The organism is Streptomyces sp. MH60, from assembly GCF_002939385.1.
In the GTDB taxonomy this organism is placed as follows: domain Bacteria; phylum Actinomycetota; class Actinomycetes; order Streptomycetales; family Streptomycetaceae; genus Streptomyces.
Map to the genome: position 1 here is coordinate 1 of NZ_MULI01000029.1, position 54,985 is coordinate 54,985.

The window sequence follows — 54,985 nt, forward strand, 5'->3', positions numbered from 1 at the left end:
ACCCGGAAGCTAAGCCTTACAGCGCCGATGGTACTGCAGGGGGGACCCTGTGGGAGAGTAGGACGCCGCCGAACAATTATTGCGAGGAAACCCCGCACCGGAAACGGTGCGGGGTTTTCTGCGTTTAGGGTCTCTGTATGCGCTACGACCTGGTTATCTTCGACAACGACGGTGTTCTCGTCGACAGTGAGCCGATCTCCAATCGGCTGCTCGCCGGCTATCTCACCGAGCTGGGGCACCCGACGTCCTACGAGGACTCGCTGCGGGACTACATGGGGGCCGCCATGCACCGCGTGCACGACCTCGTCCTGGAGCGGACGGGACGGAGCTTGCCCGTGGACTTCGACGACGTGTTTCACGGGCGGGTGTTCGCCGCCTTCGTGCGGGAGCTGGAGCCGGTTCCCGGAGCCGTCGGGGTGCTGGAGAAGCTGGCCGCGGACGGGGTGGCGTACTGCCTGGCCTCGTCCGGGAGTCATGAGCGGATTCGGGTGGGACACCGGAAGACCGGGCTGGACCGGTGGTTCGAGGACGAGCGGATCTTCAGTTCCCAGGACGTGGGGCGGGGGAAGCCGGCGCCGGATCTGTTCCTGCACGCGGCGGAGCGGATGGGAGTGGCGCCGGAGCGGTGTGTCGTGGTCGAGGACAGTCCGCTCGGTGTGCGGGCCGCCGTCGCGGCCGGTATGGACGTGTACGGGTTCACCGCGATGACGCCCGCCGACCGGCTCGCCGGGGCGACTCGGCTCTTCGGGGACATGGGGGAGCTGGCCGATCTGCTGCGCGGCTGACGCCTGACATTCGGCATGCGCTGTTCCGGACGGTTGTTTCTCCTGCGGGACCCTGCTCGGCCGCGAAGCTGAGTGCTGGAAGCTGAGAAGAATTCATCTTTGATTGGATCTACCCACGGGTAAGCCGGGGCCCTACGCTCGCCGCCATGACTGATGTGCTGCGGCGCGGCAGGGCCTCGCTCGCGTTCGGCTTCTTCGCCCAAGGGGTCGCCTTCGCGCTGCTGGTGACGCGCATCCCGGCCATCCAGGACCGGTACGGCGTCTCCGACGCGCTGCTGCCCGCCTTCCTCGCCGCCGTGCCGATCCTGGCCGGCGTCGGGAGTGTGGTGAGCGAGCGCCTGGTGCGGCGGGTGCGGCCGAGCCGGCTGCTGCGCTGGTCCCAGCCGGTGGTGCTGCTGGCGCTGCTCGGCGTCGGGGCGGGGGACCGGGTGGCGCTGCTGGCCGTCGCCCTGGCCGTCTTCGGGCTGGCCGTGGGCGCGCTGGACGCCTCGATGAACATGCTCGGGGTGAGCCTGCAACGGGCGTACGGGCGCAGCATCATGCTCGGGTTCCACGCGGCGTACAGCCTGGGCGGGATTCTGGGGGCCTCGCTGGCGTGGGCGGGCGCGCACTGGGACCTGGCGCTGTGGGTGTCGTATCTGCCGGTCGTGGTGCTGCTGTTGCCGGCCGCGCTGGTGGGGAGCCGGTGGTACGTCGACGGGGAGCGGGCCGGCGCGGAGGGCACGGACGCGGGCGGGGGCGTCGCCTTCAAGGTGCTGCTGCCGCTGTGCCTGGTGATGACGTTCGCGTACATCGGGGACTCGACCGTCTCCAACTGGAGCGCGAAGTACCTCCAGGACGTGCTGGGGAGTTCGGAGCAGCTGGCCACCGTGCCGTACAACGTCTACATGGTGACCACGCTGGTGGGGCGGGCCGTCGGGGACTTCGGGGTGCGGCGGTTCGGCGCCGCGACGGTGGTGCGGGGCGGGGCGGTCGTCGCGGCGGGCGGGTTCGTCGTGGTGGCGTCGGCGCCGGGGGCCTGGGTGGGGATGCTCGGGTTCACGCTGCTGGGTCTCGGGCTGTGTGTGCTGGTGCCGCAGACGTTCGCGGCGGCGGGGCGGCTGGCGGCGGAGAAGGACGGTCGTCCGGGGGCGTCCGACGCCGCGGTGGCGCGGCTCAATGTGTTCAACTACGTCGGTTTCCTGATCGGTTCGCCGCTGGTGGGGGCGCTGGGGGACGCCTGGAGTTATCGCGGGGCGATGCTCGTGCCGATGGTGTTGGTGCTGGTGACGGTCGTGTACGCCAGGTCGTTCGAGGCTCGACCGGACCGATACGGTGGCGGTCATGAGCGGCCGCGCACAGCTGATGTGGGACGAGGCAGTAACGGGCTATGACTTTGGACCGGAGCATCCGATGGACCCGGTCCGGCTCGCCCTGACCCGGAGTCTGGTCGGTGCCCTCGGGCTCGACCGGGAGGCGGAGGTCGTCGCGGCGCGCCCGGCCGGGGAGTCGACGTTGCGGCTCGTCCACCGCGAGGACTACATCGACGCGGTGAAGGCGGCGTCGGCCGACCCGGGATCGGCGGACGGGTCGTACGGGCTCGGGACGATCGACGATCCGGCCTTCGCGGGGATGCACGAGGTGTCCGCGCTGATCGCCGGGCAGTCGGTGGGGGCGGCGGAGGCGGTGTGGCGGGGGGAAGCGCTGCACGCGGTGAACTTCGCGGGCGGGCTGCACCACGCGATGCCGGGCGCGGCGTCCGGGTTCTGCGTGTACAACGACGCGGCGCTGGCCATCGCGCGGCTGCTGGAGCTGGGGGCCGAGCGGGTCGCGTACGTGGATGTCGACGTGCATCACGGGGACGGGGTGCAGGCGGCGTTCTGGGAGGACCCGCGGGTGCTGACGGTGTCGCTGCACGAGCATCCGGCGACGCTGTTCCCGCAGACCGGGTGGCCGGAGGAGACGGGGGCGGACTGCGCCGAGGGGTCGGCCGTGAACGTCGCGCTGCCGGCGGGGACCGGGGACGCGGGGTGGCTGCGGGCGTTCCACGCGGTGGTGCCGGAGGTCCTCGCGGAGTTCCGGCCGCAGGTATTGGTGACGCAGCACGGTGCCGATACGCACTTCGAGGATCCGCTGGCGCATCTGGCGGTGTCGCTGGACGCGCAGCGGGCGGTGCAGGTGGCGTGCCATGACTTCGCGCACGAGTACGCCGGGGGGCGGTGGGTGGCGCTCGGCGGGGGCGGATACGCGGTGGTGGAGGTGGTGCCGCGGTCGTGGACCCACCTGGTGGGGATCGCGGCGGGGCGGCCGGTGGAGCCGGAGACGGTGATTCCGGAGGGGTGGCGGCAGGAGGTGTTCGCGCGGACGCGGCAGCTGGGGCCGCAGCGGATGACCGATGGGCGGTGGCCGGTGTCGTACGCCTCGTGGGAGGCGGGGTACGACCCGGCGGATCGGTTGGACCAGGCGGTGCGGGCGGCTCGGCGGGCGGTGTTTCCGTTGCGGGGGTTGTTGGCGTAGGGCGGTTTCCTGGTTGCCCGGCGTTGGTGCTGGGCGGGGGCCGGGGGCGCGAACCGGCGCTGGCCGGGTGTCTCCCCCAGTGCCTGAACGGCCTGGGAGGTACCCCCATCGCCCACCCGTGCCGCCCCAGCGGCACGACTGCCCGCGGCGACGGGCGGCACGGGTGTTACGCCGACCGTGCGTAGATTCTTCCGTTTCCTGCTCCGCTCGCCGAGCGGCACGGCAGCATCGGAGGTGTGCTGACCCGTGGAGCTCTTCGGGCTCATCTTCTTGATGTTCGGCTGGCCGGGGTGGTGGCGACCTCTCGGGAGGTGAGTCTGCGGAGTTACCGGTTGTTCGCCGCGCGGGATCCCCGGGTGCTGCTCGGGATCGACCCGTTGCGGGCCTGGGGGCCGCGGGAGCTGCTGGGACTGATGGCGGAGAGGTGCGGGGTTTCGGCCGATCCGCGCGACACCTCGGGTCAGGACGTGATCGACCCGGACCGGACCCTCGCGGCGCTGGACGCCTTCGCCGACCGGCTCGCGGCGGCCGCCGGGCGTCGTGCCCCGGTGCTGCTCGGCACCGGGCACCCGCATCGACTGCTCGGCTTCTACGTCGCCTTGGCCGAGGCGCTGTCGGCGGCGGGATGTGCTGTCCTCACCCCGGCGCAGGGTCGCTCTGTCGACATAACGACCCGGTTCGGTCTACGCACGTACCTCCTCGACTACGTTCGTGGAGTCGCGTTGGTGCGGGAGCCCGGTGCCGGGCGCGCCGGTGGTGAGCCCGGCGCACACACGCACTCGCCGCTGCCGGTTCGGACCGCGCTGGCGGCCGCGGCGGAGGGGGGCGGGCCGCTGCCCGAGTTGGTGATCGGGGATCACGGGTGGGTCTGCGGAGCAGGTCAGCTGGGGTTCGAGGCCATCGGTCCGGCCGATACGGACGATCCCGCGCTCTTCGTCGGTCAGGCCGAGGGGTTCGTGTCCGTCGCCGTTCCACTTGATGACGCTGTGCGGTCTGAGTACTACCGACCGCTTACCCGCTACGTACTCAATCGGGCGTGTCTGTCACGGTAGGGAAGCGATGGGTGCACCTCTTCCCCATTCGCATCACCCGCCCCTACATTGGGGAGTGAGCACGCAGCGACGAAGAGTCACCGGAAGGGGAAGCCGGTGGCCGTCGAGTGCGGAAGGTTCAGGTGTGTCATGGCTGCAGCTGGCGAAAGGCCTCTGAACGAGGTTCAGTTCCTTACCGTGGCGGAAGTCGCCTCGGTGATGCGCGTGTCCAAGATGACCGTGTACCGGTTGGTGCACAGCGGTCATCTGCCCGCGATCCGGGTGGGACGGTCGTTCCGCGTCCCGGAGCAAGCGGTTCACGAGTACCTCCGCGAGAGCTACGTGGGGGTGGAAACGGCCTGACGGCCCTCGATTACGACCTCAGCGCTGGGACCGGTAGGCTGGCCCCTCGTAGGTCGTGTGGGCCCATGGCGCTCACCAACCGAGTGATGAGAAGTGAGCGAGGATAGTCGTGGGCTCTGTTATCAAGAAGCGGCGCAAGCGGATGGCCAAGAAGAAGCACCGCAAGCTGCTGAAGCGCACGCGCGTTCAGCGTCGCAACAAGAAGTAAGCGACGCTGCGCCGTCAGCGTGTCCTGTGGCCCCCCACCGCATCCGGTGGGGGGCCGCAGTCGTGTTTTCGTCATCTGCCGTGTCCGTCGGTCATCACCGGGCAACACCTACCGGCTAAGTTGGCCGGAGCAGGGCGGGAGCAGGCGGAAGGAAGGCGCTGATCTTGGGCAAGGTCGTGCTCGTCACCGGAGTGGCCCGGCAGCTGGGCGGGCGGTTCGTCCGGCGCGTCCAGCGTGATCCCGAGGTGGAGCGGGTGATCGGCGTGGACGCCGTCGCGCCCGAGCACCATCTGGGCGGCGCGGAGTTCGTCCAGGCCGATATCCGGCAGTCGGCCATCGGCCGGGTGCTCGCCGAGACGCGGGCGGACACGGTCGTGCACCTGGACGTGACGGGGACGCCGCTGGGCAGCGGCAGCCGCACGTCGGTGAAGGAGACCAACGTCATCGGCACCATGCAGCTGCTCGGCGCCTGCCAGAAGTCGCCGACGGTACGGCGGCTGGTGGTGAAGTCCAGTACGAACGTCTACGGGTCCGCCCCGCGCGATCCGGCCGTCTGCACCGAGACCACCACGCCCAAGTCCCTGCCCAGCGGCGGCTTCGCCAAGGACGCGGTCGAGGTCGAGGGGTACGTGCGGGGCTTCGCGCGCCGTCGGCCGGACGTGTCGGTGACCGTGCTGCGGTTCGCCAACATCCTCGGCCCGGCCGCGGACACGCCGCTCGCCTCCTACCTCGGACTGCCGGTGCTGCCGACGGTGTTCGGCTACGACCCGCGGCTGCAGTTCGTGCACGAGGACGACGTGATCGAGGTGCTGCGGGTCTGCTCGCACGAGCCCCGGCGGGGCACGCTGAACAGCGGGACGTTCAACATCGCCGGTGACGGTGTGCTGCTGCTCTCCCAGTGCTCGCGGCGCCTCGGCCGCCCCACGGTGCCGTTGCTGCTGCCCGCGGTCACCTGGGCGGGCTCGCTCGTGCGTACGCTGGGGATGACGGACTTCTCCCCCGAGCAGATCCGGCTGCTCACCCACGGTCGGGTGGTGGACACCACGCAGATGCGCGAGACGCTGGGCTTCAGGCCGAAGTACTCGACGGCCGGGGCGTTCGCGGACTTCGCCCGCGGCCGCGGTGCCGGGCTGCTGCCGCCCGAGGCCCTCGCGGGGGCCGTCGACCGGATCGCGGAGCTGTCCCTGCGGGGCAGCGGTCACCTCCCGACGCAGAGCGCCAACTGAGGAGCGCATCAACGATGGCGGACGCCAAGGTCATTCCGTTCGACGACGACCGGTCGCGGGGGAGCCGCGGCGCGGGCAGCCGGCGCAGGGGCGGTTCGGCGGAGTCGGCACCGGCGGGCGACGAGGGGCCGGTGGGTGAGGTGCAGCCACTGCCCGTACGGGGCGCCGCCGCCGAGGACCCCGCGCCCGAGCCGGACGCGTCGCCCGCGGCCCCGCCGGCGGCGGAGGGCGGCGGTGCGGACGGCGGCCTGGAGCGGCGCGTCGCGGCCGGCCTGTCCTTCCTGCGCCGCCGACTCACCGGGGACTACGCGGTCGACGACTTCGGCTACGACGCCGAGCTGACCGACCAGGTGCTGATGTCCCTGCTGCGGCCGATGTACGAGAAGTACTTCCGGGTCGAGGTGAAGGGCGTGGAGAACATCCCGGCCGAGGGCGGTGCGCTGATCGTCGCCAACCACTCCGGGACGCTGCCGCTGGACGGGCTGATGATGCAGGTCGCCGTGCACGACCACCATCCGGCCGACCGGCACCTGCGGCTGCTGGCGGCGGACCTGGTGTTCGTGCTGCCGGTGGTCAACGAGCTGGCACGCAAGCTGGGCCACACCCTGGCCTGCGCGGAGGACGCCGAACGGCTGCTGGCGCAGGGTGAGCTGGTCGGGGTGATGCCGGAGGGCTTCAAGGGCATCGGCAAGCCGTTCGGCGAGCGCTACAAGCTCCAGCGGTTCGGGCGGGGCGGCTTCGTGTCCACGGCCCTGCGGCAGGGTGCGCCGATCGTTCCGTGCTCGATCGTCGGGGCGGAGGAGATCTACCCGATGATCGGCAACTCCAAGACCCTGGCGCGGCTGCTGGGCTTCCCGTACTTCCCGCTCACGCCGACCTTCCCCTGGCTCGGGCCGCTGGGTGCGGTGCCGCTGCCCACGAAGTGGACGATCCAGTTCGGCGAGCCGATCCCGACGGACGGCTACGCGCCGGAGGCGGCCGAGGACCCGGTGCTGATGTTCAACCTGACCGACCAGGTGAGGGAACAGATCCAGCACACCCTCTACAAGCTGCTGGTGCAGCGGCGGTCGGTGTTCTTCTGAGGCGAGGTGGGGCGCCCCTGGTGCTGGGGCGCCCCACCGCTCAGTCCGCGTCCTCCGCCTCGATGCCCAGGCCGGGCAGGAGGCCCGGGAGGAGGGGCGGGAGGGTGACGTCCGGCTCCGTGGGCGGGGTGTGGCCGCCCGTGGGTGGGGAGGCGGTGTCGCTGTCGTCCTTCGGCGGGTCGAGCAGGCCGCCGGTGCCGCCGCCGAGCAGGCCGTCGCTCTCGTCGCCGGAGTCGGCGGACTCGCTGGGCCGGCCGGACTGGGAACGCCCGCGCTCGGACGTGCCGCCGTCACCGGTGCGGGGCGGCGCGGAGTGACCGGAGCCCGGGGTGTCGGTGGTCGTCGAGCCGGAACCGCCGGGGCGGCCGCCGTCCCCGCTGTCGTCGTCCTCGGTGGGCGGTTTGGGCAGCATGGACTCCAGCGGAGCCACGTCGTCGTCTATGGCGTCGAACACCGACGACACCTGCTCACTGACGTCCCCGAGCTGCACGGGCAGCCGCTCGCGCAGTGCTCCCCAGGTCTCCCGGTGGGACTGGGAGAAGGCGGAGAGGGCCTGCATGGGCGCCAGCGAGTCCGGGTCGAGGGCGTAGGCCGCGCTGAGCAGGCGGTGGCCCTCGGAGGCGTCGTGCTGCATGCCGGACAGGGCGCGGCGGACCTCGCCGAGGGACTCGTGGTCGAGGGGGCCGCTGCGGCCGCGCTCCATCAGCCGGCGTGCCTCGCTGAGCCGGGTCGAGGCGAGGTCCAGGTAGGCCCGGCCCCGCTCGTCGTTGCCGTCGGCGAGGCCGAGGCGGAAGTCCTCTATGCCGCGTTTGAGGCCGTAGAGCGAGTCGCCGGGCAGGGCGTCCGAACTGGCGGCGGCGACTCCGCCGAAGGCCCCGGCGGCCACGCTCACGCTCAGTCCGCCCGCGGTGAGGCCCTTGGCCAGCCGCGAGCGGGGCCGGAACCTGCTCAGCGGAGCGGCCCGATGGGTGCCGCGCGCCCGCCGCTGCTCCGGTACCGACGTGTCCGCCGCCCCGCCGCTCGCGGTGCCCTCCTGCAGCATGGCCTCGAAGGCGGCCACGAGCTGGGCCCGCTGGACGACCTTGACCTCGGGATCCAGCTTCGGCCGGGGCAGCGTCTCCAGACCATGGGCGAGGGTCACCAGGTGACCCTGCTCGGTCGGTTCCGCGCTGGCCCCGGCGGTCGCCGGCCCTCCGGACTGCTCGGCCGCCGCCCCGGGATCCGACTGCTCCTCCAGGGCCTGGGCGAAGGCGTTCGCCCGCCGGTGTGCCGATACGTTCGCGATCACTGGCGGCACCTCCTCTCGTCATCACGGTCGACTCCCCAGGGGGTCCTGAGGGTTGCACGCCCTGACCGGAACCATCCGATCGGGTGATCGGAGTCGGCCAGGGAGTGACCACAGGGAGCCTGCATCCCGCACAACGAGCGGCGCGGCCCTTGGGTTACGGACGGTGGATGCTCGGACCGCGGACTCAACAGACCCTCACCAGTGGTGACTTGGGGAATGCGAAGGGTGAGCGCCCTCGGTGGGCGTCTCTCAGCGGGCGTCGTCCGGGAGCAGGCGGGCGAGGGTCCGCACGGCCCGGTACTGGAGCGTCTTGATGGCGCCCTCGTTCTTGCCCATGACACGGGCGGTCTCGGCGACCGAGAGGCCCTGGAGGAAGCGCAGGGTCACGCACTCCTGCTGTTGCGGGTTGAGCCGTCGTACGGCCTCCAGCAGGGCGGCGTTGGAGAGCGACTCGAGGACGGAGTCCTCGGGGGAGCGCTCGACCTCGTTGGCGTCGAGCATCTCGCCGGTGGTGACCTCGAGGCGGAAGCGGCTGGACTTGAAGTGGTCGGCGACCAGGTTGCGGGCGATGGTCACGAGCCAGGCGCCGAAGTCACGCCCCTGCCAGGTGAAGGTGCCGATGCGCCGCAGGGCCCGCAGAAAGGTCTCACTGGTGAGGTCCTCGGCGGTGGCCTTGCCGCCCACGCGGTAGTAGATGTAGCGGTACACGGTGTCGCTGTACTGGTCGTAGAGCCGGCCGAAGGCGTCGGCCTCGCCGGCCTGGGCCCGCTCGACCAGCTCCATCATGCGGGCGCTGTCGCTGTCCGCGGCGGGGCGGCGGTGGGTGGTGGCGGCGGCCCCGGACGAGGACGACCGCGCGCGTCTGCCGACGGCGGCGCTTCCTTCGGCCAGTGCGTAGCACGGACCGGCGGGCGCGGTGGCCGCGGCGAGGGCGGGGACGGCATACGCGGTGGGGACGAAGCCGCGCAACAGGTCATGGGCTGATTTGACCGTTGCGCGCAGCGTAGCCAGGCCCGAGGCGTCAACCCCGACGTGTGGGTACACGGGACTCCCAGAGGCAGAGCTTCCATCACGTGCAGTACGGAACCATTCACCCGTCGTAGCGAAGGTGGGGTACCGGAATGCGTCTGAGGAGAATAACGCTTCGTGCAGGCACTGCTACGCCCAGTTGCTCAAATCATCGATTACGTCGCTTCTGTGCCCGATTGACGCTCGATCAGCTGCGCCAGAATGATCGTTTGGTGACCGGAACGGTTCGAATTCCGGATGACTACAGAGCGTGTTGTGGTCGATGTGAGTTCGGGGGACTGGAGAGACCGTCCCGGGGGTACGTCATCCCGATTGGGCCGACGGCCGGATCAACGGCGGCGGCGGTGCAGCGCGATGGCCGCCGCGGTGCCGCCCGCCACCGCGCCGACGCCCGCGGCCGCGGGGATGCCGACCTTGGCCGCCTTGCGGCCGGTGCGGTAGTCGCGCAGGCGCCACTCCAGCTCGCGGGCGTGCTTGCGCAGCTTGGAGTCCGGGTTGATGGCGTACGGGTGTCCGACCAGGGACAGCATCGGGATGTCGTTGTGGGAGTCGCTGTAGGCGGCGCAGCGGGACAGGTCCAGGGCCTCCGCCGCCGCCAGGGCGCGTACCGCCTCCGCCTTCGCGGGGCCGTGCAGCGGTTCGCCGACCAGCTTGCCCGTGTAGACGCCGCCGATCGACTCGGCGACCGTGCCGAGCGCGCCGGTCAGGCCCAGGCGGCGGGCGATCACCTGGGCGATCTCCACCGGGGCCGCGGTGACCAGCCAGACCTTCTGCCCGGCGTCCAGGTGGGCTTGGGCGAGGGCGCGGGTGCCGGGCCAGATCCGCTCGGCCATGTACTCGTCGTAGATCTCCTCGCCGATCGACTTCAGCTCGGAGACGCGGTGGCCCTTGACGATCGACAGTGCGGAGTCGCGGGCGTCCTGCATGTGCTCCGGGTCCTCGAACCCGGCCAGCCGGAACCACGCCTGCTGCCAGGCGAAGCGGGCGAGGTCGCGGGTCTCGAAGAACTTCCGCTTGTACAGGCCCCGGCCGAAGTGGAAGATCGCGGCGCCCTGCATCACGGTGTTGTCGAGGTCGAAGAAGGCGGCCGCCCGCTCGTCGCCGTGCACCGGGAACTCCGGTTCCGTGGCGCCGGTGCCGGGAGCGGCATCCTGTGTTCTCTCGGCGGCCTCCGCGGACTTGCGCGCCGCCTCCGCCGAGGCCTCGCCTGCCAACACGCTCCGCGCCGTGGCGGAGCGCCTACGGGGGGTGAGCCATCGAAGAGCGGCCATGCCCGTGAGCATAGCCAGTTTGTTCGGATGCTTCGGAGTCGAGAGGTTCGCGGGCTGTGAACTCTGGGCGACCGTGCCGTTAAAGGGCCTCAGGCCCGGGGGCCGCCCGCGCGCGCGAGAATGGCCGGCATGAGCCCCCTCTTCCGCCGGAAGCCCGCGCAGCCCCCTGAGCACTCCGAGAACCATCTCGTCACCCTCATCCGCAAACCCGGCTGCCATCTGTGTGATGACGCACAGCTCGTCGTCGAGAAGGTCTGTGCCGAGCTCGGTGTCCCCTGGGAGGGGAAGGACATCACCGAGGACCGCGAGCTCCACGACCAGTACTGGGAACAGATTCCGGTCGTGCTGATCGACGGCCGGCAGCACACCTTCTGGCGTGTGAACGAGGAACGGCTGCGCAAGGCACTGACCGATCAGTACAAGTAGTCCGTATGGTCGCTTAGGATCGATGGCGACCAGGTCTCGGGGGCGTTGATCGTGAGGAGTGTGTGCGGCTTTGCCCCCGATGAGTGAGGAACGAGGGCGTGTGCGCGCCGGTTCCCGTCCCGTGCGCCGGGGGCGCGTGACCCCGGTCACGTTGGCCGGGCAAATCGGACACCATCTTTGTGCACGCGTTCACAAAGACATAGCCTGCATTCGACGGGGCGGTCATGTAGGGACGTATGACCGCCTACAGCCCCGCTCTACCCGCAGGAGCACCGTGGCAACTGGCCGAGCACACCGACCGGCGACCCGCAGCCGAGGGATTCCCGAGGCCACCGTCGCCAGGCTTCCGCTGTACCTCCGCGCACTGACCGCGCTCTCCGAGCGCTCGGTGCCCACGGTCTCGTCCGAGGAGCTGGCGGCCGCCGCGGGGGTCAACTCCGCGAAGCTGCGCAAGGACTTCTCCTACCTCGGCTCCTACGGGACGCGGGGCGTCGGCTACGACGTCGAGTATCTCGTCTACCAGATCTCCCGCGAACTCGGCCTGACCCAGGACTGGCCGGTTGTGATCGTAGGAATCGGTAACCTCGGCGCCGCACTCGCCAACTACGGCGGCTTCGCCTCCCGCGGTTTCCGGGTCGCCGCGCTCATCGACGCCGACCCGGGGATGGCCGGAAAGCCCGTCGCCGGCATCCCGGTGCAGCACACCGACGAGCTGGAGAAGATCATCCAGGACGACGGTGTCTCCATCGGCGTGATCGCGACCCCCGCCGGCGCCGCCCAGCAGGTCTGCGACCGCCTCGTGGCCGCCGGTGTCACCTCCATCCTGAACTTCGCGCCGACCGTGCTGAACGTCCCCGAGGGCGTCGACGTGCGCAAGGTCGACCTCTCCATCGAGCTGCAGATCCTCGCCTTCCACGAGCAGCGCAAGGCGGGCGAGGTGGCCATGGGCGACGCCGGTGCCGTGCCGCCCGTCGCCGCCCGCAAGCAGCAGCCCTCCACCGACCAGGGACCCGACGGGGACGTACCCGCCGTGATGCCGGCATGAGCCTCCTCGTCGTCGGGCTGAGCCACCGCAGCGCCCCCGTCAGCGTGCTGGAGCGGGCCTCGCTGAACGCGGACGCCCAGTTCAAGCTGCTCCAGGACACGGTCGCCGCCGAACCGGCCGCCGAGGCCGCGCTGCTGGCCACCTGCAACCGCATCGAGCTGTACGCCGACGTCGACAAGTTCCACGCCGGTGTCGCCGAGCTGTCCACGCTGCTCGCCCAGCACAGCGGCGTCGGCCTGGAGGAGCTCACTCCCCATCTCTACGTGCACTACGAGGACCGGGCCGTCCACCACCTGTTCTCGGTGGCCTGCGGGCTCGACTCGATGGTCGTCGGCGAGGGGCAGATCCTCGGCCAGATAAAGGACTCGCTGGCCCGCGCCCAGGGCCTGCACACCGCCGGACGGCTCCTGAACGACCTGTTCCAGCAGGCCCTGCGGGTCGGCAAGCGCGCCCACTCCGAGACCGGCATCGACCGCGCCGGACAGTCCCTGGTCACCTTCGGCCTGGAGCAACTGTCCGCCGGAGCCGACGTCCAGCAGTGGGCCCGGGGCAAGAAGGCCCTGGTCATCGGCGCCGGTTCGATGTCCTCGCTGGCCGCCGCCACGCTGGCGCGGTCCGGGGTCGCCGAGATCGTGGTCGCCAACCGCACCTTCGAGCGCGCCGAGCGGCTCGCCCGGATCCTGAGCGAGGGCGACGACACGGACGTGCTGGCCCGCGCGGTACCGATGGACTCGGTGCCGGTCGAGCTGACACGTGCCGACGTGGCCGTCTCCTGCACCGGCGCGACCGGACTGGTCCTCACGGCCGACGCCGTGGCCGCGACGGTGGCGGGCCGCACCGGCGCGCCCGCCGCCGCGTCCGACGGAGCGGCCGACGCCGGTTCCGCCGGTGTACGGGAGGAGCGGCAGGGTGCGGAAACGCCACTGCCGGGTCCCGGTACCGCGGCCGGCGGCGACGAGAACTGCCCCCTGGACCTGTCCCCCGTCCCGTCCGGCTTCTCCGTCATGGGCGAGGCCGCCGTGGCCGGCATGGACGCCGCGACGCTGGAGCAGCACGGGGCGTGGGCCGCGGGCGGCACGGCGGTGGACCGGCCGCGCGAGACGGGCCGGACCGGTGCGGAGGCGGAGGCCGAGCTGATCGGCGCGCTCGCCGCGACCGCGACGCGCGTCGGCCGCATCCCCGAGCGCCGCCGCCCCGAGCCGGTCGCCGACGCGCCGCGCCCCGAGCCCGTGCTCTTCCTGCTCGACCTCGCCATGCCGCGCGACGTCGACGCCGCCGTGCACCGGCTGGCCGGAGTGCGCCTGGTGGACATCGAGTCGCTCGCCGACGCATCCGCCGACGCGCCGATGGCCGCCGACGTGGACATGGTCCGCCGGATCGTCGCCGACGAGGTCGCCGCCTTCGGCGCCGCCCAGCGCGCCGCGCACATCACGCCCACCGTGGTCGCGCTGCGCAGCATGGCCGCGGACGTGGTGGCCGGCGAGATCGCCCGCCTGGAAGGGCGGCTGCCGGGGCTCGACGACAAGCACCGCGCCGAGATCACCCAGACCGTCAAGCGTGTGGTCGACAAGCTCCTGCACGCACCGACGGTGCGGGTCAAGCAGCTCGCCGCCGAACCCGGCGGTGCCGGGTACGCGGACGCGCTGCGCACCCTGTTCGACCTCGACCAGGAGACGGTGGCCTCCGTCTCCCGCGCCGGGAACAGCACCACTGAGAAGAACCGAGGGCCGGCATGACTGAGAAGGCACTGAGGCTGGGGACGAGGCGGAGCAAGCTCGCCATGGCCCAGTCCGGCCAGGTGGCGGACGCCGTGAGCCAGGTGACCGGTCGGCCCGTTGAGCTGGTCGAGATCACCACGTACGGCGACACGTCGCGCGAGCACCTGGCGCAGATCGGCGGCACGGGCGTGTTCGTCGCCGCGCTGCGGGACGCGCTGCTGCGGGGAGAGGTGGACTTCGCGGTTCACTCGCTCAAGGACCTCCCCACCGCGCAGCACGAGGGCCTGGTCGTGGCCGCGGTCCCGGAGCGCGAGGACCCGCGGGACGTGGTCGTCGCCCGGGACGCGCGCAAGCTGACCGACCTCCCGCGCGGGGCGCGCATCGGTACGGGGGCGCCGCGCCGCATGGCGCAGCTGAACGCGTACGCCCGCACCCACGGGATGGAGATCGAGACGGTCCCGATCCGGGGCAACGTCGACACCCGCATCGGGTACGTCCGCAGCGGTGAGCTGGACGCGGTCGTACTGGCCGCCGCCGGGCTCAACCGGGTCGGCCGCATCGACGAGGTGACCGACTTCCTGTCGGTCGACACGGTTCTGCCGGCTCCCGGCCAGGGGGCCCTGGCGATCGAGTGCACCGCGGACAACACGGAACTCGTCGCCGCGCTCGCCGAACTCGACGACCCGTTCACGCGGGCCGCCGTCACGGCCGAGCGGTCACTGCTCGCCGCCCTGGAGGCCGGCTGCAGCGCCCCGGTGGGCGCGCTGGCCGACCTTCTGGCCGACGGGCAGATTGTCAAGGAAATGCGCCTGCGCGGCGTCGTCGGCACGACCGACGGCTCGACGCTGGTGCAGCTGTCCACCACCGGTCCCGTGCCCGAGACGCACGAGGCGGCGCTGGCACTCGGTCGCGAACTCGCCACCGAGATGCTCGCCCAGGGCGCGGCCGGTCTGATGGGGGAGCGAGCACAGTGAGCCCCACCACCCTTCCCGCCGGTCCTGAACACGGGCACGTCACCTTCCTCGGTGCCGGACCCGGAGATCCGGGACTGCTGACTCTGCGCGCCGTCGAGGCGCTGGCGCACGCGGACGTCCTCGTCGCCGAGCACGAGGTGCTCGACGTCGTACGCACGCATGCGAGGCAGGGCGTGTCGGAAGTGCACACGGATACCGATCCGTCGGATCCGGGCACAGGCGCGCCCCAGCTGACGGTTGTTGACGGTGCGTCAACGATCGTCGGCGCCCCCGCTGTGCGGGATGCCGCACATCTTGTCATGGAGGCCGCGCGGGGCGGCAGGCGGGTCGTGCGTGCGGTGACCGGGGACCCCGGGCTCGACGCGTACGCCGCCGAGGAGATGCTGGCGTGCGCCGCCGCCGGGGTGCCCTTCGAGGTGGTCCCCGGTGTCGCGAACGCCGTCGGCGTGCCCGCGTACGCCGGTGTGCCGCTGCGGGACGCGGAGGGCGCCGACGTGCGGTTCGTGGACGCCCGTACGGCGTCGGACCGCTGCTGGACCGAGGTGGGCGCCTCCGACGGCACGGTGGTCGTGTCGACGACGCTGGACTCGGTGGCCGCGGCGGCCGGCGAGCTGGTGTCGGCGGGCCGCAAGCCGGACACCCCGCTGACGGTGACGATCGCCGGTACGACGACGCGGCAGCGCACCTGGACGGCGACGCTCGGCACGGTCGCCCAGACGCTGAAGCAGGCGAAGGTGCTGCCGTCCCCGGACGGCGGCCGCCCGGTGATAGCCGTGGTCGGCGAGCGCTCCGCCCCCGCCCGGCGCGACCAGCTGTCGTGGTTCGAGTCCAAGCCGCTGTTCGGCTGGAAGGTCCTCGTGCCGCGTACGAAGGAGCAGGCGGCGTCGCTCTCCGACCAACTGCGGTCCTACGGGGCCGTCCCCAGCGAGGTCCCGACCATCGCGGTGGAACCGCCGCGCACCCCGCAGCAGATGGAGCGGGCGGTCAAGGGCCTGGTGACGGGCCGCTACGAGTGGATCGCGTTCACGTCGGTCAACGCGGTGAAGGCGGTCCGCGAGAAGTTCGAGGAGTACGGCCTCGACGCCCGCGCCTTCGCCGGCATCAAGGTCGCGGCCGTGGGCGAGCAGACGGCGAACGCCCTGATCGCCTTCGGGGTGAAGCCGGACCTGGTGCCGAGCGGCGAGCAGTCGGCCGCCGGTCTCCTGGAGGACTGGCCGCCCTACGACCCGGTGTTCGACCCGATCGACCGCGTCTTCCTGCCGCGGGCGGACATCGCCACGGAGACGCTCGTCGCCGGTCTGATCGAGCTGGGCTGGGAGGTCGACGACGTCACCGCGTACCGCACGGTGCGCGCCTCGCCGCCCCCGGCCACGACCCGGGAGGCCATCAAGGGCGGCGGTTTCGACGCGGTGCTCTTCACCTCGTCGTCCACGGTCCGCAACCTGGTCGGCATCGCGGGCAAGCCGCACAACGTCACGGTGATCGCGTGCATCGGCCCGGCGACGGCCAAGACGGCCGAGGAGCACGGGCTGCGCGTCGACGTCATGGCACCGGAGCCGTCCGTCCTCAAGCTGGCGGAGGCCCTGGCCGACTTCGGCCTGCGGCGCCGGGCGGCGGCGTTGGAGGCGGGGGACCCGGTGACCCGGCCCAGCGAGCGGCGGCCGGGGTCACGGAGACGGCGGTCTTCGACCTGAGGTGATGCGGGGCGCTCCCGGTTCGGGGGCGCCCCGTCGTCGTCGCGTGGTTCGGGCCGCCGTCGGCACCGTGAGCCGGGCGGGCCCGGGTGGCCGCTCACCGGCAGAGCGACCGGAGGTCCTCCGCGAAGGCCGGGAAGGCGGCGCGGGCCTCCCTGACGATGTCCGCGGCCGGGCGGCGCGGGGTGGTGGCGTGGCGTTCGGCGAGTGCGGTGAGTTCCGCGTCCGGGCGCTTTGTGCCCTCCTCGTCCGCCTCCGCGGGGCCCGTTCCGTCGGCGAGCAGCCACAGGAAGTCGGACAGGTTCCCGGCGACCACGTCGCATTCGCCCTCCGACCCCACGTACACGACGGGCTGCTCGGTGAGGGGACGGCCGGGGCGTGCGTGCCAGAGGGCCGCGCGGCCGCCGGCGCCGTCCTGGCCGAACACGCGGTAGGCGCAGCCGTCGGCTTCGGCGTTCCCCGTCCACCGGCGCAGCCAGCGAGTGGTCTCCCCGGCGGAGTCGAAGGCGGCGTAGGGCTCGAAGTCGATTCCGTCGCCGTCGGCGTAGTCGAACTCGACGCGGGCCACCTCGGCCAGGGCGGGTGGCAGGCGGCGGTCGTCACCGGGCGTCTCGGTCATGGCCGCACGGTAGCCGTCCGCACCGACACCGGTCGGTGCAGCCCCGCCAGGTCCACCGGCGGCGCCGGGGGCAGGGGTCCCGGGCGGGACGGCGGGTGGGCCTGGAAGGACTGGAAGAGGTAGGTGAGGAGGCGGCGGGCGGCGGGGAGGGCCGTTGTGGGGGGCTGGGCGGCCAGGCCGCTCACCGCGAGGAGGAGCAGGGGGATGTCGGCCGGGTCGAAGTCCTCGCGGAGTTGGCCGGAGTCGCGGGCGCGCTGGACCAGGAGGGCCAGGCGTTCCTCGGCGATGGCGCGTTCCCGGTCGTAGTCCAGGGCCTCGGGGAAGCCGGCGATGAAGACCGTCTCGAAGCCGCGGTCGGTGACCACCGTGGTGCATACCTTTTCGAGGAGGGTGTACAGGCCGTGGCCCGGGTCGGGGTCCGCCATGGCCTCCTCGAACACCGTCGCGCACACGGCCAGCTGGTCCTCGAAGGCGGCGGTGACGAGCGCCGAGCGGGTGGGGAAGCGGCGGTAGAGGGTGGCCACGCCGACACCGGCCCGGCGGGCGACCGCGCTCATCGGGGCGTCCACGCCCTGGGCGGAGAACACCTCGCGCGCCGCCTCCAGGACGCGTTCGCGGTTGCGGCGGGCGTCTGCGCGCAGCTCCGCCGGGGCTTCTCCGGCCGCCGGAGCGGGCGGCTTGTGAGAGGGCTGGTCAGGCATGTTTCTCACTTCCGGGTAAGCGGAGGGTCTCGTCCACTTATGGCTCTAGCGTGAGCCTAGCAGCGGACGCGGGCCTCGCCTCCGTGCTTCCCGGACGCGATTTGGATCTTGAGACATGGGTGAGATGAAGGCGGTTCTCTTCGACCGCTACGGGCCTCCCGAGGTGCTCTACGTCGGGCGGCGGCCGGTGCCCGCCATCGGCCCCGACGAGGTGCTGGTGCGGGTGCGGGCCGCCGCGGTCAACGGCGGCGACCTCCACGACCGGACCGGAAAGGTGCGCCTGGTGACCGGCCGGGCCTTTCCCAAGGGGTGCGGCATCGACTTCGCGGGGGAGGTCGTGGAAGTCGGTACGGCCGTCACCGGGGTGCGCGAGGGGGAGCGGGTGTGGGGGCTGCTGGGGCGGCGCACCGGCAGCATGGCCGAGTACGTCGCCGTCAGCCCGCGGCACCTCGCGACGGCGCCCGAGAACCTCACCCCGGAGGAAGCGGTCTCGCTGATCGCGGGCGCGACCACGGCGCTGACCGCGCTGCGGGACAAGGCCGCCCTGCAGCCCGGTGAGCGGCTCCTCGTGCGGGGCGGCAGCGGGGGTGTGGGCAGTGTCGCCGTGCAGGTCGGCAGGCTGCTGGGCGCCCATGTCGTCGCGCTCGCGGGCGGGCGCAACCTCGACTTCGTGCGGGGGCTGGGGGCCGAGGACGCGCTGGACCACCGCAGGACTCCGCCGGCCACCCTCGGCCGCTTCGACGTCGTCCTCGACACCGTCGGCACCGAGCAGGCCCGGGTGCGACGGCTGCTGGCGCCGGGCGGGCGGATGGTCGCCGTCACCGTCGACTTCGACCGGCCGCTCACGGGGATCGCCACGGTGCTCGGTTCCGCCGTGCACGGCAAGGGGCGCATCCGCTTCTTCAGCGGCAATCCCGACAGCGCGCTGCTCGCCGAGGCCGCCCGGCTCGCCGAGCGGGGCGACATCGTCCCCGTCGTCGACACCGTCCACCCGCTCGACCGGGTCGCCGACGCCCACCGGGCCCTGGAGGCCGGGGGCGTTCGGGGCAAGCACGTCGTGCGGGTGGACGGGCGGGCCCCGGCGGCCGGCACGCCCTAGTCGGACTCCAGCAGCTGCTTGAGCCTCGCCAGGTCGGCGGCGACCGTTCCGGCGTCGCGCTCGAAGTCGGCGTCGGTCGTCCCCGGCTGCCGGCGGACGGTGAACACCACCTCGCTCCCGGTGCCGTCGGCGATCACGCGGACCGGGTTGTGGACGGTCTCCCCGGAGGGCAGCGTGACGTGGTGGTCGAGTACCCCCAGGTCGTTGGGCGGGGTGAAGGTCACCGTGACCCGGCCCAGAGGAGAGGAGTCCGCGATCCATTCGTCCGCGATCCGCTCGATGGACCCGCCGAGACCGTGGGCCCACGCGGGCAGGTTGGCCGGGTCCGAGGCGTAGGCGTAGACGTCGGTCGCGGAGCGGTCGATGTGGACGCCGAGGTGGCGCGACTCCTTGCCGGTGCTGTTCATGCCGGTGACGGTAGCGGGCCGCCGTCGCCGTCGCCTTGAAGGAAACGGACACGGAACCGGACACCCTCAGCGGTGCCAGTCAGTGGTGCCAGGCCCGGCCGCCCGTGTTGTGGATGAAGCGCTGGAGCACCTTCATGGTGGTCAGGTACTCCTCGTCGGAGATTCCGGCGTGGCGTTCCGTCCACAGGTCGTCCTGGACGGCGGCCGCCTTCTCGAAGAACGTCCTGCCCTCCGGAGTCAGGGAGAGCGGGCCGTCGGAGGCGGTCTCGGTGATCCAGCCCGCCGCGATCGTCGCGTCGATCTCCGACTCCATCGCCTCCGGGCCCGCGTCGAGGTAGTTCCGCAGGACGCCGGAGACCTCGGCGCGGGTCTTCGGGGTGTCGGCACGGCCGACCTGGGCGAGGACCCACCACTGGGGCTGGGTCGTGCCGAGCTCGGCCAGGGCCGCCCGGGTCCGGGTGACGACGGCCTTGTACGCCGCCCAGCTCCAGTAGCCGATGGGCTGGCGGACCAGTTCGGCGTCGCCGTGTGAGTAGTCCATGGCGTCGACCGTAGAAGCTGAAGTCCGGTTGAGGTCAAGCGTCGTCCGGGGCCCGCCCGGGCCGACTCGTCGTCGGCAAAGGCACGGGCGGGGCGGGCGTAGCGTAGGCGGTATGACGACGTACGGATCCTTTCCCGGCACCCGGCCCCGGCGGCTGCGGACCACCCCCGTGATGCGTCGGATGGTCGCCGAGACCCGGCTGCACCCCGCCGACTTCATCCTCCCCGCCTTCGTCCTGGAGGGCGCGAGCGAGCCGGTGCCGATCGCGGCGATGCCCGGTGTCGTGCAGCACACGCGGGACACGCTGAAGAAGGCGGCCGCCGAGGCGGTCGAGGCCGGGGTCTCCGGGATCATGCTCTTCGGGGTGCCGGAGGAGGGGAAGAAGGACGCCGCCGGTACGGCGGGCACCGACCCCGACGGGATCCTGCAGGTCGCGCTGCGTGACGTCCGGGCCGAGGTCGGGGACGAGCTGCTCGTCATGTCCGACCTCTGCCTCGACGAGTTCACCGACCACGGGCACTGCGGGGTCCTGGACGGCCAGGGGCGCGTCGACAACGACGCCACCCTGGAGCGGTACGCCGAGATGGCGCAGGTCCAGGCCGACGCGGGCGCCCATGTCGTGGGGCCCAGCGGGATGATGGACGGTCAGATCGGGGTCGTCCGGGACGCGCTCGACCAGATCGGGCGGGAGGACGTCGCGATCCTCGCGTACACCGCCAAGTACGCCTCCGCCTTCTACGGGCCCTTCCGGGAGGCCGTCGGTTCGTCGCTCAAGGGCGACCGGAAGACCTATCAGCAGGACGCCGCCAACGCACGCGAGTCGCTGCGGGAGCTGGCGCTGGACCTGGAGGAGGGCGCCGACATGGTGATGGTCAAGCCGGCCGGGCCCTACCTCGACATCCTCGCCAAGGTCGCCGAGGCCTCGGACGTGCCCGTCGCCGCGTACCAGATCTCCGGTGAGTACTCGATGATCGAGGCCGCCGCCGAGAAGGGCTGGATCGACCGCGACCGGGCCATCCTGGAGTCCCTCACCGGGATCAAGCGGGCGGGCGCGCGCAACATCCTGACGTACTGGGCCACCGAGGTCGCTCGCACACTGCGCTGAGCGACCGGTGGCGGCCCTTCACACAAGGGGTGCGGTTGCGCGCACCCCTTCAGTACTCGAGCGCGTTCGAGGCGTCGGTCTGCCAGTAGGTGACCGTCAGCGCGGTGTCGACGTACACGCCGCCGGAGGGCAGCTTGACCGTGGCGATGGAGCCGTCCTCGAAGGGGATCGTGAGGGTGTTCGTCTCGTAGCCGTTCTCGCCGCTGCCGTCGCCGGAGGACAGCCGCACGCCCGCGTAGCCCGACTCGCCCGGGGCCAGCGTCGTCAGCGACTGCGGCTTGCTGGACTCCGCGACCGGCGGCACCGACTGGGCCTCGCCGAACCGTGCCGCCGGGTACTGCGGCAGCGCGCACGTCTTCGAACCGGTGTTGGTGGCGGTCAGCAGCAGGTGGTTGATCGGCCGGGGGGCGTTCGCCGCGGTGATCTGCACGTCGGACGCGGAGCACTCGCCGGGGACGTCCGAGTCGGAGTCGTCGGAGCTGTCGTCGGTCCCGGTCGCGGCGTCGGAACCGGAACCGGTACCGGAGCCGGAGTCCGAGGTCTTGTCCTTTCCGGCGGAACCGTTCGAGCCGGTGGAGCCGGTCTCACTGGTGTCGTCCTTCGCGCTGCCCGCCGGCTGGGCGTTGTTCGCGCCCGCCGTCGCGGAGGCGGCGGAGTCGGGCGCCGGGGAGCCCGTGAGTTCGTCGCCCTCGCAGGCCGTGAGGGAGAGCGCGGCCAGCGCGACCGTGGTGGCGGCGAACAGACGGGTACGGGTGATGCGGCGTGCGGACATGGCAGGTCCCCCATGGGATGCGAGAGTTGAGGCGAGCCGCTCGACCGTTCGGCGGGAGCGGCTGCTTGGATGACCACAGCTTGCGGTCCTGATCGTCCCGGCCGCCAGCGACGGGGGAGCATGCGGGACGGTGGGACGCCCGGAAGGCTCTGACCTGCGGGAACAACGTCCCTCTGGGATGCGGTACGGGGATGCGAGGAGAGGGAGGAACGGTGGCGGGGGACGACTTCGCGGGACTGCTTCGGGAGCTGAAGGAGCGGTCCGGGCTCAGTTACGGGGCACTCGGCAAGCGGCTGCACATGAGCGGCTCGACCCTGCACCGGTACGTCAGCGGGGAGGTGGTCCCGGTCGAGTTCGCGCCCGTCGAACGCCTCGCCCGCGTGTGCCGGGCGACGCCCGAGGAACTGCTCGAACTCCACCGCCGCTGGATCCGCGCGGACGCGCTGCGCGGTGTGCGGAAGGGGGAGACCGAGGGCGGAGAGGACGCGGAGGGCGCGGAGGACGCGGAGGGCGCCGCGGGCTCAGAGGGTGCCGAGGGCTCGGAGGGCTCGGTCGCGGACGGCGCCTCGTCGCAGTCGCCGACCCCGTCGGCCCCGTCGGCCTCGCCGGTTTCCGCAGCCTCGTCGGCTCCGGAGACGCTGTCGGCCCGGTCGGTGCCGGAGGCGCCGTCGGCCCCGGAGGGCCGCCGTCGGGTGCCGCGTGCCGCGCTCTACGCCGCGACCGGCGTCGTCGCCGTCAGCGCCGCCGTGGCGCTCGTGGCCAACCTCGTGTCGGGCCCGGACGACGACGGCCGGCGCGGACCGGCCGGGGCCGTCGCGCGGACCTCCACATCGGTGTCCGGGAGCGCGAGCGGGCCGGGCTCGCCGAGCGCGAGCGCCTCCACGTCCTCCCCGTCCGCCTCGGCGTCCCGGTCCGGGTCCCCCTCCGCGTCACCGTCGCGTCCGGTCACCGCCACGCCGAGCCGCGAGGCACCCGTCGACGGGCCCCTGCTCACCGTGTCGACCACCCCGTACTACTGGGACGTCCCCTGCGACCACGCCTTCCTCGTCGACCGCAGCCCGAAGAACGTGCCCAAGCCCCCGCCCCAGCAGGACGCCGTCGGCTGGGCCACCCCCCTCAACGCGGTCTCCGCGAACCGGCAGACGGTCGTCCTCACCGTGCAGGGCACCGGCCCGCAGACGGTGGTCCTGGAGGACCTGCACGTCCGGGTGAAGCGCAGCGGTCCGGCGCTGGACTGGAACCAGTACGTGATGGGCAACGGCTGCGGCGGCCAGGTGCACACCACGGCCTTCGACGTCTCGCTCGACCTCGGCACCCCGACCGCGACACCGATCGGGGGCCAGCGGGACTTCCCGTACAGCGTCAGCGAGTCCGACCCCGAGGTCTTCCAGGTCGCCGCGCACACCAGCGGCCACGACGTAAGCTGGGAACTGGAACTGGAGTGGTCCAGCGGCGGCCGGCACGGCACGACGCGCATCGACGACAACGGCAAGCCGTTCCGCACCAGCGCCTCCCGGGACGACTCCTCCTACGCGTACCCCCTCGGCAGCGACGCCTGGGAGCTGGTCGAGGGCGGCTGAGACGGGCCGGGCCGGGTGCCACCTCCCCGGTGGCATCGGGGCACCGGCAAGTCGGGGCGGGAGATAGGTTGTTGAGCACCAAACCGGTTCGCTTCGTCAGGCGACATCCGAAAGGTGGGACGCGATGCCCGGTGACGCCCTCAGCCAGGACCCCGCGGAGCTGCGGAGGAGGATCGACAGCAGCAAGGCGCACCCGGCGCGGGTCTACGACGTCTTCCTCGGCGGCAAGGACCACTACCCCGCCGACCTCGACGCCGCGGCCGCCGGGCTCGCCGCCAACCCGCGCGGCTACCTCGACGTGCGGCACAACCGCGACTTCCTGCGGCGCGCGGTGACCGCGCTCGCCCGGGAGGACGGCATCCGGCAGTTCCTCGACATCGGCACCGGGCTGCCGACCGCCGAGAACGTGCACCAGATCGCCCAGCGCATCGCCCCCGAGTCGCGGGTCGTCTACGTCGACAACGACCCGGTCGTGCTCGCCCACGCCCGCGCCCTGCTCACCAGCGGCCCCGAGGGGCGCACGGACTACATCGACGCCGACCTGAAGAGTCCGGCCGGGATCCTCGAACAGGCCGCCGAGACCCTCGACTTCGACCGGCCGGTGGCGCTCTGCCTCGTCGCCATCCTGCACTTCGTCGAGGACGCGGAGGCGTACCCGATCGTCCGCGAACTGGTCGACGCGCTGCCCGCCGGCAGCCGCCTGATCCTCAGTCACCTCACCGACGACCTCAACCCGGAGAACGTGCGCGCGGTCCAGCGGACGTACACCGAGCGGGGTTTCACCTTCGTGCTGCGCTCCCGCAAGGACGTGGAGCGGTTCTTCACGGAGAGCGGACTGGAGTTGGCCGACCCCGGTGTCGTGCCGGTGCACCACTGGCGGCCGGACCACGCGGCGCCGGTGCCGGAGCAGCCGGAGGAGTCGTACCTCGCCGAGCTCGACGACATCGAGAAGGTCCGGTACAAGGACATCAACGACGTCACGGACGCGGACATCAACGTGTACGGCGGGCTGGGCGTCAAAGGCTGACGGCCGTCACGGGTCGCACGGGTGTCCGGATCGCGGAAAGTTCCCTGTAGGCGGCACGTACTTGCCTAGGCTGCGCGCATGACCGTGACTGAGACCGCGCCCGCCGCCACCGCTCCGCTGCCGCCGCTCGCCGCGCGGGCCCGGTCGATCGGCGGTTCGCCGGTACGGGACATCCTCGCCGTCACCGCCCGCCCCGAGGTGATCAACTTCGCGGGCGGGCTGCCGGCCCCCGAACTGTTCGACGCGGAGGGCATCGCCGCCGCGTACCGGGACGTCCTCGCCGAGACGCCCGCGCGGGCCCTGCAGTACTCCACGACCGAGGGCGAGCCCACCCTGCGGGCCGCGCTCGCCGCCCGCACCTCGGCGCGCGGGTCGGCCACCGGCGCCGACGACATCCTCGTCACCACCGGTTCGCAGCAGGCCCTGTCGCTCCTGGCCACCGCGCTGCTCGAACCCGGCGACACGGTCCTCGTCGAGCGCCCCTGCTACCTGGCCGCGCTCCAGGCCTTCGGCTTCGCGGGAGCCCGGGTGGTGGCGGTGCCCGGGGACGACGACGGGATCGACCCCGCCGCGCTGGAGGAACTGGTGGTGCGCGAGCGTCCCAAGCTGCTCTACACGGTCCCCACCTTCTCCAACCCCACCGGACGCACCGTGCCCGCCGCCCGCCGCGCCGCCCTCGCCGAGGTCGCGGGGCGGTGCGGGCTGTGGATCGTCGAGGACGACCCGTACGGCGAGCTGCGCTTCGAGGGTGAGCGGGTGCCGTGGATCGCCTCCTACGAGGGGGCCCGGGACCGGACCGTGCTGCTGGGCTCCTTCTCCAAGGTCATGGCGCCCGGCCTGCGCCTGGGCTGGCTGCGGGCGCCCGCCGAGCTGCTGCGGGCCTGCGCGGTCGCCAAGCAGGCCGCCGACCTGCACACCCCGACCGTCAACCAGCTCGCCGCCGCCCGCTACCTGGCCGACCGGGACCTGGACGCCCACGTCGCCCGGGTCGCCGCCGTCTACGGAGTGCGCCGGGACGCCATGCTCGCGGGTCTCCCGGAGGCGCTCCCTGCGGGGTCGGTGTGGACCCGTCCCGAGGGCGGCATGTTCCTGTGGGTCCGGCTGCCCGACGGGTACGACACCACCGCCCTGCTCCCCGAGGTGGTCCGGCACGACGTGGCGTACGTCCCCGGCGCCCCCTTCCACGCAGGCGAGCCCGACCGCGCCACGCTGCGGCTGTGCTTCGTCACGCAGACGCCGGACGAGATCGCGGAGGGGCTGCGCAGGCTGGGCGAGGGACTGGGCACGGCGCACCGGGCGACGCGGCTCCCGTCGTAGGACCAATGACCGAGGGCGGAGGCGCCGTCGCCGCACGTACGGTGAGGCCATGCCCGACAGCGCACGGACGACGACCCCCTTCTCCCTCGACGCCTACTTCGAGCGCATCGGCTGGGAGGGCGGGCGGCGGCCCGACGCGGCCACGCTCCGCGGGGTGCAGCTCGCCCATCTGCGGGCCATCCCCTTCGAGAACCTCGACGCCCTCGGCGGCCGGGCCCCTTCCCTCGACCTCTCCGACCTGATGGCCAAGCTGGTCCACGGCCGTCGGCGCGGCGGCTACTGCTACGAGCACAACACCCTGTTCGCGGCCGCCCTGGAGGCGCTCGGCGTCCGGGTGACCCGGCTGACCGCGCGGGTCGTCGTCGGCGCGGACCGCTTCGAGGACCGTCCGCGCACGCACATGGCCCTCCTCGCCGAACTGCCCGGCGATCCGCGGCCCCTCCTGGCCGACGTGGGCTTCGGCGCCGTCGGCTCGCTGCTGGAACCGGTGCCGCTGCTGGCGGACACCGAGTTCCACGACGCCGGGCGTCGGCACCGGCTGGTGCACGCGCCGCGCCGGGGGCCGCTGGAGACGTGGGTGCTCCAGGCGCGCGTGGCGGGTGGCTGGGAGGCGCAGTACGCCTTCACCCCGGAGCCGTTCGAGCCGTCCGACTACGAGGTGATCAACTGGCACATCGCCACGAACCCGCGTTCCCCGTTCGCCCGGCGCCCCTACGTCCAGCGCCTCACCCCGGACGCGCACCTGCTCCTCGACGGCGACCGCGTCACCGTGACGCGTACCGACGACGGCACGGTCACCGAACGGAAGCCGGCCGACGAGACGGAGGCCCGCCGGGTCCTGGCGGAGGAGTTCGGCATCGACGTACCCGAGGGCCTGACGCTGCTGAGGTGAGGACGGGGCGGCCCCGCCCTCACCTCCGGGCCGTACTCAGAGCCGCTCGGGCGTCCGGATGCCCAGCAGGGCCATGCCCCGGTGCAGGGTGCGGGCCGTGAGGTCGCACAGGAAGAGGCGGTTCTCCACCTGCTCCGGCGTCTCGGCCTTCAGCACCGGGCACTTGTCGTAGAACGTCGTGTACAGCGACGCCAGCTGGTACAGGTACGCGGCCAGCTTGTGCGGGGCGTACTCCGCGGCCGCCTCGAAGACCGTGTCCCCGAACGCGTCCAGGTGCAGGCCCAGCGCGCGCTCCGCCTCGTGCAGCGCCAGCTCCGGGTGGGCGGCGGGGCGGAACTCGCCGGCCTTGCGGAGGATGGACTGGATACGGGCGTAGGCGTACTGGAGGTAGACGCTGGTGTCGCCGTTGAGCGAGACCATCTGGTCCAGGTCGAACTTGTAGTCGCGGCTCGGCGACGTCGACAGGTCCGCGTACTTCACGGCCCCGATGCCGACCTGCGCGGCCCGCTCCCGGATCTCGTCCTCGGTCAGGTCCCGCGCCTTCTCCCGCACGACCTCCGCCGCCCGCTGCACCGCCTCGTCCAGCAGGTCCTCCAGACGCACGGTTTCGCCCGCACGCGTCTTGAAGGGCTTGCCGTCGGCGCCGAGCACCGTGCCGTAGCCCATGTTGTGCGCGGTGACCTCGTCGCCGAGCCAGCCGGCCCGGCGGGCGGTCTCGAAGACCATCCTGAAGTGCAGCGACTGACGTACGTCCACGACGTACAGCAGCGTGGTCGCGTGCAGGTCCTGGACCCGGTTGCGGATCGCGGTCAGGTCGGAGGCCGCGTAGCCGAAGCCGCCGTCGGCCTTCTGCACGATCAGCGGGACCGGCTGGTCGTCCTTGCCGCGGATCTCGTCGAAGAACACCACGAGCGCGCCCTCGGAGCGCACCGCGACGCCCATCTCCTCCAGGAGGCGGGCGGTCTCGGGCATGCCCTCGTTGTACGCGGACTCGCCGACGATCTCCTCGTCGCGGATCTCCATGTCGAGCTTCTCGAAGACGGAGTAGAAGTAGACCTTCGACTCGTCCACGAACTGCTGCCACAGCTCCAGCGTCTCCTTGTCGCCGGACTGGAGGGCGACGACCCGCTTGCGGGCCCGCTCCTTGAACTCCTCGTCCGCGTCGAAGACCGCGCGCGACGCCTTGTACACCCGGTTCAGGTTCGACATGGCCTGCTCGCCGTCGACGTCCTCGGCCGGGGCCAGCTCGCCGGGGTGCTCGAACAGGTACTGGATGAGCATGCCGAACTGGGTGCCCCAGTCGCCGATGTGGTGCCGGCCGATCGTCTGCTCGCCGGTGAAGTCGAGCATGCCGCGCAGCGCGTCGCCGATGACCGCCGAGCGCAGGTGGCCGACGTGCATCTCCTTCGCCACGTTCGGCTGGGCGTAGTCGACGACCGTGGTGCCCGCGTCCTGCTTCAGCGGCACGCCGAGCCGCTCGCCGTCCGCGAGCCGCGCGGCGAGGTTCCGGGTGATCGCGCCGTCGCTGACGGTGATGTTGAGGAAGCCGGGCCCGGAGACCTCGACGTCCTTGATCAGCTCGTCGCCGGTGGTGATGCCGGCGACCACCTCGGCCGCCAGCTCCCGCGGGTTGGCCTTCGCCTTCTTGGCCAGCGCGAGAATGCCGTTGGCCTGGTAGTCCGCCCGGTCGCTACGTCGCAGCAGCGGGTCGGCGCCGGCGGCCTCCGGCCGGGTGGCCGTGAGGGCGGACGCGAGCTGCTGCTGGACGGAGTCGGTGAGGGACGTGACCGAGGCCATGGAGTGGCTGCCGTTCTGCTCGGGTTCCTGGAAGTAGTACAGAAACCGAGTATCCCATGCGGTGAAAAGCGGTTTTCGCGGATGCGGGCCGGGCTGGGAGAATGGGACGGACAGCCGTGCGACCGTACCGGCTGTCTCCGGAGCGGTTCCGGAGAAGTCTCAGGAAAGAGGACGTGCCGATCGTGGCTCAGAGCACAGAGACCACCGACTGGGTCTCCCGTTTCGCGGACGAGGTCATCGCCGAGTCGGAGCGTCGTGCCCCGGGCGCGAAAACATCCCTCGCCACCGCTCCGGGTGGCCTCGTCGTCGCGTCCGGACTCTCCCCCTCCGGCCCCATCCACCTGGGCAACCTGCGCGAGGTCATGACCCCGCACCTGGTCGCCGACGAGATCCGCCGCCGCGGGTACGAGGTGCGGCACCTGATCTCCTGGGACGACTACGACCGCTACCGCAAGGTCCCGGCCGGTGTCCCCGGGGTGGACGAGAGCTGGGCCGAGCACATCGGCAAGCCCCTGACCTCCGTCCCGGCGCCGAAGGGCTCCCCGCACCCGAACTGGGCGGAGCACTTCAAGGCCGCGATGGTCGCCGCGCTCGACGCGATGGGCGTCGAGTTCGACGGCATCAGCCAGACCGCGCAGTACACCTCCGGTGTCTACCGCGAGCAGATCCTGCACGCCATGAAGCACCGGCGGGACATCGACGCGATCCTCGACCAGTACCGGACCAGGAAGCCCGCGAAGCAGCCGCAGAAGTCGCAGAAGCCCGTCGACGAGGCCGAGCTGGAGGCCGCCGAGGGCTCCGGCGCCGCCGCCGAGGACGACGGCAGCTCCGGCTCCGCCGGGTACTTCCCGTACAAGCCGTACTGCGGCAACTGCGAGAAGGACCTGACGACCGTCACCGCCTACGACGACGACTCGACCGAGCTGACCTACGCCTGCACCGCCTGCGGCTTCTCCGAGACCGTGCGGCTGAGCGAGTTCAACCGCGGCAAGCTGGTCTGGAAGGTCGACTGGCCGATGCGCTGGGCGTACGAGGGGGTCGTCTTCGAGCCCAGCGGCGTGGACCACTCCTCGCCCGGGTCGTCGTTCCAGGTCGGCGGGCAGATCGTCGGGATCTTCGGCGGCAAGCAGCCGATCGGCCCGATGTACGCCTTCGTCGGCATCAGCGGCATGGCCAAGATGTCCTCGTCCAAGGGCGGGGTGCCCACCCCGGCCGACGCGCTCCAGATCATGGAGCCGCAGCTGCTGCGCTGGCTGTACGCCCGCCGCAGGCCCAACCAGTCCTTCAAGATCGCCTTCGACCAGGAGATCCAGCGGCTGTACGACGAGTGGGACCGCCTCGACGCCAAGGTCGCCGACGGCTCGGCCCTCCCCGCCGACGCCGCCGCGCACTCGCGCGCCGTCCGCACGGCCGCCGGTGAGCTGCCGCGCACGCCCAGGCCGCTGCCGTACCGGACGCTGGCCTCCGTGGCCGACATCACCGCCGGGCACGAGGACCAGGCGCTGCGCATCCTCAGCGAGCTGGACCCGGCGAACCCGATCGCGTCCCTGGACGAGGCCCGGCCGCGCTACGACAAGGCCGAGGCGTGGATCAACACCCACGTCCCCGCCGACCAGCGCACCATCGTGCGCCAGGAGCCCGACGCCGAGCTGCTCAAGTCCCTCGACGAGCCGAGCCGGCAGTCGCTGCGGCTGCTGCTCGACGGACTGGCCGACCACTGGTCCCTGGACGGGCTCACCCACCACGTCTACGGCGTCCCCAAGGTCCAGGCGGGCTTCCCCGCCGACGCCACGCCCAAGGAACTGCCGCCCGAGATCAAGACCGCCCAGCGGACGTTCTTCGCGCTGCTGTACCACCTGCTCGTCGGCCGCGACACCGGCCCGCGCCTGCCCACGCTGCTGCTCGCGGTGGGGCAGGACCGGGTGCGGACCCTGCTCGGGGAGTAGGACCCGCCAGTACGGCGAAGGGGGCGCCCGGTCCGCACCGGGCGCCCCCTTCGCCGTACGCGGGGCCGTCAGGCGATGTGCTCCTCCTCCAGCTCCGCGCCGTGGCGCTCCTGGAACCGCAGGACCATGCGCTTGGCATCGGCGTCCAGGAGCGAGACGCCGAACGTGGCCTCGACGTCGTACGCGAACTCGCGCGGGGTCGGGTAGCCGCTGCCGTTGTTGAGCGACTGCTTGAAGACCTGGTAGTAGTCGTCCTCGCCCGGACCCTCGGGCTCCGGCGTGCCGCCGCCCTCCCCCAGCTCGCGGGTGCGGTGCGGCCCGACCGGTATGGGGAAGCCGCCGGTCTCCTCCGGAGCGGGCTCCTGCGGGGGCGGCTCCTCCTCGAACTGCTGCCGGTACTGGTCGGCCTGCCGCTGCTCCGCCTCCCACTGGGCGTACTGGTCCGGGTCGTACGTCGGGTCGTAGTCGCCGTGGTACTCGACCGACTGCGGGTCCCGGGCGTGCAGCCACGGGTTCTGCTCCACCGCCGGCCCGTCCTCCCGCACCGGCTCCGCCTCCCGGGCGCCGACCAGTTCGGCCCGCTGCTCGGCCGGGGGCGACGCCTGCGGGGCCGGTTCCTGCGGCCGGGGCGCCGGCGGGAGCAGGGCCGGTTCGATGCCGGCCGCCGCCAGCCCGGAGGGGGCGGTCTGCGCCAGCGGGACGCCGTAGCGGGCCAGCCGCAGCGGCATCAGGGACTCCACGGGCGCCTTGCGGCGCCAGGCGCGGCCGAAGCGGGAGCGCAGCCGGGCCTGGTACACCAGCCGCTCCTGCTCCAGCTTGATGACCTGCTCGTAGGAGCGCAGCTCCCACAGCTTCATGCGGCGCCACAGCAGGAACGTCGGCACCGGCGAGAGCAGCCAGCGGGTGAGGCGGACGCCCTCCATGTGCTTGTCGGCGGTGATGTCGGCGATCCGGCCGATCGCGTGCCGGGCGGCCTCCACCGACACCACGAACAGGATCGGGATCACACCGTGCATGCCCACGCCCAGCGGGTCGGGCCAGGCCGCCGCGCCGTTGAACGCGATCGTCGCCGCCGTCAGCAGCCACGCCGTCTGGCGCAGCAGCGGGAAGGGGATGCGGATCCAGGTCAGCAGCAGGTCGAGGGCGAGCAGCACGCAGATGCCCGCGTCGATGCCGATCGGGAAGACGTAGCTGAAGTTCCCGAAGCCCTTCTTCAGGGCCAGTTCGCGCACCGCCGCGTACGAACCCGCGAAGCCGATGCCGGCGATGACGACGGCACCGAAGACGACCATGCCGATGAGTACACGGTGCGTCCGTGTCAGCTGAAGTGGCGCGGCCACCCGTACTCCCCTTCCATTGCGTGTTGTTGCGCGCAACAGAGTGGCACATGTGTGCGGGGGACGGGTGGCCGGTGGGTGGAAGAGACCGTCAGCTGTCCTTCGCGGACGCCTTCGAGGACGACTTGGACGGCGACTTGGACGGCGACTTCGACGACTCCTCGGTGGACGACTTGGAGCCCGACGTGGAGGGCGACGGCGTGGCGCTCGACTTGCCGCCGCCGGCGGCGGCGTTGGCCTTCGTCACCGCGGCCACCGCCTCCTTGGCCGCCTTCTGCGCGTCCTTCGCCAGGTCGTCGGCGTCCGGGGTCTTGTCGCCCGCCAGGCCCGCGCCGTTGAAGTCGATCGTGACGACGACGTTCTCGACCCGGGTCACGACCGTCTGCTGCTTGAAGGTGCCTTCCTTCTTCTTCAGGTCGTAGCGCACCAGCGAGGCCTCGTCGCCCGTGCCGCTCACCGGCGTGGTCTTGAGCTTCTTCGCGCCCTCCGCGCTCTGCACGTCCTTGAGCTGCTTCTGGTAGTAGTCGTGCGCCAGCTTGTCGCCCTCGCCGCGCGTCACGTCCGACTCGAAGCGCAGCATCGACACGCTCAGCCAGCGGAACTGAGAACCCTTCACGCCGTTGTCGTCGAGACTGTCCCAGGAGCAACTGGCCCGCGACGCCGTGTCGTTGGACGTGCCCTCCTTGCCGGAGTCGCCCTTCGGCACCAGGTCCTCCAGCGTCTTCTCGGTCACCACCGAGCACGGCTCGGGAAGCTTCCGGAACGCCGCCGCCCGCACCGTCGGGGAAGGGCTCGCGGACTTGGACGCGGCGGACTCCTCCGCGGTCTTGTCCTTGCCGTCGTCGGAGCCGGAGTCCGAGGAGCAGCCGGCTGCCACCAGCATCACGGGTACGGCGGCCGCGCCGACAAGGACGCGGGTGAGTCGCTTCGCTCGCTTCGCATGCGGGTCTCGCTGGTCACGCTGGGCTCGTAGCTGCATGGTTCCTTCACTCATGGCACTCGTGGTTCCTGCGTTCGGAACGGGTCCGAGGGGCCACGGTACGCGGTGAAGAAATCGTGCGGTCCCGCTTCGGGGCCACCGCGCGCGGGCGCGGGGGAGCCCCGCCGGGACTCAACCGCCCAGCGAATCCGCCAGCTGGGAGGCCAGTTTCCGCGCCATGTCCTGCATTTCCTCGCTGTCCGGCACGACGCCGAGCGTCGCCGACTGCTCCGCGTACTCGATGGTCACCATGACGTTCGACGTGCGGAACGCCACAGTCACCGTGCGCCGCTTCGCCGTCGAACCGGAGCTGCTGAGCGCGTCGTCCACGAACGCCTCGTCGCCCAGGTCGTCCAGGAGCCGGGGCTGGACGTCGGTGGGCGTGGCGTCGGAGGACGCGCTCGACGAGGACGAGGACGAGGACGAGGAGGCGGAGGAGGACGCCGAGGGTGTACCGCCTGCGCCGGTGGCCGGCTCCCCGGATTCCCCGGAGTCACCCGAGGACGCCGACGGGCTGCCGGACGGGGAGTCCTCGGCGGAACCGGACTCCGAGACGACGGGTTCGGGCAGGTCGGCGGCCTCCACCTGCTGGGCGAAGAGCTGCTCGGCCTCGCTGTCGTCGCTCACGGCGCTGTCGTACGACACCACCCGTTCGAAGCCGACGAAGAGATGGTCGGTGGCCTGGGCGGAATCCACCTTCCAGCGGCAGCCGACCTTGCGGTCGGTGTCGTACGCGAGCGTCGGCTCACCCGCGTACGCCTTCTCGCGCTGCTCCTCGTCGGTGATCTCCTCGATGCCGGGCAGCAGGGCGTCGAGCGTCTTGTTGCCGACGGCGCCGCACGGCTCCGGAAGGGTGCGGTACTTGCCGGGCTCGGCCGCCTCGGTCGCGACGCCGGGCTCGCCCGGGTTCGAGTCGTCCGCGGTGGCACCGCCGTCCGAGCCGCCGGTGCAGCCGGCCAGCAACGCCGCCAGAAGGGCGGCGACGCCGGGTACGTAGGCCTTCCGCTGCACGGTGCGGCTCCTCTCGCCGGTGTGGCTGTGGTCGGTACTCCAGTGTCCCCGCTGGTTATTCGCTTGCCGCGCGGGGGCGTCCCCTGGAGACAATGTGTATCGCACGCGCCGCCGTGAACGCCGGTCAGCCGTCCCTTTGGCTGCCCTTGGCGCCGGTTTTGCGCTTTGAGACTTCTGTATGTTTTCCGGGGGAATGAGGACGATATGTCGTACGTGGAGATGCCGGGCGCGAAGGTGCCGATCCGGATGTGGGCCGACCCGGCGACGGTCGAGGAGGGCGCGCTCCAGCAGCTGCGCAACGTCGCGACCCTGTCGTGGATCAAGGGCCTCGCGGTCATGCCGGACGTGCACTACGGCAAGGGCGCGACGGTCGGCTCCGTGATCGCGATGCGGGGCGCGGTGTGCCCGGCGGCGGTGGGCGTCGACATCGGCTGCGGGATGTCGGCGGTGAAGACGTCCCTGACGGCGAACGACCTCCCGGGCGACCTGTCCCGGCTGCGCTCGAAGATCGAGCAGGCGATTCCGGTGGGGCGGGGCATGCACGACAGCCCGGTCGACCCGGGCCGCTTCCACGGACTGGCGACGGCCGGGTGGGACGACTTCTGGGGGCGGTTCGACGGGGTGGCGGAGGCGGTCAAGTTCCGTCATGAGCGGGCCGGGAAGCAGATGGGAACGCTCGGATCGGGCAACCATTTTGTCGAAGTGTGCACGGATACGACCGGTTCTGTCTGGCTGATGCTGCACTCCGGCTCCCGCAACATCGGCAAGGAACTGGCCGAGCACCACATCGGCGTCGCCCAGAAGCTTCCGCACAACCAGGGCCTGGTCGACCGCGACCTCGCGGTGTTCGTCGCGGACACCCCGCAGATGGCCGCGTACCGCAACGACCTGTTCTGGGCGCAGGAGTACGCGAAGTACAACCGCACGCTCATGATGGCGCTCCTGAAGGACGTGGTCCGCAAGGAGTTCAAGAAGGCCAAGCCGGTCTTCGAGCCGGAGATCAGCGCGCACCACAACTACGTCGCCGAGGAGCGGTACGACGGGATGGACCTGCTGGTGACCCGCAAGGGCGCGATCCGCGCGGGTTCCGGTGACTACGGGATCATCCCCGGTTCCATGGGCACGGGTTCGTACATCGTGAAGGGCCTCGGGAACGCCAAGTCCTTCAACTCCGCCTCCCACGGCGCAGGCCGGCGGATGAGCCGGAACGCCGCCAAGCGGCGCTTCTCCACCAAGGACCTGGAGGAGCAGACGCGGGGCGTGGAGTGCCGCAAGGACTCCGGCGTGGTGGACGAGATCCCGGGCGCCTACAAGCCGATCGAGCAGGTCATCGACCAGCAGCGCGACCTGGTGGAGGTCGTGGCGAAGCTGAAGCAGGTCGTCTGCGTGAAGGGCTGACGCCCGGGGCGCCGTCGGGGGTCAGCCCTCCCGGTGCACCTTGGTGTTCGATGCCTGGGCGCGGGGGCGGACGACCAGGAGGTCGATGTTGACGTGGGCGGGGCGGGTGACCGCCCAGGTGATGGTGTCGGCGACGTCGTCGGCGGTCAGGGGGGCGGCGACGCCCTGGTAGACCTTGGCCGCCTTGTCCTGGTCGCCGCCGAAGCGGGTCAGGGCGAACTCGTCGGTCTTGACCATGCCGGGCGCGACCTCGATGACGCGGACCGGGCGGCCGACGATCTCCAGGCGCAGGGTCTCGGCGAGGACGTGCTCGCCGTGCTTGGCGGCGACGTAGCCCGCGCCGCCCTCGTAGGTGGACAGGCCCGCGGTCGAGGAGACGACCACGACCGTGCCGTCGCCGCTCGCCTCCAGCTTGGGCAGCAGGGCCTGGGTGAGGTGGAGGGTGCCGATGACGTTGGTCTCGTACATGCGGCGCCAGTCGTCCGGGTCGCCGGTGGCCACCGGGTCGGCGCCGAGCGCGCCGCCCGCGTTGTTGACGAGGACGCCGACGGTCTTGAAGGCCGAGGCGAACTCGTCGACCGCCGCGCGGTCGGTGACGTCCAGGGGGTAGGCCGTCGCCTGGTGGCCGGCCGCCCGGATCTCCTCGGCCAGCGCCTCGACGCGGTCCTTGCGGCGGGCGGTGAGGACCACGCGGTACCCGGCCTCGGCGAGCTGCCGGGCCGTCGCGGCGCCGATGCCGCTGCTCGCGCCGGTGACGACGGCGATACGGGAGGCGGCGGACGGGGCGGCGGCTGCGGTGGCCATGGGCTGCTCCTCGGTCGGTGGTGCGGGTCGCCGCCCAGGTTAGTCAGCGCCGTGGTCAGCCGGCGTTGCGCGGGGCCCACATGATCAGGGCCATCCCGGCGAGGCAGACCAGCGCCCCCGCGATGTCCCAGCGGTCGGGGCGGTAGCCGTCGGCGACCACGCCCCACAGGATCGAGCCGGCCACGAAGATCCCGCCGTACGCGGCGAGGATGCGGCCGAAGTGCGCGTCGGGCTGGAAGGTGGCGACGAAGCCGTAGGCGCCCAGGGCCAGGACCCCGCCCGCCGCCCACAGCCAGCCGCGCTGCTCGCGCACCCCCTGCCACACCAGCCAGGCGCCGCCGATCTCGAACACGGCGGCGACCACGAACAGGGCTGCGGAGCGGAGCACGAGCATGCGGGCAGCTTCGCACGCGCCGCGTCCACGCCGGTCGGCGGACCTGCGGAATAACGGTCGGAGCTGCTCCGTTCCAGGGGTATAGTTGAACACTAAACAACCTGGAGGTTGAGCGATCATGCAGTTCGGCATCTTCACCGTCGGCGACGTCACGCCCGACCCGACCACGGGCCGTACGCCGACCGAGCGTGAGCGCATCAAGGCCATGGTCGCCATCGCGCTCAAGGCCGAAGAGGTCGGGCTCGACGTCTTCGCGACCGGCGAGCACCACAACCCGCCCTTCGTGCCCTCGTCGCCGACGACCATGCTCGGCTACGTCGCGGCCCGCACCGAGCGGCTGGTGCTGTCCACCTCCACCACCCTGATCACCACGAACGACCCGGTGAAGATCGCCGAGGACTTCGCGATGCTCCAGCACCTGGCCGACGGCCGGGTGGACCTGATGATGGGCCGCGGCAACACCGGGCCGGTCTACCCCTGGTTCGGCAAGGACATCCGCGAGGGCATCAACCTCGCCGTCGAGAACTACGCCCTGCTGCACCGCCTGTGGCGCGAGGACGTGGTGAACTGGGAGGGCAAGTTCCGCACGCCGCTCCAGGGCTTCACGTCCACCCCGCGACCGCTGGACGGCATCGCGCCCTTCGTCTGGCACGGCTCCATCCGCTCCCCGGAGATCGCCGAGCAGGCTGCGTACTACGGCGACGGCTTCTTCCACAACAACATCTTCTGGCCCGCCGACCACACCAAGCGCATGATCGAGCTGTACCGGGCCCGGTACGCGCACTACGGGCACGGCACGCCCGAGCAGGCGATCGTCGGCCTCGGCGGCCAGGTGTTCATGCGGAAGAACTCGCAGGACGCGGTCCGCGAGTTCCGGCCGTACTTCGACAACGCGCCGGTCTACGGGCACGGGCCGTCGCTGGAGGACTTCACCGCGCAGACGCCGCTCACCGTCGGCTCGCCGCAGCAGGTGATCGAGAAGACGCTCGCCTTCCGCGACTACGCCGGTGACTACCAGCGCCAGCTGTTCCTGATGGACCACGCCGGGCTGCCCCTGAAGACCGTCCTGGAGCAGCTCGACCTGCTCGGCGAGGAGGTCGTGCCGGTGCTGCGAAAGGAGTTCGCGAAGGACCGCCCGGCGAACGTGCCGGACGCGCCGACCCACGCGTCCCTGCTGGCCTCCCGGGAGGGTGCCACGACCGAGGAAGGAGTACGCGCATGAAGCTCGTCGTCGTCTCCGCGGGGCTGAGCGTGCCGTCGTCCACCCGGCTGCTCGGCGACCGGCTGGCCGCGGCCGCCGCCCCGGCCGCCACCGCACCCGAGCCCGCTCCGGCCGACGTCCGGGTGGTCGAGCTGCGCGACCTCGCCGTGGAGATCGCGCACACCTTCACCAACGGCTTCCCCGCACCGGCGCTCGCGGACGCGTTCGCCGAGGTCGCGGCAGCCGACGGGCTGATCGTCGTCACGCCGGTGTTCTCGGCGTCGTACAGCGGACTGTTCAAGTCGTTCTTCGACGCGCTGAGCGTCACCGACGAGGACGCCCTCACCGGGAAGCCGGTGCTGATCGCCGCGACCGGTGGCAGCGCCCGGCACTCCCTGGTGCTGGAGCACGCGCTGCGGCCGCTCTTCGCCTACCTGAGGGCGGTCGTCGTCCCCACCGGGGTGTACGCCGCCTCCGAGGACTGGGGCGCGCAGGGGCTCGACGCCCGGATCGAGCGGGCCGCGACCGAGCTGGCGGCGCTGATGGCCGGGCTGTCGGGGCCCTCGGGGCCGGCGAAGGGGCGCACCCCGCCGCCGAAGCGGGACTCCTTCGAGGAGGTCACGCCCTTCGCGGAGCGGCTCGCCGCGCTCAGCGTCCCGGGCCCGAGTCCGGCGCCGTAGGGCGGCCGTCGGCGGGCCCCGCACAGCCTGGTTCACCGGATCGGGTGATGCCGGTCGGGAACCCGTCGGGCCCGGTCGGCGGCTCACTACGGTGTGGCCGAGATGAGCAGACCCGAGCCCGTGTCGCGAGAGTCCGAACGGCCGCCCGAGTTCCCGATGCCCCGGTGGGTGGTGGGGGTCTTCCCCGTGTCCCTCCTGGTGGCCGTCACCTGGGGGCCGGCGCAGGCGGCGGTGCTGTGCGGCGTGGCCGCGGTGGCCTTGCTCTACGCCACGAGCAGGAAGCCGGCGTCGTGGCACCTGGCCGGCGGGACCGTGGTGTGCGCGGCGGGAGTCCTGCTCCAGGGGTCCTCCTACTACGTGGTGGTGCGCAGCGGCTCGCTCGGTCCCGCCGGGCAGCCCGCCCTCCTCTACTTCCTGGGCCTCCAGGTGTTCACGAGTGGCCGGAAGGTGCGGCGCGCGGCCCAGCTCGATCTGTCCGCGTCGCGGCGCCACCGTGCCGAGCACGGGCTGCTGGAGCCCGCCGAGCCGCTCGGCGAGCCGCGGCCCGGCAGGCGCTGGATCCCGTTCGGCGCGACGGGGGTGCTCGGCGCGGTCGTCTGCGGGCTCGGCTCGCTGTGTTTCTGCCTGGCCCTGCTCGCCGTGCGGGACATCGTGACGACCGACGACCACCCGTGGTGGGGGCCACTCGCGATCGCCGTCCTGCTCGTGCAGACCGTGCTCCTGATCGGCATGGGCAACACGCTCCTGCGCACCGGCGCCCAGTACTACGACACCGTCATCTCCTCCCCGGACGACCTCGCCGGACGCCGGTACGTCCTGTACCTGCGCTCCTTCCGCGACGACCGGCGGCTGGCACGCCCCCATCGCATCCCCCTGGTGGGCGCCTGGCTGGCCGCCGCCGTCAGCACGGGCCAGGGCGAGGAGGAGCGCATCGCCGACGCCCTCTCCTGGGCCGGCCCCCTCGTCGGGGTGGGGGCGCCCGGGGAGCGCGTGCCCCGGGCCGGTGCCCGGCGGATGTACCTGCCGCTGGACGGCTGGCAGACCCCGGTGAGCACCATGATGCGCGGCGCCGCCCTCGTCGTGATCGTGCTCGGGAAGGGAGCGGGGACGCTCTGGGAGATCCGCGAGGCGATGCGGATCCTGCCCCCGGAGCGGCTGCTGCTGCTCGTACCGATGAAGGAGAGGGCGTACGACGAGTTCCGCGCGCTCGCGGGCGACCTGACACCCGGCGTGCTGCCCGCGTACCGGCCCGGCCGCGCGTTGTCGTCCCGGGTCCGGGGAGTCATCCACTTCGGGCCGGACTGGACGGCGGAGTTCACCGCCCTGCGCCGGCCCTCACCGCTGGAGGACCAGCTCGTGGGCTCGCTGGACCGCGCCGTGTGGCCCGCCATGGTGCGCCTCACCGCACTCGAACGCCGGGCGGACGGGAGGGACCGCGCGGCATGAGCGACACCGGGGACGCGCTGTGGAACACGGAGGTCGGCCCGTCCGAGTACTCGGTGGCCGACGACCGCTACCGGCAGGCGGTGCTCGACCAGTACAAGCTCTGCGTGGAGATGGCCGACCGGGTCAGTGCCCGGCGGAACCTGACCAACACGTTCTTCCTGTCGCTCAACAGCGCGGTCGTCGCCGTGGTGGCCGCGGTGTCGGCCGGCGCACTGGCCGACGCCTCCGTCCCGCTGCTGCTGGCCGGGCTGCTCATCCTGCTCGTCCAGTGCGCCGCCTGGTACGTCATGGTGCGTTCGTACCGGCAGCTCAACCGCGCCAAGTACGCGGTGATCGGCGCCTTCGAGGAGCGGCTCCCGGCGTTCGCGTACAGCCGGGCGGAGTGGGGCGCGCTGGGCGAGGGCCGGGACTGGCGCCGGTATCTGCCCCTGACCTACGTCGAGCAGTGGGTGCCGGTCGTCTTCGCCGTCTCCTACCTCATGGGATTCTGCGCCCTCGCCGCCCGGTGAGCCGCGGGCAGCGGTAGGATCCGGGGCCTGCCACCAGGCCACCGACCGAGGGGGAGACCGTGACGGCCCTCGCGGTGACCGGGCACATGGACCTGACGGACGAGAGCGTCCCCGTGGTCCGGGCCGCCCTGGACGAACTGCTGGACCGCTACCGGGACCCGGACCGGGACCAGGAGCCGGGCTCCGGGAAGTCGTTCGTCGGGCTCTCCTGCATCGCCAAGGGCGCCGACTCGCTGTTCGCGGAAGCCGTACTGGCCGCCGGCGGGCGCCTGGTCGTCGTCGTCCCCTCGCGGGACTACCGGCACAGCACGGTCGAGCCGGACGGCGCCCCGCTCTTCGACCGCCTCGCCGAGGCCGCCGACGAGGTCGTCGTACTGCCCTACGAGAGGGCCGACCGGCAGGCGTACGAGGCCGCCAACGCCCTGCTCCTGGAACGCGCCGACCGGCTGGTGGCCGTGTGGAACGGCGAACCTCCCAGCGGCCGGGGCGGCGGCACCGCCGACGTGGTCCTCGCCGCCCGGGAGGCGGGGATCCCCGTCGACGTCGTGTGGCCGGACGGGGCCGCCCGCGCGGCATCCCGGTAGGAAGCGCCGCCAGCGCCAGCGCCAGCGCCAGCGCCGCCGACCGGCCGCGGACCGGCGCCCGATCAGCGCCGGAAGCCTGATCGGAAGCGGTTCGGAAGCGGTGCGCCGCTGGTTCCGGAAGCGGGATCGCTGGTGCCGTGGAGGCATGTCGACGTCACCGGCGGCCGTACGCCCCACCGCTGTCGCCGGCGCCGGCCCCGGTGTCCTGACTCCCGGGGCCGGCGCCGACGTCGGCGCTGGTGCCCGCGCCCGTGCGGGAGCCGGTGCCGGAGTCCGTGCCGCCGCGGGCACCGGGGAGCCGCGCGGTGCGCAGATAGGTGCCGAGCACCGACAGGTCGGTCCGCTCCAGGTCGGCCGGGCGGATCACGACGCGCAGCTCCGGGGCGGTCGCCGGATCGCGGCGGCAGTGTTCCGCGAAGCTCTCCACGATCATCAGCAGCAGCCGGGTGCGGTCCAGCTCCACGATCCGGGCGAGACCGGAGCCGATCAGGGGGATCGCGACCGGCCGGTACATGCCGTAGCGGGCGACGGCCGGCCACAGGGTGTCCAGGCTCGCCCGCAGGTCGGCCGGTCCGGAACGGGCCACGAGGTCGTTGCCGAGCCGGGAGTAGGCCACGGCGAAGACCCGGCGGCCGTCCACCGTCAGCGGGACCGTGGTGCCGAGGGGATAGCGGACCCGGCGGCCGCGCGGCTTGTCCTGGACCCGCTCGGTGCGCAGCGGCCTGAACGCCCTGAGACCGGCCTGGATCCGGTCGTCCAGCTGCTTGCGCTCGCCGCCGAACAGCCGCTCCACCAGCTGGCCCTGGACGCTCTCCCGGCTGATCACCAGGTCCTGCTCGGTGGCGGTGTCGAAGGTGTCGGTGAACCCGATCACCAGATTGGCGTCCTCCTGGTCGAACAGGTCGCCGCGCACCACCACGAGGTCACCGGCGCCGGGGAACGGCTGCCGCAGCAGCTCCCGCCCGTGCCGCTCGCGCAGCCGGGCCCGCAGGGCGCCGAGCAGTTCGGCGACGTCCTGGTCGTCCGGCCGCTCCCGGGCCATCCGTTCGGCGACCGGCAGCGCGAGGTCGTGGCGGCCCAGGTCCATGCGGCTGCGGATCAGCTGGCGGCGGGCGGTCTCGTACAGCGCGGTGAGCCGGCGCACCAGCGGCCGGGCGAAGTCCTCGTCGCCCGCCTCGGCCAGGGGACGGCCGCGCACCAGCGCGAGCGCCGCGGCCAGCCGGTCGGCGGCCGACGCGGGGGCCGCGAGCAGCGCGGAGTCGACCAGCTCGGTGAACTCCGCGCAGTCCAGCTCCTCGGGCGCGAGCACCAGCCGGTACGCCGTCTCGGGCGCCGGGCCGGCCAGCAGCTGCTCGGTGCGCAGCACCCGGGCGCCGTCACCGCGCTGCGCGGGGTCGAGGGCGCGGCGCAGTTCGAGGACGCGCTTTTGCACCTCGTTGCGGTGGCGCTGGGCCGCGTGCGGCTGCTCGCCGTCGAGTGCCCACACGTCCCGGTGCAGCCGGCGCACCGGGACGGACTCGCCGTCCGCCGCCACCAGGCGGACCAGCAGCCGTGTCGTCAGCGGGGTCAACCGAGCGGGTACGCCGTCGACTTCGAGCCTGGCCGGACCCAGGACGCTCACACGGATGCGCGCCATACAAGTGGTCTCCACTCGCTTCGCCCTCTCCCGACCGGTGGTCGCGGGGGAGGTTTCGGCAGCGTATCAATTGTCCGTTTGGGGGAGTTGTGGTTTCGGTCGGTTCGCGCGGGACCGGTCCTGTCGTCCGTCCGCCGCGGGGGAGCGGGCGGCTGAGCCGCGGGGGCCGTCGGGGCGCGTTCGGCGGGGCGCGGACCCGGCGGCTGTTCGCGGGCAGTGTGATGGCGGCCTTCGGCGGGGTGTCGGCGGTGCTGCAGTTCGTGGGGCAGCTGTGGCCCGGGGCCCTTCCCGGCCCGGCGCCGGTGGCCGCGGCGTCGGTGCTGCTGTGCCTGGGCTGGGCCGTGGTGCGCAGCAGGCCCACGGTGGTCGTGTGCCAGGAGTTCGGGCGGCCGCGGATGTCCGTGACCGTCGGGCCGGGCGACCTCTTCGACGAGTCCGCCCACCTCGTCGTCGGGTTCTCCGACACCTTCGACACCGACGTCCGCGACGGCGTGGTGATCAGCGGCAGCAGCGTGCAGGGGCAACTGCTGGAGCGCCGGTACGACGGTGACGTGCGGCGGCTGGACGACGAGCTGGACGCCGCCCTCGGCGCGGCCGTGCCGGTGGCCCGGGAGACGCGCGCGGACAAGCCGTACGGCAAGCTCGACCGCTACCCGGTGGGCACGGTGGCGGTGCTCGGCAGCAGGCCGCGGCTGGTCTTCGGGGTCGCCCACAGCCGGCTGGGCAACGACTGCGTGGCGCGCTCCAGCACCGAGGAGCTGTGGCTGAGCCTGGGCCGGGTGTGGGACGCCGTCTACCGGCACGGCCAACTGGACCGGGTCGCCGTGCCGTTGATCGGCTCGGGCCTGTCCCGGCTGCACGGGCTCGACGAGGAGAGCCTGCTGCGCCTGATACTGCTGTCCTTCATCACCCACTCCCGGGAGCGGGTGATCTGCCGCGAACTGCGGGTCGTGCTGCGCCCCGCCGAGCTGGAGCGGGTCGACCTGACGGAGGTGGCGGCGTTCCTCGGGGTGCTGGCGGCGGCCGGCTCGGGCGGTGCCGCGTAGCGCCCGGGCCCGGCGACGGCGCCGGCCCCCGGGACACGTACCGCGGTGACGGGACGTGCCCCGGGGGCCGGTTGCGCCGGTCCCCCGAGCGGCGCCGGATCCGCCGGACGGCTACGGCCGGCGGTGGTAGGCGGACAGGTGCTTGAACGGGTAGGTCTGGCGCCAGTCGGAGCCGGTGTCGTTGACCGTGCAGCCCGCCAGCTTCAACCGCTCCACGACCTTGCCGAGTGCCGTCTGGAGCCGTCGAAGCGGATGACGTTGCGGCCCGCGATGTCGGCGATCGGCCGCACCCCGCCGACCTCGACGATCAGCGTGCGCTCCGGGTAGGCCATCAGCACCATGCCCAGCTCGATGAGGACGTTGGGGCGCGGCTGGCACACCGGCCGGGTCTCGTAGTCGGGTTCGTTGCGGCCGCGCAGTTCGGGGTGGAGGGTGACGACGTCGTCCGGGGTGAGCAGGACCAGGGCCGCCTGGGCCTGCGCGGGGGCGCCGGCGACCACGTCGCCGAGGAAGGGCGAGGCCTGGCCGGTCGCCCGGACCAGGTCCTCCCACTCCTTGGGCCGCAGGTCGAGGCGGCGCAGCAGCTCGTACATCTCGCGCCGCACCTGGTCGTCGCGGCCGTGCACGACGAAGACGCTGCGGGCCCGCTCGGCGTCCCCGGGCCCCGCGGCGGCCTGGCGCCGCCATCCGTCGGCGTACGGCTGGGCGGGCGGGGTGGACGGCGCGGGCGGCGCGGCGTGGAGGGGGGAGTTGTCGCCGAAGGTCTGGGTGGTGTCGGTGTTTCCGGCGCTCTGGTTGCCCCCGAAGTTGTTGGTGCTGCCCTGGCCGAAGCTGTTGCCGTGGAACTGCGGCCCGCTCATGCCTGCCGTGCCTCCCTGGTGACGCCGGAGTTGTTCCCGAAGGTCTGGGTGGTGTTGGTGTTGCCGACGCTCTGGTTGCCGCCGAAGTTGTTGGTGCTGTTGGCGCCGAAGTTCTGCTGGAGGATGTTGGTCTGGTTCGCGTCGTGCTCGCGGGTGTCGACGTCGTGGTCGCGCAGGAAGTCGCCGACGATCTGCAGCAGGTGGCGCTCGATGATCTGGATGTACTTGATCGTGTCCGATTCCTGGAAGAAGTGGTGGAAGTCGCGGTTGGGCGCCAGCTCGCGGACGCTGGTGAGGGCGCCGCAGTCCACCGCGGTCAGGGCGTAGCGGCCGAGCCGGAACTCGCTGGTGTCGGCGGGCTGGCCCACCAGCTTGCGTACGGTGTCGGTGCCGAAGCGGCTGGGCAGCCGCTCGCGCAGCGGGTTGGCGATCAGCCGCAGGAGTTCGCCGGGGGCGCTGCGGGTCACGTCCCAGGCGATGCGCAGCATGAGCTTGCCGTCGATCGCGGCCGGCAGCCGGTCGGCGAGGTGGAAGCTCTCCGGCAGGGGACCGAGCACGTAGGTGTAGAACTCGGTGTGCAGGGTGCTGCCCTTGATGTCGAAGCCGATGAACACCGAGGTGACCAGCTCCTGTTGCCAGGCGCCGATGCGGACGCACAGGTATTCGCGGCGGGCGTCGTAGTCCTCCCGCCAGTGTCCCGCGTGGTGGTCGGGCCGGCCGGGGTCGGGCGGGTCCAGGAGCACGGCGACGGGATCGCTGCCCTCGGCGGTCCGCACCGCCTTGGTGAACCGGCGCCGGTCGACGGAGAGCAGCTCGACGCGGTCGCTCGGCGCGGGCTTGTCGCGCAGTTCCGCGAGCATCTCCTCGCAGACCCGGGTGGTGATGTCCTCGACCGTGAACGGGATGATCGGCTTGCGTTCCGTCCGCCCGGTCCCGTCCGTGCCGTCCGGGTCGTCCGCGGGACCGTGCTGGGCGGGGACGTGCCCGTTGAGCAGGCCCTGGCCGAAGGCGCCGGCCCGGGACTTCGGGACGCCGAGCAGCAGTTCCGCGTTGGCCCACCGCTTGATGGAGTGGCCGGCACCGACGAACGGCTTGTAGCCGCCGTAGTACACGGTGTCCGAGCCCTGCTCGCGGTTGATCTTGCCGACCAGTTCCGGGGTGAGCCGCGAGGTGATCGGGTGGGAGCCGTCGAATCCGGTGCGGTCGTCCGCCGGGGGCGCCAGGTGCTCGGCGAGGGTCTGGAGGATGGCGAGCCGGCGCAGGAACATCGTGGCCCAGGCGAGCCAGAAGACGAACAGGGCGGCCGTCCAGCCGCCCAGCACGTCCGCGGCCATGAGCAGCGCGACCACGACCGCGCCCGTCCCGAGGGCGATCAGCTGGTTGCGGCGCAGGTTGTGGGCGGCCAGCGCGTGCGCCAGGACGGGCGCCGCGTCGTAGCCGTAGGAGGGGGCCACCACCCGGTAGCGGTGGGTCAGCAGCTCCCGGATGACCCCCTTGCGGTAGAGGGGGTCGAGGTAGGTGCCCGCGCACATCAGGCGGGTGGCGTTGCTGGTCGCGTCCGGGGGCGGCGGGGCGGCGTGGGTGGTCATGGCTGGCTCAGTTCCCTTCCCGCATGTCGGCCGCGGTGATGACGCCGCCGCCGACCGTGTAGGTGCCCACGTACGTCGTCTGCGTGCCGTCGGTCTCCCAGGCCACGACCGTGACCGAGACGTCGTCGCCGGAGGTGCCGGTCACGGTGACGTCGTCCCGCTGGGTCGTGGCGAAGCCGGCGACGAAGGAGTCGTAGTCCTGGTCGAGGTTCTTGCCGCCCAACTCCCACGCGGTCGCGAAGTCGCTGTTGTTGATGGCGTCGAAGTACGCCGTCACGGTCGCCTCCGGCCCGGACGCGTCGGTGGTGGCCCCGTCGGTGGCGGTGTCGTCGGTCGTGGTGTCGTCCGTGGGGGTGTCGGTGTCGCCGTACGTGTCGTCCTCGTACGTGCCGCCTGTCGTCCCCTCACTGGTGCCGTCGCCCCAGGGGTACGAGTCCCCGCCCGTCAGGCCGCCGGAGCCGTCCGGGTCGGTGCCGTCGTCGGCCGTGCCGTCGTCGGTCGTGTCGGACCCCCAGCCCGGCAGCGCTCCGCTGCCGTAGAGCCCGTCGGTGGAGGGGACCCCGTCGTCCGGGCCGGTCGTGGCGAGCACGACGGCCAGCACGACTATGAGGACGAACGGGATCGCGATCACGGTCAGGGCCTGGTTGCGTACGGGACCGGGCGTGAGTGCGAGCCCTGGTGCGGGGTAGGAACCCCGGGCGCCGGACGGGACGCGTGTACTGCTCATCTGTCACCTCATTGCCGCCGGTATCCGGCCGGGCGGATACGGCACGCGCCCCGAGTGGGCCGATGTGCCATGTGCATCGACCGATCCGACCAGTGGCGGCGCTTCCGGAACCAGTTTTCTGGAGTTCCGATGCGCTTCCGATCGGCTTCCGGTATGGCCGGACGTACGGGGAGCGGCCCGGAGCGGAGGGTGTGCTTGGGTCGACCCACCCGCGAGAACCGCAGGAAGGGAGAGTTCTGCCGTGCACGTGCTGATCCTCGGCGGCACCTCGGAGGCCCGCCGCCTCGCCGAACTGCTGGCGGCCGGTCCGGCGGGACCGGCCGGACCGCTGCCGGGGCTGCGGGTGACGAACTCCCTGGCGGGACGGGTCTCCGCGCCCAGGACGCCGCCGGGCGAGGTGCGCGTCGGCGGGTTCGGCGGCGCCGAAGGACTCGCCGCCTGGCTCCGCGAACACACCGTCGACCTGCTCGTCGACGCCACGCACCCCTTCGCCGGCACCATCAGCCTCAACGCGGCACACGCCGCCGCCACCGCCCGGGTCCCCCTCCTCGCGCTGCGCCGGCCCGGCTGGCGGCGGGGCGAGGGGGACGTCTGGTACGAGGCCGGTTCCCTGACGGAAGCCGCCGCCCTGCTGCCCGCCCTCGGCCGACGGATCTTCCTGACCACCGGCCGCATGGGCCTGGCCGCCTTCGCGGGTCTGGCCGGCCCGTGGTTCCTCGTCCGGTCCGTCGACGCGCCCGGGGTGCCCTGTCCGCCCCGCATGGAGGTCCTGCTGGACCGGGGCCCCTTCACCCTCGACGGGGAGCGCGAGCTGCTGCGCCGGCACCGGATCGACGTCCTGGTCACCAAGGACAGCGGGGGAGCCGCCACGGCACCGAAGCTGACGGCCGCCCGTGAGGCGGGGCTGCCCGTGGTCGTGGTGCGCAGGCCGCCGGTGCCCGCGGGAGTGCCGGTCGTGGCCGCACCCGAACAGGCGGCGCGGTGGGTCCGGGAGGCCCAGGCCGGGCGCCGACTCCCGTACTAGTCACCTACCCGGCCGTTGCCGGGCCGCGGTCACTCCTCCTCGCTGGCGATCGCGTTGATCGCCGCGGCGGCGAGCGCACTGCCCCCGCGACGGCCCCGTACGACGAGGTGCTCCACGCCCGAGGGGTGGGCGGCCAGCGCGTCCTTGGACTCGGCGGCACCGACGAAGCCGACGGGTACGCCGATGACGGCGGCCGGGCGGGGCGCCCCCGCGTCGATCAGCTCCAGAAGCCGGAAGAGCGCGGTGGGCGCGTTGCCGACGGCGACCACGGCACCGTCCAGCCGGTCGCGCCACAGCTCCAGGGCGGCGGCGCTGCGGGTGGTGCCGAGCCTGGCCGCCAGCTCGGGGACCGCGGGGTCGGACAGGGTGCACACGACGTCGTTGTCCGCGGGCAGCCGCGCGCGCGTCACACCGCTGGCCACCATCCGTACGTCGCACAGCACGGGCGCGCCGGCCTTCAGGGCCTCGCGGGCGCGGGAGACGACGCCGGGGGACCAGGACAGGTCGCGCACCAGGTCGACCATGCCGCAGGCGTGGATCATCCGGACGGCGACCCGGCCGACGTCGGAGGGCAGGCCGGAGAGGTCGGCCTCCGCGCGGATGGTGGCGAAGGACTGGCGGTAGATGGCCGCGCCGTCCTTCTCGTACTCGTACTCGGCGGAGTCGTGCGGGGTCACAGTGCTCTTCTCGCTGCTCTCGGTCGGCGGACGGCCACGGCGGGGAGCATACCCACGCCGCGGTCAGTGGTAGGCGTGCACGACGGCGTGGCCCTTGCCGCGGCCGATCATCCACTTGTTGACCGGCGTGGTGATCAGGAACGCCACGGCGAAGCCGCCGAGCAGGGCGTACCAGAACAGGCCGTCGGACAGGTGCGCGTCCATCGCGTCCGGTACGAGGGCGATGATGCCGTTGTCGACCAGTTCCATCACGGCGATGGAGACGGTGTCGGCGGCCAGCGCCACCTTGACCGCGGCCTTCATGGACACTCCGGCGCGCACCACCGCGAAGAGGGTGAGGGAGTAGCCGAAGACGAAGGCCAGGGCGATGGCCAGCACCATGGTCGGCACGTTGCCCCACATCAGCGCGGTCCCGACGACCATGCCGAGGATCTCGCCGACGGCACACCCGGTGAGGCAGTGCAGCGTCGCCCGCGTCGCGGTCGCCCAGGTGGCGCCGTGTCCGTGTTCATGACCGGTGTAGTGGTGCGTGCTGTGGTCCATGACGGGAAACATATACCCCAGGGGGGTATCCAGTCCAGAGGGGAAGCGGTCGGTGGTGGCAGGCACCTCGGCGGTGGGTGTCTCCCGATTCACGGAGGGGTCGCAGCCGGTCCACGCGGTGGGGGACGAGCACGTACTCAAGCTGTTCCCGGGAGCGGCCGCGCGGTACGGCGTCGCGGTCGGCGACCGCGGAGACGGAGCCGGCCATCGCGCTCGGTTGCTCCGGCCACGTGTGCCGACCGACGGCCTCAGCGCACCGTCCTTCGCGGTTCAGGGCCGAGTGGCGGCGTCGCTGTCGGGGTGGAGGGGGAAGATCTGGTCGAGGCCGACCATGCGCAGCACGCGGAGGGTGTGGGCGGGAACGGCGGCGAGCGCGATGTCCGCGTGGAAGGCGGCGGCGTGGTTGCGGGCCGCGATCAGGGCGGTGATACCGCTGGAGTCGCAGAACGTCAGCCCGGTCAGGTCGAGGACGAGGCGCTGGCCCGGGTGGAGGGTGAGGGTGGTGAGCCGTTCGCGCAGCTGGGCGGCGGTGGTGTAGTCGAGGTCCCCGAAGATGCTCAGTACGGGACCGGTGGCGGCGTCTTGGCTGGTGATCCTCAGCGGGCTCATGCGGCTTTTCTCGTCGGTGAAAGTGAGGCGGGCACGCCGAGGGCGAGGAGGGCGGTGTCGTCGTCGAGGCCGTCACCCAAGTCGTCCAGCAGGTCCGTCAACGCGCGGATGACGGCCTGCGCGGACTGGCCCGCGTGACGGGCGGCGAACTCGAGCAGGGCCTCGTCCCCGTAGAGGGAGGTACGGTCTGCACCCGTACGGGCCTCGGTCAGGCCGTCGGTGTACAGCACAAGGGCGTCGCCGGGACCGAGTGTGGTGGTGGCGGCGGTGAAGGGTGCGGTCGGCAGGACGCCGACGAGGAGTCCGCCGGGGGTGGAGAGGAAGTCGGCCCTGCCGTCGGCGCGCAGGACGAGCGCCGGCGGGTGGCCGCCGGAGGCGATGCGGACGGTGACCTCTCCCCTCGTGGGGTGAGGTTCGAGGGTGCCGAAGACGGTGGTGCAGTAGCGCGGGTCGTCCCCCGTGTAGCGCTCGTGGAGCGCGTGGTTGAGCGTCGTCAGGGCGCCCACCGGATCGGGGTCGTGCAGGGCCGCGGCCCGCAGCGTGTAGCGGATCAGTGAGGTGACGGCGGCGGCCTGTGGACCCTTGCCGCACACGTCGCCGAGGAAGAAGGCGAAACGGTCGCCGTCGATGGCGAAGAGGTCGTAGAAATCGCCGCCGAGCCGGTCCGGAGAGGCGGTGCGGTAATGGGCAGCCGCTTCCATCCCCGGCACCGGTGGCAGGGTGGCGGGCAGCAGTGACTGCTGCAGTACCGCGAGGGCGTCCTGCAGCCGGGCCCGGTCGGCCTCCGCCTGCTCGTGCGCCTGCTCGGCTGCTCTACGGGCCCGCAGAAGCTCCTGCTCGTACGCACGGCGGTCCCGGGCGTCGAAGACCGTGGTGCGGATCAGCATGGGCTCGCCGTTCTCGCCGTGCTTGACGACGGAGGACACGAGCACGGGTATACGGCCGCCTCCGGCCTGCTTGATCTCCAGGGCTATGCCGCTGATCTCGCCTCGCATCCGCAGCAGGGGCGCGAAGTGCGTCTCGTGGTACAGCTTGCCGCCCACGGTCAGCAGGTCTGCGAAGCGCATCCGGCCCACCACCGCGTCGGCCTTCAGACCGAGCCAGCGCAGGAGGGTGGCGTTGATCTTGGCGATGGTGCCGTCCATCAGCGTGGACAGATATCCGCAGGGCGCGTTTTCGTAGAGTTCCTCGGCGCTGTCCTCCAGCAGGGCGGCGAATGACGCGGTCGACCCCTTCTCGCAGTCGGGCTCCGGCCCGTTGCGGCACATCACCGCAGGCGCGCAAGGAAGTCGGTGATGGCCCCGTTGGTGGCCTCGGGTGCGGAGAGGTGTGGACAGTGCCCCGTGGCGTCGAGCGTGACCAGCTCGGAGCCCGTGATCGTCCGGTGAACGAAGGCCCCGACCTCCCGGGGGGCGATCACATCCTGGGTGCACTCCAGGATCAGTGTCGGCACCGTCACGGCCTTCAGGTCGTCCCGCGAATCGGACAGGAACGTGGTGCGGGCGAAGACCCGTGCCATGTCCGGGTCGGTGGCGCAGAAGCTGTTCGTCAGTTCCTCACCGAGTTCGGGCCGGTCCGGGTTCCCCATGATCATCGGTGCCATCGCCGCCGACCAGCCCAGGTAGTTGGACTCCAGGGACTCCAGCAGCTCGTCGATGTCCGCGGCGCTGAACCCGCCCCGGTAGCCCGCGTCGTCGATGTACCGCGGAGACGGGGCGACCATCACCAGCGCCCCGATGCGCTCCGGAGCCGTTCCGGCGGCCAGCACGCCGATCATCGCGCTGACCGAGTGGCCCACGAACACCGCGTCGCGCAGATCCAGCGCCTCGCACACCTCCACCACATCACGGGCGTAACCGTCCAACGAGGCGTAACGGCCCTCCGAGAACGCGGACAGGTCGGAGCGGCCGGCACCGACGTAGTCGAACATCACCACCCGGTAGTCCTCGGCCAGAGCGGGCACGGTCAGACGCCACATGTTCTGATCGCAGCCGAACCCGTGAGCCAGCACCACGGCCCGGCCCCGAGGGTTGCCGGTGACGGTGACATTGTTCCGGCGTTCGATATCCATACCCCCAACTCTCTCAGCTACCGGCCCGCTCTTCCGTGCGGCCGTCGATCACCGGCCCCAGTAGCTGCCGCCCGATGCCGATTCCACCTCCGTGCCGGATGGGCGGAACCGAGAGGGGTGTCCAGCGTTCCATGTTTGCCAGGCATACCCACCGGGGGTATATATGAGGACGCCAGGGTACCCCCTGGGGGTATCGATCGTCTTGTCTAGGAGGAACCCATGTCCTGCTGCGCCCCCGACGGCAGCTGCTCCACCGGCACCACCGCGGCCACGGTCACGGCGGGCACCACCACCGTCTACGCCGTCTCCGGGATGACCTGCGGCCACTGCAAGGCCACGCTCACGAAGGAGATCGGCGCGCTGGAGGGCGTCCTGGCGGTTGACGTAGATCTCGAAGCCGGCCAGGTCAGCGTTACCACGAAGGACGAGTCCGACGACGCGCTGCTGGCCAAGGTCGTCGACGAGGCCGGTTACGAGCTCACCGGCCGCGCGGCCTGAAGCGTTCCGCACACCTGCCGGGCCCGCCCGCGGGCCCGGCCACCCTCTCTCGTTTCTCGGAGCCGCGATCCGAGGCTGAGCAGGCATCGGGTCGGCCGGGGCCCGGCGGGCTCAGCCGCGGCGCAGGGCGGCCAAGGTGCTGTCGAGGGCGGCCCGGTTGGGGCGGTTGTAGGGCAGCTTGCCGAGCAGTGAGGCCATGGCGCAGGTGTTGGAGAGGGCGGAGTAGACCAGGCCCGTGGCGATGGCGGCGGAGAGCAGCTGGAAGGCGGGGTGGACCAGTACGGCGAGGAGCAGGCCGAGCAGGACGACACTGCCCGCGGTGAGGCGGACCTGGCGGTCCATCGCCCACCGGGGGCGGGCGGTGGTGGGGGCCGGCCGGTGCAGGTCGCCTCCGGCGGTGGTCCAGGCGGTGGTTCCCCCGTCCAGGGTGGCGGCGGGGATGCCATGGCGTGCCAGCAGCTCGCAGGCCCTGCGGGAGCGGGCGCCGGAGGCGCAGACCATGAGGAGGTCGCTGCGGCCGGCCGCCTCGTGCAGGGCGGGCAGGGCCTGATCGAGGTCGTCGAGGGGAAGGTTGTGGGCGCCGGGCAGGTGACCGGTGGCGTATTCGCCGGGGGTGCGCACGTCGAGGACGGTCAGCGTGTGCAGCCGCTCGCGGGCGGAGGTGGCGTTGAGGGTGGTGAGCACGGGTTTCCTCTTTCGTATGCGGTGACGGATCAGATGAGGGTGTCGAGGAGCATGAAGGCGGCCACGGCCAGCAGGACGTAGGCGAACACCCGCTGCAGCCGTTCGGCGGGGAGCCTGGCCGCGAGGCGTTTGCCGTCCCAGGCGCCGAGGATCGCCGCTCCGGTGAAGGGGGCGAGGACGGTCCAGTCGAGGCCGCCGGCGGTGTGGGCGCGGGTGAACAGGGCGGCCAGGGAGTTGATGGTGATGACCAGGAGGCTGGTGCCGACGGCCGCCTTCATCCGAAGGCCGAGCACGCTGAGCAGGGCGGGTACGGCAAGGAAGCCGCCGCCGACGCCGAGCACGCCGGTGAGGGCGCCGAGCCCGGCCCCGGCCCCGGCCGCCCGCGCCGGTCCGGCGTATGGCCGAGGCGGGCGGCCGGGGCGCAGCATCCGCCAGGCGGCGAGGGCGGCGATCACCGAGAACGCAACGGTCAGGACGGGGGCGGGGATGCGGCCGGCAACGGCGCCGCCCAGCAGGGCGGGCGGGATACTGGCGGTGGTGGCCGCGAGCGCACTGAAGCCGAGCAGGTAGATCATGGCGGGCACGGCCAGGACGCTGCCGCCGCCGCCCAGACCGCCCAGGACCAGGCCGACGACCGCGCCGGCGATCAGCGCCAGGACGAGGGTGCTCATATGACGGTGCCCGGCCCGCCGTGGGCGTCCTGAACGGGCAGACCGTGACGGGCCCACTGCTCCATGCCGCCGATCACGTCGGCCGCCGCCAAGCCCCGCTGCGACAGCAGCCGGGCGGCCTGCCGGGAGCGGCGGCCCGAGCGGCAGATCACCACCAGGCACAGGCCGGGCCGTGCGCCGGGAACGCGGGTATCGGCGGCGAGCCGGGACAGCGGCAGGTGACAGGCACCCGGGACATGTCCGGCCTGCCACTCGGCCGTTTCGCGTACGTCCAGCAGGAGCGCCGTTTCCTCCTGGAGGGCCTCGTGGGCCTCAGCGGCGGTCACGCGGCCGGGGCCGCGACGGGAGAAGAGCATCAGAGTTTTTCCTTCGCATGCCCCGGGCGGGCGGGCCCGCGGCCGGGGGTCGTTCATCACGGCTTGGGCAGGGTCACGGTCAGGCCCGCATCGGCCGCGCCGTCGAAGCCGTCGTCCACGGCGACCACTTCCCGGCCGGCCGCGTCCAGCAGGGATGCCGCGATCGCCGCGCGCATTCCGCCCGCGCAGTGCACCCACACCGTCCCGGCCGGTACCTCGCCGATCCGCTGCGGCAGCGAGTGCACGGGGATGTGCACCGAGCCCTCGATCCAGCCGCCGGCCCGCTCGGAGTCGCGCCGCACATCCAGCACCACCGGCTCACGCCCCGCCCTCCGCTCGGCGGCCAGGTCCGCGAAGACGGCCCGGCGCAGGGAGACGGGCTCCTCCCCCTCACGCACCCACTGCCGCGGCGTTCCGGTGGCCGCGGCCGCGGGCCGGTCGATGCCCACCCGGACCAGCTCGCGCTGCGCCCGGGCCAGCTGCTCGGGGCTGTCGGCCAGCAGCGTGACCGGCCTGCCCCAGGGCATCAGCCACGGCAGGTAGGTGGCGAGCTTGCCGTCGGCCTCGAAGTTGAACGAGCCCGCCACGTGCCCCTCGGCGAACGCCACCCGGTGGCGCAGATCGACGACCCACTCACCGGCCGCCAGCCGCGCGGCGATCTCCTCACCGTCCGCGACGGCGGGCGGGGTGAGGTCGACCGGCGCGGGGCCTGCCGCATTGGCCGGACCCATGTGCGCGTAGTAGGCGGGCACGTCCTCCAGTCCGGCCAGCAGCTCCGCGACGAACGTGTCGACGTCCCGGATCAGCGCGTCGTTCACGCCCTTCTCCCGGCCGATGGTGCTGGTAGCGCCCGCGGCCTGGCCGGAGGAGCAGAAGCTGCCGAAACCGTGGGTGGGCAGCACCGCGGCGGCATCGGGCAGCTCGGCCGCGAGCCGGCGCGCCGAGGCGTGCTGGGCCCGGGCCAGCTGCTCGGTCAGGCGCGGCTCGACCAGATCGGGACGGCCCACCGTGCCGATGAGCAGCGAACCTCCGGTGAAGGCGACGGCCGCGACGCCGTCCTCCTCCAGCACATAGGCCGTGTGGTGCGGAGTGTGACCCGGCGTGGCCACCGCCCGCAGGCTCAGTCCGGAATCGATGCCGATCACGTCACCGCCGCGGACCGGGACACGGGCGAACGACACGCGCGCACCGGCGGGCACCAGGTAGGCGGCG

At 72.4% G+C, this 54,985-nt stretch carries 56 protein-coding genes and 1 rRNA gene (1 of these 57 cut by a window edge); 30 read left to right on the forward strand and 27 right to left on the reverse strand.

The window, feature by feature from the left end; translation table 11 throughout:
• The 9 genes from rrf to BZZ08_RS19325 form a co-directional block, all read left to right on the forward strand.
• Positions 1-74: ribosomal RNA gene (gene rrf, locus BZZ08_RS40130) — 5S ribosomal RNA — on the forward strand; the annotation flags it as partial.
• Between the two features lie 63 nt (positions 75-137).
• Entirely contained in the window at positions 138-785 is a 648-nt protein-coding gene (locus tag BZZ08_RS19290; protein WP_104633504.1) for an HAD family hydrolase, read from the forward strand.
• A 146-nt stretch (positions 786-931) separates the two neighbouring features.
• Positions 932-2,158 carry an MFS transporter gene (locus BZZ08_RS19295; RefSeq protein ID WP_104633505.1) on the forward strand — a complete coding sequence of 409 codons (1,227 nt, stop codon included), beginning with the start codon at positions 932-934 and terminating at the stop codon, positions 2,156-2,158.
• Positions 2,109-3,281, forward strand: a complete 1,173-nt coding sequence (locus tag BZZ08_RS19300) for an acetoin utilization protein AcuC (protein WP_104633506.1) — start codon at positions 2,109-2,111, stop codon at positions 3,279-3,281. The genes BZZ08_RS19295 and BZZ08_RS19300 overlap by 50 nt, the downstream gene beginning before the upstream one ends.
• A gap of 236 nt (positions 3,282-3,517) precedes the next feature.
• Complete coding sequence (locus tag BZZ08_RS19305; RefSeq protein WP_104633507.1) at positions 3,518-4,333, forward strand: phosphatase; 816 nt, start codon at positions 3,518-3,520, stop codon at positions 4,331-4,333.
• Positions 4,334-4,462: 129 nt separating this feature from the next.
• Positions 4,463-4,675, forward strand: coding sequence for a helix-turn-helix domain-containing protein (locus tag BZZ08_RS19310; protein ID WP_004984898.1), 213 nt, complete (start codon positions 4,463-4,465; stop codon positions 4,673-4,675).
• A gap of 109 nt (positions 4,676-4,784) precedes the next feature.
• The gene (locus BZZ08_RS19315) at positions 4,785-4,883 is read left to right on the forward strand and encodes a 30S ribosomal protein bS22 (protein WP_003948845.1); all 99 of its coding nucleotides are present in this window, start codon (positions 4,785-4,787) and stop codon (positions 4,881-4,883) included.
• A 164-nt stretch (positions 4,884-5,047) separates the two neighbouring features.
• Positions 5,048-6,109: an NAD-dependent epimerase/dehydratase family protein gene (locus BZZ08_RS19320; protein WP_104633508.1), complete on the forward strand. Its 1,062-nt coding sequence runs from the start codon at positions 5,048-5,050 to the stop codon at positions 6,107-6,109.
• A gap of 14 nt (positions 6,110-6,123) precedes the next feature.
• Positions 6,124-7,191: a lysophospholipid acyltransferase family protein gene (locus tag BZZ08_RS19325; RefSeq protein WP_104633509.1), complete on the forward strand. Its 1,068-nt coding sequence runs from the start codon at positions 6,124-6,126 to the stop codon at positions 7,189-7,191.
• Positions 7,192-7,231: 40 nt separating this feature from the next.
• On the opposite strand, the gene BZZ08_RS19330 is transcribed toward BZZ08_RS19325, so the two are convergent.
• The 3 genes from BZZ08_RS19330 to BZZ08_RS19340 form a co-directional block, all read right to left on the reverse strand.
• Entirely contained in the window at positions 7,232-8,479 is a 1,248-nt protein-coding gene (locus BZZ08_RS19330; RefSeq protein ID WP_198601572.1) for a DUF5667 domain-containing protein, read from the reverse strand.
• A gap of 249 nt (positions 8,480-8,728) precedes the next feature.
• Positions 8,729-9,523: an ECF subfamily RNA polymerase sigma factor, BldN family gene (locus BZZ08_RS19335; RefSeq protein ID WP_198601573.1), complete on the reverse strand. Its 795-nt coding sequence runs from the start codon at positions 9,521-9,523 to the stop codon at positions 8,729-8,731.
• A 314-nt stretch (positions 9,524-9,837) separates the two neighbouring features.
• On the reverse strand, positions 9,838-10,779 hold the full coding sequence (locus tag BZZ08_RS19340; RefSeq protein WP_104633571.1) for an HAD family hydrolase: 942 nt from the start codon (positions 10,777-10,779) through the stop codon (positions 9,838-9,840).
• Between the two features lie 120 nt (positions 10,780-10,899).
• Between BZZ08_RS19340 and BZZ08_RS19345 the strand changes: the two genes are divergently transcribed.
• The 5 genes from BZZ08_RS19345 (at position 10,900) to BZZ08_RS19365 (ending at position 16,636) form a co-directional block, all read left to right on the forward strand.
• On the forward strand, positions 10,900-11,205 hold the full coding sequence (locus BZZ08_RS19345; protein ID WP_104633511.1) for a glutaredoxin family protein: 306 nt from the start codon (positions 10,900-10,902) through the stop codon (positions 11,203-11,205).
• A 274-nt stretch (positions 11,206-11,479) separates the two neighbouring features.
• Positions 11,480-12,250, forward strand: coding sequence for a redox-sensing transcriptional repressor Rex (locus BZZ08_RS19350; RefSeq protein WP_104633512.1), 771 nt, complete (start codon positions 11,480-11,482; stop codon positions 12,248-12,250).
• Positions 12,247-13,986 (forward strand): glutamyl-tRNA reductase, encoded by a 1,740-nt coding sequence (locus BZZ08_RS19355; RefSeq protein ID WP_104633513.1) that lies wholly within the window; start codon positions 12,247-12,249, stop codon positions 13,984-13,986. The genes BZZ08_RS19350 and BZZ08_RS19355 overlap by 4 nt, the downstream gene beginning before the upstream one ends.
• Positions 13,983-14,942, forward strand: a complete 960-nt coding sequence (gene hemC, locus BZZ08_RS19360) for a hydroxymethylbilane synthase (RefSeq protein ID WP_104633514.1) — start codon at positions 13,983-13,985, stop codon at positions 14,940-14,942. The genes BZZ08_RS19355 and hemC overlap by 4 nt, the downstream gene beginning before the upstream one ends.
• Positions 14,939-16,636 (forward strand): uroporphyrinogen-III synthase, encoded by a 1,698-nt coding sequence (locus BZZ08_RS19365; protein ID WP_104633515.1) that lies wholly within the window; start codon positions 14,939-14,941, stop codon positions 16,634-16,636. Before hemC ends, BZZ08_RS19365 begins: the two co-directional genes overlap by 4 nt.
• A gap of 97 nt (positions 16,637-16,733) precedes the next feature.
• Here BZZ08_RS19365 and BZZ08_RS19370 read toward each other — a convergent pair whose 3' ends face one another.
• Positions 16,734-17,255 carry an SMI1/KNR4 family protein gene (locus tag BZZ08_RS19370; protein WP_104633516.1) on the reverse strand — a complete coding sequence of 174 codons (522 nt, stop codon included), beginning with the start codon at positions 17,253-17,255 and terminating at the stop codon, positions 16,734-16,736.
• Positions 17,252-17,956, reverse strand: coding sequence for a TetR/AcrR family transcriptional regulator (locus BZZ08_RS19375; protein WP_104633517.1), 705 nt, complete (start codon positions 17,954-17,956; stop codon positions 17,252-17,254). The genes BZZ08_RS19370 and BZZ08_RS19375 overlap by 4 nt, the downstream gene beginning before the upstream one ends.
• A 115-nt stretch (positions 17,957-18,071) precedes the next feature.
• On the opposite strand from BZZ08_RS19375, the gene BZZ08_RS19380 reads away from it, so the two are divergent.
• On the forward strand, positions 18,072-19,055 hold the full coding sequence (locus tag BZZ08_RS19380) for an NAD(P)-dependent alcohol dehydrogenase (protein WP_104633518.1): 984 nt from the start codon (positions 18,072-18,074) through the stop codon (positions 19,053-19,055).
• Here BZZ08_RS19380 and BZZ08_RS19385 read toward each other — a convergent pair.
• Positions 19,052-19,462: an SRPBCC family protein gene (locus BZZ08_RS19385; protein ID WP_104633519.1), complete on the reverse strand. Its 411-nt coding sequence runs from the start codon at positions 19,460-19,462 to the stop codon at positions 19,052-19,054. The two genes, BZZ08_RS19380 and BZZ08_RS19385, sit on opposite strands and share 4 nt — an antisense overlap.
• A gap of 79 nt (positions 19,463-19,541) precedes the next feature.
• Positions 19,542-20,003, reverse strand: coding sequence for a MarR family winged helix-turn-helix transcriptional regulator (locus BZZ08_RS19390; RefSeq protein WP_104633520.1), 462 nt, complete (start codon positions 20,001-20,003; stop codon positions 19,542-19,544).
• 112 nt (positions 20,004-20,115) lie between these two features.
• Here BZZ08_RS19390 and hemB point away from each other — a divergent pair, with 112 nt between their 5' ends.
• Entirely contained in the window at positions 20,116-21,108 is a 993-nt protein-coding gene (gene hemB, locus BZZ08_RS19395; protein ID WP_104633521.1) for a porphobilinogen synthase, read from the forward strand.
• Between the two features lie 49 nt (positions 21,109-21,157).
• On the opposite strand, the gene BZZ08_RS39030 is transcribed toward hemB, so the two are convergent.
• Positions 21,158-21,880, reverse strand: coding sequence for a DUF4232 domain-containing protein (locus BZZ08_RS39030; protein WP_198601574.1), 723 nt, complete (start codon positions 21,878-21,880; stop codon positions 21,158-21,160).
• A gap of 212 nt (positions 21,881-22,092) precedes the next feature.
• Between BZZ08_RS39030 and BZZ08_RS19410 the strand changes: the two genes are divergently transcribed.
• From BZZ08_RS19410 to BZZ08_RS19425, 4 genes are all read left to right on the forward strand, one after another.
• Positions 22,093-23,460, forward strand: coding sequence for a helix-turn-helix domain-containing protein (locus tag BZZ08_RS19410; protein ID WP_104633523.1), 1,368 nt, complete (start codon positions 22,093-22,095; stop codon positions 23,458-23,460).
• A gap of 124 nt (positions 23,461-23,584) precedes the next feature.
• Positions 23,585-24,487, forward strand: a complete 903-nt coding sequence (locus tag BZZ08_RS19415; protein WP_104633524.1) for an SAM-dependent methyltransferase — start codon at positions 23,585-23,587, stop codon at positions 24,485-24,487.
• Between the two features lie 78 nt (positions 24,488-24,565).
• Positions 24,566-25,804 (forward strand): aminotransferase-like domain-containing protein, encoded by a 1,239-nt coding sequence (locus tag BZZ08_RS19420; RefSeq protein ID WP_104633525.1) that lies wholly within the window; start codon positions 24,566-24,568, stop codon positions 25,802-25,804.
• A gap of 49 nt (positions 25,805-25,853) precedes the next feature.
• Positions 25,854-26,696 (forward strand): arylamine N-acetyltransferase family protein, encoded by an 843-nt coding sequence (locus BZZ08_RS19425; protein ID WP_104633526.1) that lies wholly within the window; start codon positions 25,854-25,856, stop codon positions 26,694-26,696.
• A 36-nt stretch (positions 26,697-26,732) separates the two neighbouring features.
• On the opposite strand, the gene argS is transcribed toward BZZ08_RS19425, so the two are convergent.
• The gene (gene argS / locus BZZ08_RS19430; RefSeq protein ID WP_104633527.1) at positions 26,733-28,493 is read right to left on the reverse strand and encodes an arginine--tRNA ligase; all 1,761 of its coding nucleotides are present in this window, start codon (positions 28,491-28,493) and stop codon (positions 26,733-26,735) included.
• A gap of 173 nt (positions 28,494-28,666) precedes the next feature.
• On the opposite strand from argS, the gene lysS reads away from it, so the two are divergent.
• Positions 28,667-30,439 (forward strand): lysine--tRNA ligase, encoded by a 1,773-nt coding sequence (gene lysS / locus BZZ08_RS19435; RefSeq protein ID WP_104633528.1) that lies wholly within the window; start codon positions 28,667-28,669, stop codon positions 30,437-30,439.
• Positions 30,440-30,507: 68 nt separating this feature from the next.
• Here lysS and BZZ08_RS19440 read toward each other — a convergent pair whose 3' ends face one another.
• From BZZ08_RS19440 to BZZ08_RS19450, 3 genes are all read right to left on the reverse strand, one after another.
• Positions 30,508-31,779, reverse strand: a complete 1,272-nt coding sequence (locus BZZ08_RS19440; RefSeq protein ID WP_104633529.1) for a DUF2637 domain-containing protein — start codon at positions 31,777-31,779, stop codon at positions 30,508-30,510.
• Between the two features lie 88 nt (positions 31,780-31,867).
• Positions 31,868-32,770: a DUF3558 family protein gene (locus BZZ08_RS19445; protein WP_241965513.1), complete on the reverse strand. Its 903-nt coding sequence runs from the start codon at positions 32,768-32,770 to the stop codon at positions 31,868-31,870.
• A gap of 117 nt (positions 32,771-32,887) precedes the next feature.
• Positions 32,888-33,766: a DUF3558 domain-containing protein gene (locus tag BZZ08_RS19450; protein WP_198601575.1), complete on the reverse strand. Its 879-nt coding sequence runs from the start codon at positions 33,764-33,766 to the stop codon at positions 32,888-32,890.
• 204 nt (positions 33,767-33,970) lie between these two features.
• Between BZZ08_RS19450 and BZZ08_RS19455 the strand changes: the two genes are divergently transcribed.
• On the forward strand, positions 33,971-35,164 hold the full coding sequence (locus BZZ08_RS19455) for an RtcB family protein (RefSeq protein ID WP_104633532.1): 1,194 nt from the start codon (positions 33,971-33,973) through the stop codon (positions 35,162-35,164).
• Between the two features lie 21 nt (positions 35,165-35,185).
• On the opposite strand, the gene BZZ08_RS19460 is transcribed toward BZZ08_RS19455, so the two are convergent.
• Positions 35,186-35,968, reverse strand: a complete 783-nt coding sequence (locus tag BZZ08_RS19460) for an SDR family NAD(P)-dependent oxidoreductase (RefSeq protein WP_104633533.1) — start codon at positions 35,966-35,968, stop codon at positions 35,186-35,188.
• Positions 35,969-36,023: 55 nt separating this feature from the next.
• The gene (locus BZZ08_RS19465; RefSeq protein WP_104633534.1) at positions 36,024-36,362 is read right to left on the reverse strand and encodes a YnfA family protein; all 339 of its coding nucleotides are present in this window, start codon (positions 36,360-36,362) and stop codon (positions 36,024-36,026) included.
• Positions 36,363-36,480: 118 nt separating this feature from the next.
• On the opposite strand from BZZ08_RS19465, the gene BZZ08_RS19470 reads away from it, so the two are divergent.
• From BZZ08_RS19470 to BZZ08_RS19490, 5 genes are all read left to right on the forward strand, one after another.
• Positions 36,481-37,584, forward strand: coding sequence for an LLM class flavin-dependent oxidoreductase (locus BZZ08_RS19470; protein ID WP_104633535.1), 1,104 nt, complete (start codon positions 36,481-36,483; stop codon positions 37,582-37,584).
• On the forward strand, positions 37,581-38,243 hold the full coding sequence (locus BZZ08_RS19475) for a CE1759 family FMN reductase (RefSeq protein WP_104633536.1): 663 nt from the start codon (positions 37,581-37,583) through the stop codon (positions 38,241-38,243). Before BZZ08_RS19470 ends, BZZ08_RS19475 begins: the two co-directional genes overlap by 4 nt.
• A gap of 102 nt (positions 38,244-38,345) precedes the next feature.
• Positions 38,346-39,689 (forward strand): transferase, encoded by a 1,344-nt coding sequence (locus tag BZZ08_RS19480; protein ID WP_104633573.1) that lies wholly within the window; start codon positions 38,346-38,348, stop codon positions 39,687-39,689.
• The gene (locus BZZ08_RS19485) at positions 39,686-40,198 is read left to right on the forward strand and encodes a RipA family octameric membrane protein (protein ID WP_104633537.1); all 513 of its coding nucleotides are present in this window, start codon (positions 39,686-39,688) and stop codon (positions 40,196-40,198) included. The genes BZZ08_RS19480 and BZZ08_RS19485 overlap by 4 nt, the downstream gene beginning before the upstream one ends.
• Before the next feature lie 59 nt (positions 40,199-40,257).
• Positions 40,258-40,782: a hypothetical protein gene (locus BZZ08_RS19490; RefSeq protein ID WP_104633538.1), complete on the forward strand. Its 525-nt coding sequence runs from the start codon at positions 40,258-40,260 to the stop codon at positions 40,780-40,782.
• A 154-nt stretch (positions 40,783-40,936) separates the two neighbouring features.
• Here BZZ08_RS19490 and BZZ08_RS19495 read toward each other — a convergent pair whose 3' ends face one another.
• A complete protein-coding gene (locus tag BZZ08_RS19495; RefSeq protein WP_104633539.1) occupies positions 40,937-42,418 on the reverse strand; it encodes a macro domain-containing protein in 1,482 nt (493 codons plus the stop codon).
• 248 nt (positions 42,419-42,666) lie between these two features.
• On the opposite strand from BZZ08_RS19495, the gene BZZ08_RS19500 reads away from it, so the two are divergent.
• Entirely contained in the window at positions 42,667-43,464 is a 798-nt protein-coding gene (locus BZZ08_RS19500) for a macro domain-containing protein (protein WP_241965514.1), read from the forward strand.
• Between the two features lie 203 nt (positions 43,465-43,667).
• Here BZZ08_RS19500 and BZZ08_RS19505 read toward each other — a convergent pair whose 3' ends face one another.
• From BZZ08_RS19505 to BZZ08_RS19515, 3 genes are read right to left on the reverse strand one after another with little or no spacing between them, the layout of a single operon-like run.
• Positions 43,668-44,324: a TIR domain-containing protein gene (locus BZZ08_RS19505; protein ID WP_241965515.1), complete on the reverse strand. Its 657-nt coding sequence runs from the start codon at positions 44,322-44,324 to the stop codon at positions 43,668-43,670.
• Complete coding sequence (locus BZZ08_RS19510) at positions 44,321-45,913, reverse strand: hypothetical protein (protein WP_104633540.1); 1,593 nt, start codon at positions 45,911-45,913, stop codon at positions 44,321-44,323. Before BZZ08_RS19510 ends, BZZ08_RS19505 begins: the two co-directional genes overlap by 4 nt.
• A 7-nt stretch (positions 45,914-45,920) precedes the next feature.
• Positions 45,921-46,640, reverse strand: a complete 720-nt coding sequence (locus tag BZZ08_RS19515; RefSeq protein WP_104633541.1) for a hypothetical protein — start codon at positions 46,638-46,640, stop codon at positions 45,921-45,923.
• A gap of 241 nt (positions 46,641-46,881) precedes the next feature.
• Between BZZ08_RS19515 and BZZ08_RS19520 the strand changes: the two genes are divergently transcribed.
• A complete protein-coding gene (locus BZZ08_RS19520; RefSeq protein ID WP_104633542.1) occupies positions 46,882-47,664 on the forward strand; it encodes a cobalt-precorrin-6A reductase in 783 nt (260 codons plus the stop codon).
• 29 nt (positions 47,665-47,693) lie between these two features.
• On the opposite strand, the gene BZZ08_RS19525 is transcribed toward BZZ08_RS19520, so the two are convergent.
• The 5 genes from BZZ08_RS19525 to BZZ08_RS19550 all read right to left on the reverse strand — a co-directional run bounded on the left by BZZ08_RS19525 (position 47,694) and on the right by BZZ08_RS19550 (position 51,564).
• A complete protein-coding gene (locus BZZ08_RS19525; protein ID WP_104633543.1) occupies positions 47,694-48,341 on the reverse strand; it encodes a precorrin-8X methylmutase in 648 nt (215 codons plus the stop codon).
• 63 nt (positions 48,342-48,404) lie between these two features.
• Positions 48,405-48,884: a DUF4396 domain-containing protein gene (locus BZZ08_RS19530; protein ID WP_198601576.1), complete on the reverse strand. Its 480-nt coding sequence runs from the start codon at positions 48,882-48,884 to the stop codon at positions 48,405-48,407.
• A 270-nt stretch (positions 48,885-49,154) separates the two neighbouring features.
• On the reverse strand, positions 49,155-49,493 hold the full coding sequence (locus tag BZZ08_RS19540) for an STAS domain-containing protein (protein ID WP_104633545.1): 339 nt from the start codon (positions 49,491-49,493) through the stop codon (positions 49,155-49,157).
• Positions 49,490-50,761 (reverse strand): PP2C family protein-serine/threonine phosphatase, encoded by a 1,272-nt coding sequence (locus BZZ08_RS19545; RefSeq protein WP_104633546.1) that lies wholly within the window; start codon positions 50,759-50,761, stop codon positions 49,490-49,492. The genes BZZ08_RS19540 and BZZ08_RS19545 overlap by 4 nt, the downstream gene beginning before the upstream one ends.
• Positions 50,761-51,564, reverse strand: coding sequence for an alpha/beta fold hydrolase (locus BZZ08_RS19550; protein ID WP_104633547.1), 804 nt, complete (start codon positions 51,562-51,564; stop codon positions 50,761-50,763). Before BZZ08_RS19550 ends, BZZ08_RS19545 begins: the two co-directional genes overlap by 1 nt.
• Positions 51,565-51,783: 219 nt before the next feature.
• Here BZZ08_RS19550 and BZZ08_RS19555 point away from each other — a divergent pair, with 219 nt between their 5' ends.
• Complete coding sequence (locus BZZ08_RS19555; RefSeq protein ID WP_104633548.1) at positions 51,784-52,062, forward strand: heavy-metal-associated domain-containing protein; 279 nt, start codon at positions 51,784-51,786, stop codon at positions 52,060-52,062.
• 111 nt (positions 52,063-52,173) lie between these two features.
• On the opposite strand, the gene BZZ08_RS19560 is transcribed toward BZZ08_RS19555, so the two are convergent.
• The 4 genes in view from BZZ08_RS19560 to BZZ08_RS19575 are tightly spaced (at most 56 nt apart) and all read right to left on the reverse strand, a layout consistent with a single transcriptional unit that may run on beyond the window.
• Entirely contained in the window at positions 52,174-52,746 is a 573-nt protein-coding gene (locus tag BZZ08_RS19560; RefSeq protein ID WP_104633549.1) for a rhodanese-like domain-containing protein, read from the reverse strand.
• A gap of 29 nt (positions 52,747-52,775) precedes the next feature.
• The gene (locus tag BZZ08_RS19565) at positions 52,776-53,417 is read right to left on the reverse strand and encodes a sulfite exporter TauE/SafE family protein (RefSeq protein ID WP_104633550.1); all 642 of its coding nucleotides are present in this window, start codon (positions 53,415-53,417) and stop codon (positions 52,776-52,778) included.
• Entirely contained in the window at positions 53,414-53,773 is a 360-nt protein-coding gene (locus BZZ08_RS19570; protein ID WP_104633551.1) for a rhodanese-like domain-containing protein, read from the reverse strand. The genes BZZ08_RS19565 and BZZ08_RS19570 overlap by 4 nt, the downstream gene beginning before the upstream one ends.
• A gap of 56 nt (positions 53,774-53,829) precedes the next feature.
• Positions 53,830-54,985 carry the 3' portion of an MBL fold metallo-hydrolase gene (locus BZZ08_RS19575; protein WP_104633552.1) on the reverse strand. It continues 215 nt past the right edge of the window, so 1,156 of the gene's 1,371 nt are visible here — the last part of the coding sequence; its start codon lies off the right edge, out of view; its stop codon occupies positions 53,830-53,832.

Coding starts and splice junctions, on each gene's coding strand:
- BZZ08_RS19290 (WP_104633504.1), top strand. CDS start 138: ATGCGCTACGACCTGGTTATCTTCGACAACGACGGTGTTCTCGTCGAC.
- BZZ08_RS19295 (WP_104633505.1), top strand. CDS start 932: ATGACTGATGTGCTGCGGCGCGGCAGGGCCTCGCTCGCGTTCGGCTTC.
- BZZ08_RS19300 (WP_104633506.1), top strand. CDS start 2,109: ATGAGCGGCCGCGCACAGCTGATGTGGGACGAGGCAGTAACGGGCTAT.
- BZZ08_RS19310 (WP_004984898.1), top strand. CDS start 4,463: ATGGCTGCAGCTGGCGAAAGGCCTCTGAACGAGGTTCAGTTCCTTACC.
- BZZ08_RS19325 (WP_104633509.1), top strand. CDS start 6,124: ATGGCGGACGCCAAGGTCATTCCGTTCGACGACGACCGGTCGCGGGGG.
- BZZ08_RS19340 (WP_104633571.1), bottom strand. CDS start 10,779: ATGGCCGCTCTTCGATGGCTCACCCCCCGTAGGCGCTCCGCCACGGCG.
- BZZ08_RS19345 (WP_104633511.1), top strand. CDS start 10,900: ATGGCCGGCATGAGCCCCCTCTTCCGCCGGAAGCCCGCGCAGCCCCCT.
- BZZ08_RS19355 (WP_104633513.1), top strand. CDS start 12,247: ATGAGCCTCCTCGTCGTCGGGCTGAGCCACCGCAGCGCCCCCGTCAGC.
- hemC (WP_104633514.1), top strand. CDS start 13,983: ATGACTGAGAAGGCACTGAGGCTGGGGACGAGGCGGAGCAAGCTCGCC.
- BZZ08_RS19370 (WP_104633516.1), bottom strand. CDS start 17,255: ATGACCGAGACGCCCGGTGACGACCGCCGCCTGCCACCCGCCCTGGCC.
- BZZ08_RS19375 (WP_104633517.1), bottom strand. CDS start 17,956: ATGCCTGACCAGCCCTCTCACAAGCCGCCCGCTCCGGCGGCCGGAGAA.
- BZZ08_RS19380 (WP_104633518.1), top strand. CDS start 18,072: ATGGGTGAGATGAAGGCGGTTCTCTTCGACCGCTACGGGCCTCCCGAG.
- BZZ08_RS19385 (WP_104633519.1), bottom strand. CDS start 19,462: ATGAACAGCACCGGCAAGGAGTCGCGCCACCTCGGCGTCCACATCGAC.
- BZZ08_RS19390 (WP_104633520.1), bottom strand. CDS start 20,003: ATGGACTACTCACACGGCGACGCCGAACTGGTCCGCCAGCCCATCGGC.
- hemB (WP_104633521.1), top strand. CDS start 20,116: ATGACGACGTACGGATCCTTTCCCGGCACCCGGCCCCGGCGGCTGCGG.
- BZZ08_RS39030 (WP_198601574.1), bottom strand. CDS start 21,880: ATGTCCGCACGCCGCATCACCCGTACCCGTCTGTTCGCCGCCACCACG.
- BZZ08_RS19415 (WP_104633524.1), top strand. CDS start 23,585: ATGCCCGGTGACGCCCTCAGCCAGGACCCCGCGGAGCTGCGGAGGAGG.
- BZZ08_RS19420 (WP_104633525.1), top strand. CDS start 24,566: ATGACCGTGACTGAGACCGCGCCCGCCGCCACCGCTCCGCTGCCGCCG.
- BZZ08_RS19425 (WP_104633526.1), top strand. CDS start 25,854: ATGCCCGACAGCGCACGGACGACGACCCCCTTCTCCCTCGACGCCTAC.
- argS (WP_104633527.1), bottom strand. CDS start 28,493: ATGGCCTCGGTCACGTCCCTCACCGACTCCGTCCAGCAGCAGCTCGCG.
- BZZ08_RS19445 (WP_241965513.1), bottom strand. CDS start 32,770: ATGAGTGAAGGAACCATGCAGCTACGAGCCCAGCGTGACCAGCGAGAC.
- BZZ08_RS19455 (WP_104633532.1), top strand. CDS start 33,971: ATGTCGTACGTGGAGATGCCGGGCGCGAAGGTGCCGATCCGGATGTGG.
- BZZ08_RS19460 (WP_104633533.1), bottom strand. CDS start 35,968: ATGGCCACCGCAGCCGCCGCCCCGTCCGCCGCCTCCCGTATCGCCGTC.
- BZZ08_RS19465 (WP_104633534.1), bottom strand. CDS start 36,362: ATGCTCGTGCTCCGCTCCGCAGCCCTGTTCGTGGTCGCCGCCGTGTTC.
- BZZ08_RS19470 (WP_104633535.1), top strand. CDS start 36,481: ATGCAGTTCGGCATCTTCACCGTCGGCGACGTCACGCCCGACCCGACC.
- BZZ08_RS19475 (WP_104633536.1), top strand. CDS start 37,581: ATGAAGCTCGTCGTCGTCTCCGCGGGGCTGAGCGTGCCGTCGTCCACC.
- BZZ08_RS19480 (WP_104633573.1), top strand. CDS start 38,346: ATGAGCAGACCCGAGCCCGTGTCGCGAGAGTCCGAACGGCCGCCCGAG.
- BZZ08_RS19485 (WP_104633537.1), top strand. CDS start 39,686: ATGAGCGACACCGGGGACGCGCTGTGGAACACGGAGGTCGGCCCGTCC.
- BZZ08_RS19495 (WP_104633539.1), bottom strand. CDS start 42,418: ATGGCGCGCATCCGTGTGAGCGTCCTGGGTCCGGCCAGGCTCGAAGTC.
- BZZ08_RS19505 (WP_241965515.1), bottom strand. CDS start 44,324: ATGAGCGGGCCGCAGTTCCACGGCAACAGCTTCGGCCAGGGCAGCACC.
- BZZ08_RS19510 (WP_104633540.1), bottom strand. CDS start 45,913: ATGACCACCCACGCCGCCCCGCCGCCCCCGGACGCGACCAGCAACGCC.
- BZZ08_RS19515 (WP_104633541.1), bottom strand. CDS start 46,640: ATGAGCAGTACACGCGTCCCGTCCGGCGCCCGGGGTTCCTACCCCGCA.
- BZZ08_RS19530 (WP_198601576.1), bottom strand. CDS start 48,884: ATGGACCACAGCACGCACCACTACACCGGTCATGAACACGGACACGGC.
- BZZ08_RS19540 (WP_104633545.1), bottom strand. CDS start 49,493: ATGAGCCCGCTGAGGATCACCAGCCAAGACGCCGCCACCGGTCCCGTA.
- BZZ08_RS19545 (WP_104633546.1), bottom strand. CDS start 50,761: ATGTGCCGCAACGGGCCGGAGCCCGACTGCGAGAAGGGGTCGACCGCG.
- BZZ08_RS19550 (WP_104633547.1), bottom strand. CDS start 51,564: ATGGATATCGAACGCCGGAACAATGTCACCGTCACCGGCAACCCTCGG.
- BZZ08_RS19555 (WP_104633548.1), top strand. CDS start 51,784: ATGTCCTGCTGCGCCCCCGACGGCAGCTGCTCCACCGGCACCACCGCG.
- BZZ08_RS19565 (WP_104633550.1), bottom strand. CDS start 53,417: ATGAGCACCCTCGTCCTGGCGCTGATCGCCGGCGCGGTCGTCGGCCTG.
- BZZ08_RS19570 (WP_104633551.1), bottom strand. CDS start 53,773: ATGCTCTTCTCCCGTCGCGGCCCCGGCCGCGTGACCGCCGCTGAGGCC.